At 68.2% G+C, this 49,464-nt stretch carries 46 protein-coding genes; 26 read left to right on the forward strand and 20 right to left on the reverse strand.

Annotated elements, in window-relative coordinates; translation table 11 throughout:
• The coding region (locus tag ACEU5R_RS18770; RefSeq protein WP_392411212.1) for a hypothetical protein at nt 1–366 on the forward strand (366 nt) is incomplete at its 5' end.
• A gap of 231 nt (nt 367–597) precedes the next feature.
• On the opposite strand, the gene ACEU5R_RS18775 is transcribed toward ACEU5R_RS18770, so the two are convergent.
• Both ACEU5R_RS18775 and ACEU5R_RS18780 read right to left on the reverse strand, forming a co-directional pair.
• Nucleotides 598–1,617: an amino acid ABC transporter substrate-binding protein gene (locus tag ACEU5R_RS18775; protein ID WP_103271465.1), complete on the reverse strand. Its 1,020-nt coding sequence runs from the start codon at nt 1,615–1,617 to the stop codon at nt 598–600.
• 188 nt (nt 1,618–1,805) lie between these two features.
• Nucleotides 1,806–3,047: a PLP-dependent aminotransferase family protein gene (locus ACEU5R_RS18780; RefSeq protein ID WP_103271466.1), complete on the reverse strand. Its 1,242-nt coding sequence runs from the start codon at nt 3,045–3,047 to the stop codon at nt 1,806–1,808.
• A 197-nt stretch (nt 3,048–3,244) separates the two neighbouring features.
• Here ACEU5R_RS18780 and ACEU5R_RS18785 point away from each other — a divergent pair, with 197 nt between their 5' ends.
• The 3 genes from ACEU5R_RS18785 (at nt 3,245) to sodC (ending at nt 5,779) form a co-directional block, all read left to right on the forward strand.
• Nucleotides 3,245–3,964: a YggS family pyridoxal phosphate-dependent enzyme gene (locus ACEU5R_RS18785; protein WP_392411213.1), complete on the forward strand. Its 720-nt coding sequence runs from the start codon at nt 3,245–3,247 to the stop codon at nt 3,962–3,964.
• 168 nt (nt 3,965–4,132) lie between these two features.
• Nucleotides 4,133–5,101, forward strand: coding sequence for a Bug family tripartite tricarboxylate transporter substrate binding protein (locus tag ACEU5R_RS18790; protein ID WP_392411214.1), 969 nt, complete (start codon nt 4,133–4,135; stop codon nt 5,099–5,101).
• A gap of 150 nt (nt 5,102–5,251) precedes the next feature.
• Nucleotides 5,252–5,779 (forward strand): superoxide dismutase family protein, encoded by a 528-nt coding sequence (gene sodC, locus ACEU5R_RS18795; protein WP_103271469.1) that lies wholly within the window; start codon nt 5,252–5,254, stop codon nt 5,777–5,779.
• A 49-nt stretch (nt 5,780–5,828) separates the two neighbouring features.
• Here sodC and ACEU5R_RS18800 read toward each other — a convergent pair whose 3' ends face one another.
• The 3 genes from ACEU5R_RS18800 to ACEU5R_RS18810 form a co-directional block, all read right to left on the reverse strand.
• Nucleotides 5,829–7,700 (reverse strand): DUF3857 domain-containing transglutaminase family protein, encoded by a 1,872-nt coding sequence (locus tag ACEU5R_RS18800; protein ID WP_103271470.1) that lies wholly within the window; start codon nt 7,698–7,700, stop codon nt 5,829–5,831.
• A gap of 165 nt (nt 7,701–7,865) precedes the next feature.
• Complete coding sequence (locus ACEU5R_RS18805) at nt 7,866–11,828, reverse strand: FAD/FMN-binding oxidoreductase (RefSeq protein ID WP_103271471.1); 3,963 nt, start codon at nt 11,826–11,828, stop codon at nt 7,866–7,868.
• 136 nt (nt 11,829–11,964) lie between these two features.
• Nucleotides 11,965–12,510, reverse strand: a complete 546-nt coding sequence (locus ACEU5R_RS18810; protein WP_392411215.1) for a YqaA family protein — start codon at nt 12,508–12,510, stop codon at nt 11,965–11,967.
• Nucleotides 12,511–12,671: 161 nt separating this feature from the next.
• On the opposite strand from ACEU5R_RS18810, the gene ilvA reads away from it, so the two are divergent.
• Nucleotides 12,672–14,180, forward strand: a complete 1,509-nt coding sequence (ilvA, locus tag ACEU5R_RS18815; RefSeq protein ID WP_103271473.1) for a threonine ammonia-lyase, biosynthetic — start codon at nt 12,672–12,674, stop codon at nt 14,178–14,180.
• A gap of 203 nt (nt 14,181–14,383) precedes the next feature.
• Here ilvA and ACEU5R_RS18820 read toward each other — a convergent pair whose 3' ends face one another.
• Together ACEU5R_RS18820 and ACEU5R_RS18825 are read right to left on the reverse strand one after the other, a co-directional pair.
• Nucleotides 14,384–15,499 carry a porin gene (locus tag ACEU5R_RS18820; protein ID WP_103271474.1) on the reverse strand — a complete coding sequence of 372 codons (1,116 nt, stop codon included), beginning with the start codon at nt 15,497–15,499 and terminating at the stop codon, nt 14,384–14,386.
• 379 nt (nt 15,500–15,878) lie between these two features.
• Nucleotides 15,879–16,262 (reverse strand): DUF4148 domain-containing protein, encoded by a 384-nt coding sequence (locus ACEU5R_RS18825; protein WP_199770939.1) that lies wholly within the window; start codon nt 16,260–16,262, stop codon nt 15,879–15,881.
• A gap of 394 nt (nt 16,263–16,656) precedes the next feature.
• Here ACEU5R_RS18825 and ACEU5R_RS18830 point away from each other — a divergent pair, with 394 nt between their 5' ends.
• Complete coding sequence (locus ACEU5R_RS18830) at nt 16,657–17,547, forward strand: LysR family transcriptional regulator (RefSeq protein ID WP_103271476.1); 891 nt, start codon at nt 16,657–16,659, stop codon at nt 17,545–17,547.
• Between the two features lie 20 nt (nt 17,548–17,567).
• On the opposite strand, the gene ACEU5R_RS18835 is transcribed toward ACEU5R_RS18830, so the two are convergent.
• From ACEU5R_RS18835 to purT, 8 genes are all read right to left on the reverse strand, one after another.
• Nucleotides 17,568–18,122, reverse strand: a complete 555-nt coding sequence (locus tag ACEU5R_RS18835; RefSeq protein ID WP_103271477.1) for an adenine phosphoribosyltransferase — start codon at nt 18,120–18,122, stop codon at nt 17,568–17,570.
• A 54-nt stretch (nt 18,123–18,176) separates the two neighbouring features.
• Complete coding sequence (cydC, locus tag ACEU5R_RS18840) at nt 18,177–19,859, reverse strand: thiol reductant ABC exporter subunit CydC (RefSeq protein WP_392411216.1); 1,683 nt, start codon at nt 19,857–19,859, stop codon at nt 18,177–18,179.
• Between the two features lie 61 nt (nt 19,860–19,920).
• Nucleotides 19,921–21,687 (reverse strand): thiol reductant ABC exporter subunit CydD, encoded by a 1,767-nt coding sequence (cydD, locus tag ACEU5R_RS18845; protein WP_392411217.1) that lies wholly within the window; start codon nt 21,685–21,687, stop codon nt 19,921–19,923.
• Nucleotides 21,688–21,689: 2 nt separating this feature from the next.
• Nucleotides 21,690–21,815, reverse strand: a complete 126-nt coding sequence (gene cydX / locus ACEU5R_RS18850; RefSeq protein ID WP_103271480.1) for a cytochrome bd-I oxidase subunit CydX — start codon at nt 21,813–21,815, stop codon at nt 21,690–21,692.
• Between the two features lie 16 nt (nt 21,816–21,831).
• Nucleotides 21,832–22,986, reverse strand: a complete 1,155-nt coding sequence (cydB, locus tag ACEU5R_RS18855) for a cytochrome d ubiquinol oxidase subunit II (protein ID WP_103271481.1) — start codon at nt 22,984–22,986, stop codon at nt 21,832–21,834.
• A gap of 15 nt (nt 22,987–23,001) precedes the next feature.
• Nucleotides 23,002–24,576 carry a cytochrome ubiquinol oxidase subunit I gene (locus ACEU5R_RS18860; RefSeq protein WP_212317784.1) on the reverse strand — a complete coding sequence of 525 codons (1,575 nt, stop codon included), beginning with the start codon at nt 24,574–24,576 and terminating at the stop codon, nt 23,002–23,004.
• A 128-nt stretch (nt 24,577–24,704) separates the two neighbouring features.
• The gene (locus tag ACEU5R_RS18865; RefSeq protein WP_103276236.1) at nt 24,705–25,250 is read right to left on the reverse strand and encodes a GbsR/MarR family transcriptional regulator; all 546 of its coding nucleotides are present in this window, start codon (nt 25,248–25,250) and stop codon (nt 24,705–24,707) included.
• A 353-nt stretch (nt 25,251–25,603) separates the two neighbouring features.
• The gene (purT, locus tag ACEU5R_RS18870; RefSeq protein ID WP_103271483.1) at nt 25,604–26,821 is read right to left on the reverse strand and encodes a formate-dependent phosphoribosylglycinamide formyltransferase; all 1,218 of its coding nucleotides are present in this window, start codon (nt 26,819–26,821) and stop codon (nt 25,604–25,606) included.
• Nucleotides 26,822–27,102: 281 nt separating this feature from the next.
• On the opposite strand from purT, the gene ACEU5R_RS18875 reads away from it, so the two are divergent.
• The 9 genes from ACEU5R_RS18875 (at nt 27,103) to ACEU5R_RS18915 (ending at nt 34,908) form a co-directional block, all read left to right on the forward strand.
• The gene (locus ACEU5R_RS18875) at nt 27,103–28,092 is read left to right on the forward strand and encodes an SIS domain-containing protein (protein WP_392411218.1); all 990 of its coding nucleotides are present in this window, start codon (nt 27,103–27,105) and stop codon (nt 28,090–28,092) included.
• Entirely contained in the window at nt 28,089–28,697 is a 609-nt protein-coding gene (locus tag ACEU5R_RS18880) for a KdsC family phosphatase (RefSeq protein WP_392411219.1), read from the forward strand. Before ACEU5R_RS18875 ends, ACEU5R_RS18880 begins: the two co-directional genes overlap by 4 nt.
• Before the next feature lie 44 nt (nt 28,698–28,741).
• Nucleotides 28,742–29,377: an LPS export ABC transporter periplasmic protein LptC gene (lptC, locus tag ACEU5R_RS18885; protein WP_103271486.1), complete on the forward strand. Its 636-nt coding sequence runs from the start codon at nt 28,742–28,744 to the stop codon at nt 29,375–29,377.
• A complete protein-coding gene (gene lptA / locus ACEU5R_RS18890) occupies nt 29,374–30,018 on the forward strand; it encodes a lipopolysaccharide transport periplasmic protein LptA (protein ID WP_103271487.1) in 645 nt (214 codons plus the stop codon). Before lptC ends, lptA begins: the two co-directional genes overlap by 4 nt.
• Nucleotides 30,019–30,051: 33 nt before the next feature.
• A complete protein-coding gene (lptB, locus tag ACEU5R_RS18895; protein ID WP_103271488.1) occupies nt 30,052–30,846 on the forward strand; it encodes an LPS export ABC transporter ATP-binding protein in 795 nt (264 codons plus the stop codon).
• A gap of 334 nt (nt 30,847–31,180) precedes the next feature.
• A complete protein-coding gene (gene hpf, locus ACEU5R_RS18900) occupies nt 31,181–31,516 on the forward strand; it encodes a ribosome hibernation-promoting factor, HPF/YfiA family (protein ID WP_103271489.1) in 336 nt (111 codons plus the stop codon).
• Between the two features lie 503 nt (nt 31,517–32,019).
• Nucleotides 32,020–32,475, forward strand: a complete 456-nt coding sequence (locus ACEU5R_RS18905; RefSeq protein WP_199770941.1) for a PTS sugar transporter subunit IIA — start codon at nt 32,020–32,022, stop codon at nt 32,473–32,475.
• A gap of 22 nt (nt 32,476–32,497) precedes the next feature.
• Nucleotides 32,498–33,424 carry an HPr(Ser) kinase/phosphatase gene (gene hprK / locus ACEU5R_RS18910; RefSeq protein ID WP_053245696.1) on the forward strand — a complete coding sequence of 309 codons (927 nt, stop codon included), beginning with the start codon at nt 32,498–32,500 and terminating at the stop codon, nt 33,422–33,424.
• 29 nt (nt 33,425–33,453) lie between these two features.
• Nucleotides 33,454–34,908 carry a PLP-dependent aminotransferase family protein gene (locus ACEU5R_RS18915; RefSeq protein WP_392411221.1) on the forward strand — a complete coding sequence of 485 codons (1,455 nt, stop codon included), beginning with the start codon at nt 33,454–33,456 and terminating at the stop codon, nt 34,906–34,908.
• A 43-nt stretch (nt 34,909–34,951) separates the two neighbouring features.
• On the opposite strand, the gene ACEU5R_RS18920 is transcribed toward ACEU5R_RS18915, so the two are convergent.
• A complete protein-coding gene (locus ACEU5R_RS18920) occupies nt 34,952–36,232 on the reverse strand; it encodes a cytochrome c (protein ID WP_103271492.1) in 1,281 nt (426 codons plus the stop codon).
• A 10-nt stretch (nt 36,233–36,242) separates the two neighbouring features.
• Nucleotides 36,243–37,004 carry a c-type cytochrome gene (locus ACEU5R_RS18925; RefSeq protein ID WP_392411222.1) on the reverse strand — a complete coding sequence of 254 codons (762 nt, stop codon included), beginning with the start codon at nt 37,002–37,004 and terminating at the stop codon, nt 36,243–36,245.
• 184 nt (nt 37,005–37,188) lie between these two features.
• Between ACEU5R_RS18925 and rapZ the strand changes: the two genes are divergently transcribed.
• Together rapZ and ACEU5R_RS18935 are read left to right on the forward strand one after the other, a co-directional pair.
• Nucleotides 37,189–38,061, forward strand: a complete 873-nt coding sequence (gene rapZ / locus ACEU5R_RS18930) for an RNase adapter RapZ (protein ID WP_392411231.1) — start codon at nt 37,189–37,191, stop codon at nt 38,059–38,061.
• Nucleotides 38,058–39,008, forward strand: a complete 951-nt coding sequence (locus ACEU5R_RS18935) for a septal ring lytic transglycosylase RlpA family protein (protein ID WP_392411223.1) — start codon at nt 38,058–38,060, stop codon at nt 39,006–39,008. Before rapZ ends, ACEU5R_RS18935 begins: the two co-directional genes overlap by 4 nt.
• A gap of 81 nt (nt 39,009–39,089) precedes the next feature.
• Here ACEU5R_RS18935 and ACEU5R_RS18940 read toward each other — a convergent pair whose 3' ends face one another.
• Together ACEU5R_RS18940 and rsmI are read right to left on the reverse strand one after the other, a co-directional pair.
• Entirely contained in the window at nt 39,090–39,674 is a 585-nt protein-coding gene (locus tag ACEU5R_RS18940; protein WP_392411224.1) for a methylated-DNA--[protein]-cysteine S-methyltransferase, read from the reverse strand.
• Nucleotides 39,675–39,697: 23 nt separating this feature from the next.
• Complete coding sequence (gene rsmI, locus ACEU5R_RS18945; RefSeq protein WP_103271496.1) at nt 39,698–40,636, reverse strand: 16S rRNA (cytidine(1402)-2'-O)-methyltransferase; 939 nt, start codon at nt 40,634–40,636, stop codon at nt 39,698–39,700.
• Between the two features lie 70 nt (nt 40,637–40,706).
• Here rsmI and ACEU5R_RS18950 point away from each other — a divergent pair, with 70 nt between their 5' ends.
• The 4 genes from ACEU5R_RS18950 (at nt 40,707) to ACEU5R_RS18965 (ending at nt 43,146) form a co-directional block, all read left to right on the forward strand.
• The gene (locus ACEU5R_RS18950) at nt 40,707–41,183 is read left to right on the forward strand and encodes a YraN family protein (protein ID WP_392411225.1); all 477 of its coding nucleotides are present in this window, start codon (nt 40,707–40,709) and stop codon (nt 41,181–41,183) included.
• Between the two features lie 98 nt (nt 41,184–41,281).
• Nucleotides 41,282–41,875 carry a phosphoheptose isomerase gene (locus ACEU5R_RS18955; RefSeq protein WP_199770942.1) on the forward strand — a complete coding sequence of 198 codons (594 nt, stop codon included), beginning with the start codon at nt 41,282–41,284 and terminating at the stop codon, nt 41,873–41,875.
• Nucleotides 41,872–42,627 (forward strand): BON domain-containing protein, encoded by a 756-nt coding sequence (locus ACEU5R_RS18960; protein WP_392411226.1) that lies wholly within the window; start codon nt 41,872–41,874, stop codon nt 42,625–42,627. The genes ACEU5R_RS18955 and ACEU5R_RS18960 overlap by 4 nt, the downstream gene beginning before the upstream one ends.
• 24 nt (nt 42,628–42,651) lie before the next feature.
• Nucleotides 42,652–43,146, forward strand: a complete 495-nt coding sequence (locus ACEU5R_RS18965) for a peroxiredoxin (protein WP_103271499.1) — start codon at nt 42,652–42,654, stop codon at nt 43,144–43,146.
• Nucleotides 43,147–43,230: 84 nt separating this feature from the next.
• On the opposite strand, the gene ACEU5R_RS18970 is transcribed toward ACEU5R_RS18965, so the two are convergent.
• Complete coding sequence (locus tag ACEU5R_RS18970; protein WP_103271500.1) at nt 43,231–44,022, reverse strand: MetQ/NlpA family ABC transporter substrate-binding protein; 792 nt, start codon at nt 44,020–44,022, stop codon at nt 43,231–43,233.
• Between the two features lie 312 nt (nt 44,023–44,334).
• Between ACEU5R_RS18970 and argB the strand changes: the two genes are divergently transcribed.
• The 5 genes from argB (at nt 44,335) to ACEU5R_RS18995 (ending at nt 49,431) form a co-directional block, all read left to right on the forward strand.
• Nucleotides 44,335–45,237, forward strand: coding sequence for an acetylglutamate kinase (gene argB / locus ACEU5R_RS18975; RefSeq protein ID WP_006216311.1), 903 nt, complete (start codon nt 44,335–44,337; stop codon nt 45,235–45,237).
• On the forward strand, nt 45,237–45,983 hold the full coding sequence (locus ACEU5R_RS18980) for a pyrimidine 5'-nucleotidase (RefSeq protein ID WP_392411228.1): 747 nt from the start codon (nt 45,237–45,239) through the stop codon (nt 45,981–45,983). The genes argB and ACEU5R_RS18980 overlap by 1 nt, the downstream gene beginning before the upstream one ends.
• A 53-nt stretch (nt 45,984–46,036) precedes the next feature.
• Nucleotides 46,037–46,612 carry a nucleoid occlusion factor SlmA gene (slmA, locus tag ACEU5R_RS18985; protein ID WP_103271502.1) on the forward strand — a complete coding sequence of 192 codons (576 nt, stop codon included), beginning with the start codon at nt 46,037–46,039 and terminating at the stop codon, nt 46,610–46,612.
• 266 nt (nt 46,613–46,878) lie between these two features.
• On the forward strand, nt 46,879–48,366 hold the full coding sequence (locus ACEU5R_RS18990) for a DASS family sodium-coupled anion symporter (RefSeq protein ID WP_103271503.1): 1,488 nt from the start codon (nt 46,879–46,881) through the stop codon (nt 48,364–48,366).
• A 12-nt stretch (nt 48,367–48,378) separates the two neighbouring features.
• Nucleotides 48,379–49,431: an Ldh family oxidoreductase gene (locus ACEU5R_RS18995; RefSeq protein WP_392411229.1), complete on the forward strand. Its 1,053-nt coding sequence runs from the start codon at nt 48,379–48,381 to the stop codon at nt 49,429–49,431.
• The last annotated feature ends 33 nt before the right edge of the window (nt 49,432–49,464 follow it).

A 49,464-nucleotide genomic window follows, 5' to 3' on the forward strand; every position in this document is an offset into this window, starting at 1 on the left:
TGGGTCCGCATCCTGTCCTGGGTGATCCTGGCGGTGCTGGGCGTGCAGGCGGTCACCTCCGCCATCGGCGCGCCGGACGCGCTCGAGGCGCTGCCCGCCGTGCTGGCCGGCCTGTGCTTCGCCGCGCTGCTGTTCGTGGCCTGGCACATGCAGACCTCGATCACCACCATCGACGAGCGCGGCCTGCGCCAGAGCTGGTACCGACGCCGCGAAGTGGCCTGGGAAGACGTGCGCCAGGCGCGCTTCGTGCCCATGCTGTTTTCCAAGCGGCTGGTGATCTTCACGCACAGCGGCCGGCCGGTGATCTTCCAGGGCGGCACGCGCGAGCTGCGCGCGGCGTTCGTCAAGATTGCTAGAGTGTATTGATCCTCCCCCCCCCGAAGCGCTGCGCGCTTCCCCCCCAGGGGGGCGCAGCTACGGACCGGCGGAGCCGGATCCGTGCTGCCCCGATGGTGGGGCGCTGGTGGCTTGCGTAGGGGATAGCTCGACTGTGGCTGCGGTGGCTTCGTTGTAGCGAAGTCGAATCAGCGGTCAACAAAACCGGCCTCATGTTTTGCATGAGGCCGGTTTTTTGTCTTGCGGATTTGCCGTGGCGGGCTAGCGGATCGGCAGTGCGTACATGAGGCCGCCTTGCGTCCATTGCGCGTTCAGGCCGCGCTGGATTTTCAGCGGGCTGCCCTGGCCGACGTGGCGTTCGAAGCTCTCGCCGTAGTTGCCCACCTGCTTGACGATCTGGTAGGCCCATTTTTCGTCCAGCCCCAGGTTGGCGCCGCTGCCGGCGGTGACGCCGAGGATGCGCTTGATGTTGGGGTTGGCGCTGTTCTTGGCCAGGTCGTCCACGTTCTTGGAGGTGATGCCGTATTCCTCGGCCTCGATCATGGCGGACAGCGACCAGCGCACGATGTTGAGCCAGGCGTCGTCGCCCTGGCGCACGAAGGGGCCCAGCGGTTCCTTGGAGATGATCTCGGGCAGCACCACGTAATCGTCCGGATTCTGCAGCTTGGAGATGCGGATCGAAGCCAGGCCCGAGGCGTCGGTGGAGAACACGTCGCAACGGCCGGCCGCGAAAGCGTTGACCACTTCGTTGAAGGTCTCGATGACGACCGGCTTGTAGGTGACGTGATTGGCGCGCGCCCAGTCGGCCAGCGTGTTCTCGTTGGACGTGCCGGTCTGCAGGCAGATAGTGGCGCCGTTGATGTCCTTGGCGCTCTTGACGCCCAGCGACTTGGGCACCAGGAAGCCCTGGCCGTCATAGAAGTTGATGCCGGCGTGGATGATGCCCAACGCGGTGTCGCGCTGCTGCGTGACCGTGGTGTTGCGCGTCAGCACGTCCACCTCGCCCGATTGCAGGGCCGTGAAGCGCTGCTGCGAATTGAGCGGCACCACCTTGATCTTGTCGGCGTCGCCGAACACCGCGGCGGCCACGGCGCGGCACAGGTCCACGTCCAGCCCTTGCCACTTGCCTTGCGCGTCGGGCGCGGAAAAGCCCGCGAAGCCCGTGGTCGTGCCGCAAGTCACGGCGCCGCGCTGGCGCACCACGTCCAGCGTGGCCGCTTGCGCGCCCTGTGCCGCGGCCGCCAAGAGCGCCGCGCCGATCAAGCCTTTTGCAATGTTCATGACCTGGATTCCTGTCCTGTTGATGCGAGGCGCGGAAACGCGCCAAGCCGCGAAGCTTATCGACATAAGGCGCCCGCAACAAATAACGGCCGCTTATTTAGGTATGCCTGCCACGCAGGAAGCGTGACAGGCGGGAACAAGAGTAAACCGTGGCGACGATCCGCCGCGCCGCGCGCGTTTGCGAAGGATCAGGCCGCCAGCGAAATCGACACCGGCGCGTTGGCCTCGCAGGCATCCAGCGCGCGGCCCAGCCGCACCATGCCCTCGGCGATCTGAGCCTCGTTCATGGTGGCGAAGGACATGCGCATGGCGTGCAGGTCGGCCCGCGCCGCGTCGGCGTAGAAGGCCTTGCCCGGCACGTACACGACTTCATGCTCGATGGCGTAGGGCAACAGCCGCGTGGCGTCGATCTCGCCGGTCAGGCGGGCCCAGAAGAACATGCCGCCCTCGGGCTTGCTGAAGCGCACGCGCCCGTCCAGCTCGCGCGACAGCGCCTCGGCCATCGCATCACAGCGCAGGCCGTAGGCGGCGCGGATGCGCGGCACATGCTCTTCGTAGCGACCGTTGGCCAGGTATTGCGCCACCACTTCCTGAATCCAGGCCGAGCAGGCCATGTCGTCGGCCGCCTTGGCGCTGACGCAGCGACCGCGGATCGCGGGCGGGGCCACCAGCCAGCCGATGCGCAGCCCCGGCGCCATGGTCTTGGACATGCTGGCCAGGTAGACGGCCCAGTGGCGGGCCTCGCCCTCGGCCAGCGCGGCGATGGGCGGCACGGCCTCGCCGGCGAAGCGCAGCTCGCTGTAGGGATCGTCCTCGACGATCAGGAAGCGGTGCTTGACCGCCAACTCCAGCAGTCGCAGACGGCGCGCGCGCGTCAGCGTCGCGCCACAGGGGTTCGAGAACGAGGCCACCACGCACACGATCTTGGGCTTGACGCGCGCGGCCAGCTCATCGAGCGCGTCCACGTCGATGCCTTCCGGGCCGGACGGCACGGTGTGCACGGTGGCGCCGGTATAGCGCAGCGCCTGCACCGAATTCGGGAAAGCCGGCGTCTCGATGATGGCGTGGTCGCCCGGCTGCAGCATGACGCGCGTCAGCAGCGCCAGCGCCTGTTGCGAGCCGCCGGTGACGGCCAGCTCGGTGTCCGCGTCGCAGCGCAGGCCGCGCGCGGCCGACAGGCGCGCCAGCTCATGGCGCAGGCTGGCCTGGCCGTCGATGTTCGAATACTGCAGGCATGCGCCCAGGCGCGCCATGACCTGGGACGAGGCCAGCGACAGGCCGTCCACGTCGAACAGCTCGGGCGCCGGATAGCCGCCGGCCAGCGAGATCGTGCCCGGACGCATGGCGTAGGGCATGAGCGAGCGGATCGGCGAGGCGGGAGGATTCAGGAAGGGCGTGGCAAAGGCGTATTCGGGCGCTGCGCTGGACATGGCGGGACGATGGGCAGGAGGAAGGACCGTGTCGCCCGCGGGGCGGCGCCGGATGGCTTGAAACCTTGAGACATAAAGAAATGCCGATAAATTCTAAGCCTGCGAATTGCACAGGGTCAACGTCATGCCGCCCCTGTGTAGCGGAACCCGCCGCCACAGTCCTAAACTATGGGACATCGCATATTCCAGAGACCTGCATGACCGCCGCCGACACCATGGCCGGGCGCCTCGCCCAGATCCGACTACGCATCGCCCAGGCCTGCCAGCGCGCCGGCCGCGACCCCGGGGAAGTGACGCTGCTGCCCGTCAGCAAGACCTTCGGCGTCGACGCCATCCGCGCAGCCATGGCGCTGGGCCTGAACCGGTTCGGCGAGAACAAGACGCAGGAAATCCGCCAGAAGGCGGCCGCCCTGTCGGGGGAGGGGCTGCAATGGGTGCTGATCGGCCATCTGCAGACCAACAAGGCCAAGGACGCCGCGCGCGACGCCGCCGAGGTGCAATCGCTGGACCGCCTGGACCTGGCCGAGGCCCTGCACCGCCGGCTGGCGCAAGAAGGCCGCACGCTGGACGCGCTGGTGCAGGTCAAGACCTCCAGCGAGCCCAGCAAGTACGGCATGGCGCCGGAAGACGTGCCGGCCTTCCTGCGCCGCATCGCGTCCGACTTCCCCACGCTGCGCGTGCGCGGCCTGATGACGCTGGCCGTGAACTCGCCCGATCCCGCCGAGGTGCGCGCGTGCTTTCGCGCATTGCGCGAACTGCGCGACCGGCTGCGGCTGGACCTGCCCGCCGGCGTGTCGCTGGACCGGCTGTCGATGGGCATGAGCGGCGATTTCGAGCTGGCCATCGAGGAAGGCTCGACCGAGGTGCGCATCGGCACGGCCGTCTTCGGCGCCCGCAGCTATCCCGAGCCGCAATAGCCGGACCTCCTCGCGCGCGCCCGGGCGGCCGGATGCCGCGCCGCAGCGCCTGAAAAACCGCAACCACGCGCCGAAACGCGCAGGCATAATAGCGGCGCAAAACAGCGCGGCCGCGCCAAGCGGCGCCCGCCCGCGCATCCATATCGATCCCGCACGAGGAGACACCCCATGCACAAGCACGCGAAGCGCCTGTTGGCGCTGGCCGCCCTGTCCCTGGCCGCCACTGCTGCCAGCGCCCAATCCTGGCCCACCCAGCCGATCCGCTGGATCGTGCCCTACCCGGCCGGCGGCGGCGCCGACGTGGTCGCGCGCACGGTCGCCGGCGGCATGGAAAAACCGCTGGGCCAGACCATCGTGGTCGAGAACCGCCCCGGCGCGGCCACCATCATCGGCGCGACCGCCGTGTCCCAGGCCGAGCCGTCCGGCTACATGATCGGCACCGCCGATTCGGGCACGCTGGCCTTCAACCCCTCGCTGTACGCCAAGCTGTCCTACGACCCGTCCAAGTTCACCTACATCGGCGGCATCGCCAAGTTCCCGCTGCTGCTGGCGGTGAATGTGAACTCGCCGTACAAGTCGGTGGCCGACGTGATCGCGGCCGCCAAGAAAGAGCCCGGCAAGCTGACCGCCGCCTCGGCCGGCGCCGGCTCGCCCCACCATCTGGCGCTGGAGCTGTTCAAGCAGCGCACCGGCGCCGAGCTGCTGCACGTGCCCTACAAGGGCGCCGCGCCTGCCATCCAGGACCTGCTGGGCGGACAGGTGGACGTGATGTTCATCGATCTGGCCGCCGGCCTGCCCAACGTGAAGGCGGGCAAGCTGCGCGTGCTGGCCGCGGCCACGCCCGAGCGCGTCGCCGTGCTGCCCGACGCACCGACCATGGCCGAGCAGGGCGTGGCCAACTTCACCGCCTACGCCTGGCAGGGTCTGGTCGCGCCGGCCGGCGTGCCGGAGAACGTGGTCAAGAAGCTGTCGGCCGACCTGGACGCCACGCTCAAGACCCCGGCCGTGTCGCAGAAGATGATGGACATGGGCGTGATCCCCATGCCGCTGTCGGCGCAGGAATTCAAGGCCTATGCCGACCAGGAGCGCGCCGCCTGGGCGGACGTGATCAAGAAGGCCGGCATCAAGCTCGAATGAGCGCGCCGGCATGACACGGGACGCGGCCTTCGGGCCGCGTTTTTTTTCGTCCCGACGTTTTGATGAACTCTTGAGCTTGCTTCCGCCGCTTTCATGCGCTGGCTCTAATCGCCGCAACCATCGCACGATGCGCATCAATCAGGAGTCTTCATGAAAGCCCGCGTTTTCCTTTCCCTGGCCCTGGCCCTGCCGGCCGCGGCCCACAGTTTCACCGTGCAGATGATGCACGTCACGCCGGAAGGCATCGGCCAGCTTGCCGGCACCGTGGTGATCGAGGACAGCGCCGCCGGCGCGCGCCTGACGCCGGACCTGCGCGGCCTGCCGCCGGGTCCGCACGGCTTTCATCTGCACCAGAACGGCGACTGCGGCCCGACCGTGGTTGACGGCAAGGCTACGCCCGCCGGCGCGGCGGGCGGGCACTGGGATCCGGCCGGCCACGGACATCACCTGGGGCCTCAGCTGGGCCACGCCGTCGGCAAGGGCCACCAGGGCGACCTGCCCCGCCTGGAAGTTTCCGCCGATGGCAGCGTCCACGGCGCCGTGGTTGCGCCACGCCTGAAGGCCAGCGACTTCAAGGGCCGCAGCCTCATGATCCATGCCGGCGGCGACAACTACAGCGACACGCCCGCGCCGCTGGGCGGCGGCGGAGCGCGCATCGTCTGCGGCGTCGTGCACTGAACCTCCGCGCCTGCCCGGCGCGCCGGGCAGGAAGCCGCGCCGGCGCGCGTCAGGCCGGCGGCAGTTTCACGGCCATGCGCAGCTGCTCCGCGCAGGCGCGGCCCTGCTCGACCGCCTTGCCGAATGCGTCCGACATGATTTCGGCGTGGCTGAACCAGGCGGCTTTCCTCACCGACTTGTAGCGATAGCGGTAGCCGGCGTCCGTGGGTTCTCCGTCCAGGTCCAGGTCGAACCAGGACGAGCGCAGCGTGCAATGCAACGCAGGCGACTCGACGGTCGCGCCCGTGAGCGTCACGTCATACGAGGCCGTCTCCGGCGATCCCAGGTAGAGATCGCTCAGCTGGCCGGAGCGGCGATAGCGCGCGAACGCTTCCCACTCGTCGGTCATGTGATGCACCTGCGCACGGACATAGTGGTCGCCCACGCGGTCCAGCGCCTTCAGGTCGACCAGCTCGGCGTCGATGCGGTACGCGGAAGCCATGACGAAATCACTGGACTCGCGCCGCAAGGCGCAGTCGCGGTTCTCCGACGCGAAATGGCGGCACAGGAGCTGATCCATGCCCACCCTGCCGTGCTGGCGATCGCCCACGCTCAACTCCGCCGCCGACATGCCCGACAGCACGACGGAAGAACGGACCTCGGCCTGCCCGTCACGCAGGAAACGCTCGTGGCGGACGACGGCCGCTCCACCCTTCGGACTCGCCAGAGCAATATCCTCGCGGTGCACGGCGCCCGCGCCATCGATCACCAGCGCCCAGCGCTGCTGGATATCCGGCATGGTGAAGCCCGGCACGAACACGGGATTGGTGGGATCGAGCCACCAGGTCTCGCCGTCGACCTCGGCGCGCACGATGGCGTGATTGGGCGCGGACAGGCCGGGCAACAACAGCTCCGGCGCGACAGTGCCGCGCGCCACCAGCGCCGGCTCGGCCTTGATGCCCGCGCCGCGCAGCATGGCCGTCAGCAGGATGGCCAGATCCTTGCAGTCGCCGTAGCCGTGGCTTTCGATTTCCTGCAGGGAAAAGGGAATCTGGCCGCGCTCGGTGCCGCGCCAGTCGCCCAGATAGCGATAGCGATCATTGATGTGCCGCATGAGGCCGGCGACGGCCTGCCGGGGCGCCTGGTCGCGCGCGGCTTGCGCCGCCGCCGCGGCGGCCTTGGGCAGCGCGGCGGCCAGGATCTCGTTGTAGCGCGCGGCGAAGGTGCCGAAGTAGTCCTGCGCCGCCGTGGCGCTGCCGACCTCCAGGCGCGGCGAGCGCCGCAGATAGCCACTGTCCGGCTCGTCGACGTAGGCGAGATAGCGCGGCGCGCTCTTCAGGTCGACGACGATATGCTTGCCGTCAGGGGAAGCCTGGACCTGGAAATCCTCCATGGCCTGCGCGCGCCAGGTCATCGGCCGATCGGCGCGGAATTCGGCATGGAAGCGGTCCTGCCGCACCGGGCGCGGCGCCTGCTCCATCACGTAGTGGAACTGCGTGGCGTGCGGCACGGCGGCAAAGCGCTCGCGCAGCGTATAGACGATGGTGCTGCCGACCCGCAGATTGGGAAAGGCCAGCGAGGTCTGCTTTTGCCGCAGAAAGCCCTGTTCCGGATTGGGCGCCATCCGCGTGTCGATCTGCGCCGCGTCCAGCGCAACCGGCTTTTCACCGGGCTGGATCACCTCGGCGCGCACCACCTCGAGACTGTCATTTTCCGCGTAGCTGCGATCCACGCGAGAAATCAGGTCGCGCCCGGACAGCGTCAGGATGGTGTAGCGGTAGGTGCTCAGGCATTCGGTGCTGTTGTCTTGTCCGAAGCGGCACTGGAATTCAACATCTCCGGCCAGGGGCGCTTCGGATACGGGCTGCAGCGCGGCGGCGGCGGGCAGGCTGGTCGCCGCCAGGAAGGCGGCCAGGATCGGGGTGCGGGGGAAACGGGGCATCAAACGGCGAGCCATCAAAAAGTAAATTGAGACTCAATGTTATTTGATACATAGTAACCATACAAGCCATGGGCCGCCGCTGGCGTCGCGCAAAGCAAAACGCCCGGCGGAACCGCCGGGCGTTTGCAAGACAGCGATACCCGCCGGCAGGCGGGCGCGTGACGGCTACACCAGCACGCGCTCGATGCCGCCCGCGTTGGCGCGGCGCACATAGTCTTCCATCCAGCCTTCGCCCAGGATGTGGCGCGCCATCTCGACCACGATGTAGTCGGCGTCCATGCCGGTGTCGCCCTCGTAGCGCGACAGGCCCTGCAGGCAGGACGGACAGGACGTCAACACCTTCACGTCGCCGTTGTAGCCGTCGCCGCGCAGCGTCTCGGCGCCCTTGAGCAGCTCTTCCTGCTTGCGGAAGCGCACCTGCGTGGACACGTCGGGCCGCGAGACGGCCAGCGTGCCGGACTCGCCGCAGCAACGGTCGCTCTTGATGGCGCCGTCGCCCACCAGCGAACGCACGGTCTTCATCGGATCCTGCAGCTTCATGGGCGTGTGGCAGGGGTCGTGGTACATGTAGCGCACGCCCTTGGCGCCGTCGAGCTTGATGCCCTTTTCCAGCAGGTATTCGTGGATGTCGATCAGGCGGCAGCCCGGGAAGATCTTGTCGAACTCATAGCCCGACAGCTGGTCGTAGCAGGTGCCGCAGCTGACCACCACGGTCTTGATGTCCAGGTAGTTCAGCGTGTTGGCCACGCGGTGGAACAGCACCCGGTTGTCGGTGATGATCTGCTCGGCCTTGTCGGTCATGCCGTTGCCGCGCTGGGGATAGCCGCAGCACAGGTAGCCCGGCGGCAGCACGGTCTGCACGCCGGCGTGCCACAGCATCGCCTGGGTCGCCAGGCCCACCTGCGAGAACAGGCGCTCGGAACCGCAGCCGGGGAAGTAGAACACCGCCTCGGTGTCGGCCGAGGTCGTCTTCGGATCGCGGATGATCGGAACGTAGTTGGCGTCCTCGATGTCCAGCAGCTTGCGCGCGGCCTGCTTGGGCAGGCCCCCCGGCATCTTCTTGTTGACGAAGTGGATCACCTGCTCGCGCAGCGCCGGCTTGCCCACCGTGGCCGGCGGCTGCGCGGTCTGCTTGCGCGCCAGGCCCGACAGCAGGTCATGCGCGGCGCGCTGGATCTTGTAGCCCACGCCCACCATGGCCTTGCGGGTGGCGTTGATGGTGGCCGGATCCTTCGCGTTGAGGAAGAACATGGCGCTGGCCGTGCCGGGGTTGAACGACTTGCGGCCCATGCGGCGCAGCAGCGCGCGCATGTTCATGGACACGTCGCCGAAGTCGATGTCCACCGGACAGGGCGTGTAGCACTTGTGGCAGACCGTGCAGTGGTCGGCCACGTCCTCGAACTCTTCCCAGTGCTTCAGGCTGACGCCGCGACGGGTCTGCTCTTCGTACAGGAAGGCCTCGACCAGCAGCGAAGTCGCCAGGATCTTGTTGCGCGGCGAGTACAGCAGGTTCGCGCGCGGCACGTGGGTCGAACAGACCGGCTTGCACTTGCCGCAGCGCAGGCAGTCCTTGATGGATTCGGAGATGGCGCCGATATCGCTCTGCTGCATGATGAGCGATTCGTGTCCCATCAGGCTGAAGCTGGGCGTCCAGGCGTGGCGCAGGTCCGCGCCGGGCATCAGCTTGCCGGCGTTGAAGTGGCCGTTGGGGTCGACGCGGCGCTTGTATTCCTGGAACGGGGCCAGCTCGGCCTCGGTCAGGAATTCGTACTTGGTCAGGCCGATGCCGTGCTCGCCCGAGATCACGCCGTCCAGGTCGCGCGCGATCTGCATGATGCGCTCGACGGCCGCGTGGGCCTCGCGCAGCATGCCGTAGTCATCGGAGTTGACCGGGATGTTGGTGTGCACGTTGCCGTCGCCGGCGTGCATGTGCAGGGCCACGAACACGCGGCTCTTGAGCACGCGGCCATGGATGGCGACGAGTTCGTCCAGGATGCGCTTGCCGGCCGCGCCGGAAAACAGGCGCTGCAGGCCCGCCAGCACTTCCACCTTCCAGGACACGCGGATGGTCCGGTCCTGCACCACGTCGAAGACGCGGGCGGCGGGCTGCGCGGCCAGACGGTCCGACAGCGCGCCTTGCAGCGCGCCCAGGCCCAGCCCGCCCAGTTCGGGCAGCGCCTGGATCAGCGGCAGGTCCAGGTTGTCCAGCAGCCACTGCCAGCGCTGGCGCGCGCCGGCCAGCAGTTCCTGCGCCTGGCGCGTGCGCTCGGCCAGCACCTCGGCGCGGGTGATCTCGGCGTCGGCCGCGTCCTCGGCCTTGCCCACCGGCAGCGGGCTCGCCAGGTAGGCGTCCAGCTCGGTCAGCAGCCGCAGCTTGTTGCTGGTGGACAGCTCGATATTGATGCGCTCGATGTGATCCGTGTACTCGCCCATGCGCGGCAGCGGGATCACCACGTCTTCGTTGATCTTGAAGGCGTTGGTGTGGCGCGCGATGGCGGCGGTGCGCGAACGGTCGAGCCAGAATTTCTTGCGCGCCTCGGCGCTGACGGCCACGAAGCCTTCGCCGTGGCGCGTATTGGCCAGGCGCACCACTTCGCTGGCGGCTGCGGCCACCGCGTCCTCGTCGTCGCCGACGATGTCGCCGATCAGCACCATCTTGGGCAGCACGCCGCGCTTGCTCTTGGTGGCGTAGCCCACCGCGCGCAGGTAGCGCTCGTCCAGATGCTCCAGGCCGGCCAGGATGGCGCCGCGCTCGCGGCCCTCGCCGTCCAGGTAGCCCTTGACCTCGACGATCGACGGAATCGCGTCGCGCGCCTGGCCGAAGAACTCCATGCAGACCGTGCGGGTGTGCTTGGGCATGCGGTGCAGCACCCAGCGCGCCGAGGTGATCAGGCCGTCGCAGCCTTCCTTCTGCACGCCTGGCAGGCCGGCCAGGAACTTGTCGGTGACGTCCTTGCCCAGACCTTCCTTGCGGAACACGCGGCCGGCGATCTCCAGCGTCTCGGTCTTGAGCAGGCGTTCGCCGGGCTTGCCGCGTCCGTCGAACCACTTGAGTTCGAAGCGCGCCACGTCCACGTCGTGGATCTTGCCCATGTTGTGGGCCAGGCGCGTGACCTCGAGCCAGTTGCCGTCCGGATCGACCATGCGCCACCAGGCCAGATTGTCCAGCGCGGTGCCCCACAGCACGGCCTTCTTGCCGCCCGCGTTCATGGCGATGTTGCCGCCCACGCAGGACGCCTCGGCCGAAGTCGGGTCCACCGCGAACACGAAGCCGGCGGCCTCGGCGGCCTCGGACACGCGCTTGGTCACCACGCCGGCGCCGGCGTGGATCACCGCCACCGGCTCGGTCAGGCCGGGCAGGATACAGGACTCGACCTTGCCCAGCTTGTCGAATTTCTCGGTGTTGATGACGGCCGACTTCCAGGTCAGCGGAATGGCGCCGCCGGTATAGCCCGTGCCGCCGCCGCGCGGCACGATGGTCAGGCCCAGCTCGATACAGGCCGTGACCAGCGCGGCGATCTCGTCCTCGGAATCCGGCGTCAGCACCACGAACGGGTACTCGACGCGCCAGTCGGTGGCGTCGGTCACGTGCGAAACGCGCGACAGGCCATCGAACTTGATGTTGTCGCGCGCGGTGATGCGGCCCAGCGTCTTCTGCGCCTGCTTGCGCAGCATGGCGGTCTGGTCGAACTCGCCCTCGAAGGCGGCGATGGCGGAACGCGCCCGCGCCAGCAGGCTCACGACCTTCTCGTCGCGCTGCGGATCATGGCCGGCCTCGGCCGGCGTGCCCGGCTCGCGGCGGCGGTCGATCTCGCCCACGCGGTGGTTGAGCGCGTCGATCAGCTGCTTGCGGCGCTTGGGATTGTCCAGCAGGTCGTCCTGCAGGTAGGGATTGCGGCGCACCACCCAGATGTCGCCCAGCACCTCGTACAGCATGCGGGCGGAACGGCCGGTGCGGCGCTCGCCTCGCAGGTCGCTGAGCAGGCTCCAGGCGTCTTCGCCCAAAAGCCGGCCCACGATTTCCCGGTCGGAAAACGAGGTGTAGTTGTAAGGAATCTCGCGCAAGCGCGCGGGTGCGGCGGGCGGCAACGCCCCGGTCAGGATGTGGCTAGCGAGTGGGGCGTTCATGGAAGCGCAAGAGTGGGCCCTTAAAAAATCATTTTATGCCATCGCGCGGCCCGGCCCCGAATATCCCCGCCGGCGCGCCCGGCAATACGCGTGCGACTATCGATACGTCCCTTTATTTTCGGACAAATCCGAAGCGTCAGAGCTGGCCCGGGAAGAACCACAACAGGCCGGCCGTCATCGCCACGTAGCGCAGGAACTTGCCGATGGCCATGTAGGCCACGCAGGGCCAGAATGACAGCCGCAGCCACCCGGCCACGGCGCACAGCGGATCGCCCACGACCGGCAGCCAGGACAGCAGCAGCGCCGGCGGACCCATGCGGTGCAGCCAGGCGTGCGCGCGCTGGTTCCAGCGGCCGCGCATGCGGCCGTCCGGCCCGGCATCGGGATGGGACTCGTGGGGATGGGGGTGTTTTTCCTTCCAGCGCTGCACCGCGCGTTCGGCGGCCAGCCCCATGGCATAGGTGATCGCGCCGCCGATGGTATTGCCCAGCGTCGCCACCAGCACGGCCGGCCAGAACATGTCCGGCGCCAGCTTGATGTAGCCGAACACCGCCGGCTCGGAACCGAGCGGCAACAGGGTCGCGGACACCAGCGAGACCGTGAAAATGGCTGACAGCCCGACGGACGGCAAGGCCAGCACCGCGAGCAGCCAGTGGATGGCGGACAGCAGACTTTCTTCCATGATGCGCGAGTGTAGCCGCGACCGGCCCGGCGCGCCGTCCACGCCGCCGGCCACCCCGCGCCACGGCCCCGCAAGCCGCACCGGGCCTGGCTGCGAGCCGGTTTCCCTATGGTAATCTGCCCCACCCCCTCCCCCCTTTTCCGCCCCGCACGCGCGCCCTCATGTCCACCGATTACCTGAAACGCATCCTGACTTCCAAGGTCTACGACGTCGCCGTCGAATCGCCGCTGGAGCCGGCCCCGCTGCTGTCGCAGCGGCTGTCCAACACGGTGCTGCTCAAGCGCGAGGACACCCAGGCCGTGTTCAGCTTCAAGCTGCGCGGGGCCTACAACAAGATGGCCAACCTGCCGCCCGCCGCGCGCAACCGCGGCGTGATCGCGGCCTCGGCCGGCAACCATGCGCAAGGCGTGGCGCTGGCGGCCACGCGGCTGGGTTGCCGCGCGGTCATCGTCATGCCCACCACCAGCCCGCAGGTGAAGGTGGACGCGGTGCGCCGACTGGGCGGCGAGGTGGTGCTGGCTGGCGAGAGTTTCTCCGACGCCTACGCCCACGCGCAGGTGCTGGAAAAGAAGGAAAAGCTGACCTTCGTGCATCCGTTCGACGATCCCGACGTGATCGCCGGCCAGGGTACGGTGGGAATGGAGATCCTGCGCCAGCATCCGGGTCCGATCGACGCCATCTTCGTGGCCATCGGCGGCGGCGGGCTGATCTCGGGCGTGGCCGCCTACATCAAGCAGCTGCGCCCCGAGATCAAGATCATCGGCGTGCAGACCGAGGACTCCGACGCCATGCTGCGCAGCGTGCGCGCGGGCCGGCGCGTGCAGCTGAACGACGTGGGCCTGTTCTCGGACGGCACCGCGGTGAAGATGGTGGGCGCCGAGACCTTCAAGCTCACGCGCCAGTATGTCGATGACTTCGTGGTGGTGAACACCGACGCGATCTGCGCGGCCATCAAGGATGTGTTCCAGGACACGCGCAGCGTGCTGGAGCCGGCCGGCGCCATGGCCGTCGCCGCCGCCAAGCAATACGCGGCCGAGCACCACCTGAAGGGCAAGACGCTGGTGGCCATCGCCTGCGGCGCCAACATGAATTTCGACCGGCTGCGCTTCGTCTCCGAGCGCGCCGAGGTCGGCGAGATGCGCGAAGCCATCTTCGCCGTCACCATGCCCGAACAGCGCGGCAGCTTCCGCCGCTTCTGCGAGCTGGTCGGCGAGCGCAGCGTCACCGAGTTCAACTACCGCATCTCGGATTCCGACCGCGCCCATGTGTTCGTCGGCATCCAGGTGTCCTCGCCGGCCGAGCCCGACAAGATCGCCGCCAACTTCCGCCGCCACGGTTTCGACACGCTCGACCTGACCCACGACGAAATGGCCAAGACCCACTTGCGCCACATGGTCGGCGGGCGTTCCGCGCAGGCGCGCGACGAGCTGCTGTACCGCTTCGAGTTCCCGGAGCGTCCGGGCGCGCTGATGCGTTTCCTGAATGCGATGAATCCGGACTGGAACATCAGCCTGTTCCATTACCGCAACCAGGGCGCCGACTACGGCCGCATCCTGATCGGCATCCAGGTGCCGGCGGCCGACAAGAAGCAGTTCCGCGCCTTCGTGGCCGAACTGGGCTATCCGCACTGGAACGAGACCGACAACCCGGCCTACAAGCTGTTCCTGTAGCCGCGCGCGCCGCCGCAAGCCGGGCCGCCATGCCGGCGCGCGGACAACGGCAAGCCCAAAAGCGAGAGGGCCTCCAGATGGAGGCCCTTCCCTTCTCAGCTCAAGTCGCGCCCGGCCTCAACCGGAGGGGGGGTTCGCTGTCACTCGGCGGCTCACGGAGATGGGCCGCGCATTCAGCAAGGTCTGGCCGGGCGCGCCGTCGCTTAGAACCGGTGACGCAGGCCCACGGCGAACGCGGTGTCCGTCGCATCGCGCTGGAACGCGTAGTTGTCGCCGTAGGAGGCGTACGCGTACAGGTTGGTGCGCTTGCTCAGGTCGTAGGTGTAGCCCAGGCTGTAGACGTTGAACTTGGCATCGTCCTTGGTCAGCTTGTCGTTCTTCGGATCGGCGCGCTGCCAGGAACCGAAGATCGAGCTGCTGCCCAGCGGCACGGTGAAGCCCACCATGTACGAATTGGCGCGGAAGCCGTCGGCCAGCTTGAACGTGCCCAGCTTCTGCATGCCGTCGGGCGTGGTGCCCATGTTCTGGCCGACGAACCAGCCATTGCGGGTCTGGCCGAAGGCGGCGGCGATCTTCACCACTTCGAAGTCATAGGTGCCGCCCAGGATGTACGACTGGATCGTCGTGTCTTCCTGGCTGCCGCCCTTGACGTCCTTGGACGGATTGAAGCGGTCGTAGGCCGCGGCCAGGTTCAGCGGGCCGTTGACGTACTGCACGCCGGCGGTCAGGACGCGGTTGTTGTTGTTGGTCTCGAAGCCGCGCTGCTTCTCGTCCGAAACCGTGTCGTCAGCGCTGAACGAGTAACCCAGGCCGGCCTTGAAGCCGCCGAAGCTGGGCGTCTGGTACAGCACCATGTTGTCCAGGCGCATCGTATTGGCGCTGCTGAACACGGTACCCATGTTGGCGGTGTTGTAGCTGATCGAGAACGGGTCGATGGAACCGAAGTACTTCGAGGCCAGGTTGGTCTGGCGGCCGAATTCCAGGCGGCCCCACGAGTCGCTGTCCAGGCCCACGGTGGCCTGGCGGCCCCAGAGGCGGCCGCTTTGCAGCGAGTTGCCGTTCAGGGGACCGAAGCCGGCTTCCAGGTTGAACACGGCGCGCAGGCCGTCGCCCAGGTCTTCCGAGCCACGCAGGCCGAAACGCGAGCCGCTGCTCACGCCTTGCACGGCGCCGACACGGCTTTGCGAGTTGCCGTTGAACTTCACCTTTTCGTAGCCGATGCCGGCGTCGATCAAACCGTACAACGTCACCGAATCGGCAGCTTGCGCCGCGCTCGCAAAGCCCGCGAGCAACGCGACGGCCAATAGCGTCTTCTTCATAACAGTCCTCTAAATGGCAAGATGGATGGCAATGCGCGGGCATGCCGCCGCGTGGCGGATGCCCGCAAGCCGCGGCCTGTAAGACCGCGATGCATGCACTGAAACTAGTGTCTCGCCTGGGACCGCCGGGAGTAAGCGGGATTTCGAAGAACTACTTTCCATGGCTGGGATAATCGCGTTCGACGCGCATTCCTCCATGCTTGGAATCAGGGCTTAACGCCTTGAAATGAAATGCGAATCCTTGCTCGCAATTGCATTTCCCGCGCTCATTCCCGATCACTTCCCGGTTTGAGGATCGTCAAATCCTGTCGCGCTGCGCGGACAATGCCGAGGCAAAAAAGCCACAGCGCGCCAGCGCCATCGGCCGGCCGCGAAATGCTCAGCGGCCCTTGGGCGGGTAGTCGAGTTCGCCGAAGGTGTATTCGCCGCGCGCCTTGGCCTGGGCCAGCTCGGCGCGGACCTGCTCGCGCGTCTTGCCGGCGGTTTCCGGCGCGGCGCTCCGGGGCGGATAGTCCAGTTCGGCGCTGGTAACCTGCCCGGCGATCTTGGCGCTTTGCAATTCGGCGCCAACCTGCTCGCGCGACATGCCGGTGCTGGCGGTGGCGGCGGGCGGATAGTCCAGTTCGCCGAAGGTGACCTGGCCGGCGGCCTTGGCGGCCTGCAGTTCCTGCTGAACCTGTTCGCGGGTCTTGCCATCGGCGTGGGCGGCGGACATGCCCGCCAGGGTTGCGGTAACCATGAGTGCGGTCGCTAGGGCTTTCATTGTGATGACTCCATCCTATACCTGGCACGACAGCGCCCGCCAGGACGGCGGGCGCAATGTGACGGCGTGTTGACGGAACGAAGTATCTGGCCTTATCGACCTAGTAAAAACCCTTAATTTGGGGAACATATTTGCAGGAGTGGAAAGATCCCCGCATATCGCGGCGCGACTATTGCTCACTCCCTGCTCACTTCCTGCGCACTTCCGCCCTGGCCCCAATGAGCGCAAGCCTCGCGGGCATTCAGCCAAACGCCAGCTGCGGCGCGCCGGGCCGTGACGCCAGGGTTGGCGCGGCTTGTTCGGGATGGAGGAATAGACATTTCCACTGACGCAAAAATAATTCCATTTATGATTGGAATCTGCCAGACATGGAATTTTGAGTACCGAGGCCCTTATGGACATACAGCTTAACGACATCGCCCTGTTCGTCGAAGTCGCCAAGCGCAAGAATTTCAGTCATGCGGCCGAAGCCCTGAACATCCCCACGTCCACGCTGTCGCGCCGCGTCAGCGAACTGGAGCGCAGCGTCGGCATGCGGCTGCTCAACCGCAGCACGCGCAAGATCGACCTGACCGAGGCCGGCGCCATCTATTTCGAGCGCTGCCGCCATATCGTCGAGGAAGCCCGCGTCGCCCACGACCAGTTGCTGGACATGGCGGTGCAACCCAAGGGCCGGCTGCGCATCTCGCTGCCGACCAGCCTGGCGCAACTGTTCCTGCCTTCGGTGATCCGGGAATTCCGCGAACAGCATCCCGATATCGAATGCGATTTCGACCTGGGCATGCGCTCGGTCGATCCGATCAGCAACCCGTTCGACCTGATCCTGCGCTTCGGGCAGCAGCCCGATTCCAGCCTGATCTCGCGCAAGATCGTGCTCATGGCGCACCAGCTGTACGCCTCGCCCGAATACCTGGCGCGCCACGGCGAGCCGCGCGTGCCCGGGGATCTCAGCCATCACGAGTGCCTGCGGCCCACCATGCGCGACGAGTCATCCTTCTGGATGCTCCATTCGGGCGACAAGGTGGAACGGGTGCAGGTATCGGGCCGGCTAGCCGCGAACAACGTGGGCATGCTGGGCCGGCTGGCCAGCCAGGGACTGGGCATCACGCCGCTGCTGGTGTTCGACGCGATGGAGCGCGCCATCAAGCAGTCCGGGCTGGTGCGCGTGCTGCCGGAATGGAGCCTGACGCCGCTGCCGCTGTTCGCGCTGCTGCCCTCGCGGATGCTGCCGGCCAAGACCAAGGCGTTCCTGGATTTCATCCAGCCGCGTCTGAACGAGGGCTAAGCCCCCCGAAGCGCCGCGCGTCAGGCGGTGGTGTCGTTCTGGTACTGACAGACCGTGTACAGCGGGGTGCCGGTGGCGGCGATCTTGGCGGAGCCGCCCAGGTCGGGCAGGTCGATGATGGCGGCGGCTTCGACCACGTTGGCGCCCAGGCGCTGCAGCAGCTTGATGGCCGCCAGCATGGTGCCGCCCGTGGCGATCAGATCGTCCACCAGCAGCACGCGCTGGCCGGTGCGCACCGCGTCGGTGTGCATCTCGACGGCGGCGTTGCCGTATTCCAGCGAATATTCCTCGGCCACCGTGCGATACGGCAGCTTGCCCTTCTTGCGCACGGGCACGAAGCCCAGGTTCAGCTCATAGGCCAGCACGCTGCCGACAATGAAGCCGCGCGCATCCACGCCCGCGACCAGATCCAGGCGCTGACGCATGTAACGGTAGACGAACAGGTCGATCAGGACGCGGAACGCCCGCGGGTCCTGCAGCACCGGCGTGATGTCACGGAACGTGACACCGGGCTGGGGCCAGTCTGGAACGCTGCGGATGGTGCGCCGGATGAACTCGGCGTATTCGTTCTGCATGAAAGACGGCCCTGAAGAATTGAAGCAAGGCGCACTATAACCCCGCTGCCGCGCTTAAGCCAGGACAGGCTCGGGCGATGACACGTCATGCAACTGTCCCCCGCGCAGCACGCAGCGCCGGTCCACCGCGCCCGCCGGCAGGCGCGCATGCGTGGCCAGCACCACGGCGCGCCCCTGCGCCGCCCGCCCCAGATCCCGCAGGAAATCGGCCTCGGCCGCCGCGTCCAGGCCGGCGGTGGGCTCGTCCAGCACCAGCACCCTGGCCGGCGACAGCAGGGCCCGCGCCAGACACAGCCGCCGCGCCTGCCCGGCCGACAGCAGCGAACCGGTCTCGCCCGCCCACGCATCCAGCCCGTCGGGCAGACCGCGCACGAAATCGCCCAGGCGCGCGGCGTCCAGCGCGCGCCACAGCGCGGCTTCGTCCGCCGAAGGGTCGCCGATCAGCAGATTGGTGCGCAGCGTGCCCAGGAACACCGGCGCGTCCTGCGACAGCAGCGCGATGCGCCGGTGCCAGTCGGCCTGCGCGCAATCGCGCGCGTCGCGTCCGCCATAGCGCACCTGGCCAGCCTGCGGATCTTCCAGCCGCAGGATCAGATGCAGCAGCGTGGACTTGCCCGCGCCGCTCTCGCCCTGGATCGCCACGCGCTCGCCCGGCGCGACGCGCAGGCTGACGCCGTCCAGCACCAGGGCGCCATCGGGATAGGCGAAGCGCAAGCCGTCCAGTTCCAGCGCGCCATCCGCCGGCAGCGCGGCCGGCGCGTCGGGATCGCGCATGTCCGGCTCGCATTGCGCCACCTCGCGGATGCGCTGCGCCGCGGACACCGCCGAGCCCAGCCGCGATGCGCCGCGCATGATGGGCGCGGCCACTTCGAATATGCCCATGACCGCCAGCAGCAGACCCGCCAGCAAAGGCCCGGACAGGCCGCCGCCCTCGTGTTCGCCCAGCCCGAACCACAACACACCCAGCACGGCCGCGCCGGCAGCGGCCTGCAGGAACCAGAGCCCGCGCGCCGCGACGCAGGCCTGGGCCTGGCGCGCCTGCGCGTTCTGCCCGCACAGGCGCTCGAAATGCGCGCGGGTCTGCGCCTGCGCATGCAGCGCCACCATGTCGGCGTGGCCGTCCACCGCGTCCAGCACAGCGGCGCGCAGGCCGGCCGCGCTTTCCTGCGCGGCGGCGCCGGGTCCGCGCGCGGCGCGCTGCAGGCCCCAGGGCGCAAGCACGCAGGCCACCAGCAGCGCCAGCGCGAACACCAGCGCGGCGGCCGGTATCCAGTAGCCCAGCACCGCCGTCATGATGGCGCCGGCCAGCAGCGCCGTGGCCAGCGGCGCCAGCACGAACAGGAACACAGTATCCAGCGCGTCCACGTCGCCGGTCATGCGCGCCACCAGATCGCCGCCGCGATAGCGCGCCAGCTGGCGCGGCGTCAGGCGAATCAGCGCGCGGAACACCAGCGTGCGCAGATCGGCCAGCAGGCGCAGCGTGGCCGAGTGCCCCGCCAGGCGGTCGGCATAGCGCGACACGATGCGCAGGAACGACAGGCCGCGCACCAGCGCCGACGGCGCGAACAGGTTGAACGCGGCGCCCGCGCCGGCCAGCGCGGCGCCGGTCAGGAACCAGCCCGACACGCCCAGCAGCCCCACGCCCGCGGCCACGGTGGCCAGCGCGCAGAACAGCGCGAGCAGCAGTCCGCCCTTGCGGCGCGCGTACAGCGGCAGCAGCAACAGCAGGTGTTTCATGGATGGGCCGCTCCGGATCCGGCGGATCCGCCAGACGCGGCGATGGCGATGGCGATGCGCTTCATGCTTGTTCCAGTTTGCCGTCCGCCAGCCGCAGCGTGCGCCCGAAACGGGCGGCCACCTGCGGCGAGTGCGTGGCGATGAGCAGCGTCCGCCCCGCCGCGAATGTGAGGATTTCGTCCAGCACGCGGGCCTGCGTGTCCTCATCCAGGTGCGCCGTGGGCTCGTCCAGCAGGATCAGTCCGGGATCGCGCAGGAACAGCCGCGCCAGCGCCACGCGCTGCGCCTGCCCGCCGGACAGGCCCTGCCCGCGTCCGCCCAGCACGGTATCCAGGCCCAGCGGCTGACGCTCGGTGAATTCCAGGACTCGCGCGCGCCTTGCGGCCTCGCGCAGCGCCTCGTCCGAGGCCTGCGGACAACCGAGGCGGATGTTCTGGGCGATGGTGCCGGCCATCAACTGCGGCTTCTGGCCGATCAGCGCGATCCGGCCGCGCAGCGCGGCCTCGTCCCAATCCGCCAGCGGCCGGCCGTCGATCAATATCTCGCCCTCGCAGGGCCGCAGGCGCGCGATCGCCTCGATCAGCGAGGACTTGCCGATGCCGCTCGGCCCCATCAGCGCGACGTGTTCGCCGGGCGCCAGCGCAAGCGCCGCGCCGTCGAGCACCGGCGCGGGACGGCCGGGCGCCATCAAGCGCAGGCCGCGCGCGCTCATTGAGACCGGGCCGCGCGCGGCGGGCACGGCGGCCGGCGCAACCGGCGCGGCCCCGGCCGGCGCCACATCCGGCAAGCCGTCGAACACCGCGTCGATCTGCGTCACCGCCGCCAGCGCGGCCGCGCGGTCATGGTAGTGCGCGGCGAACTGACGCAGCGGCGCATAGACCTCGGGCGCCATCAACAGGCAGAACATGCCGGCCTGCAAGGTCAGCACCGACCAGCGCAGGTCCAGGAAACCCAGATAGGTCAGCCCGATGTACACGGCCACCCCGGCGACGCCCAGGGCGGCGAAGAACTCCAGCACCGCCGAGGACAGGAAGGCGATGCGCAGCACGGACAGGGTGCGCTGACGCAATGCGTCGCTGGCGGCCGCCACCGATTCGGCCTCGGCCTCGGCGCGTCCGTACAGCTTGAGCGTGGACAGCCCGCGCAGACGGTCGGCGAAGAATCCGGACAGCCGCGCGAAGGCGCGCAGATGCCGCCGGCTCGCGCCCTGCGCGCCCCAGCCGACCAGGGCCATGAACAAGGGAATCAGCGGCGCGGTGATCAGCAGCACCAGGCCCGCGATCACATCCACCGGAAACAGCAGCACGGAAAATGCCACCGGCAGCATGGCGGCGGCGGCCATGGCCGGCAGGTATTTGGCGAAGAAGCCATCCAGCGCCTCGACCTGGTCCACCACGGCGCTGGCCAGCACGCCCGAGGCCTGGCCCCGACTCCAGTGCGGCCCCTTGTCCACCAGGCGCTCGAACAGGGCCTGGCGCACCTGGCGCTTGATCCGCTCGGCGGCGATGGCGCCGGCGCGTTCGCCGGCCCAGGCGATACAGGCGCGGACCAGCATCAGCGCGGCGATGCCGAGGATGCCGCCCAGCAGGTCCGAGCGCGGCGCCTGCCGCGCGATGGCGGCGTCCAGCACGCTGGCCAGCAGCCAGGCCTGGATCACCAGCAGCACGCCGCCCGCGAGCGGCGCGGCGCCGGCCAGCAGCAGGGGCGGCCGCGCCGATCCCGCCAGACGCTTCAACCATTGCGACTGCCCGCGCGAGGGCTTGCGCAGCGCGTCGGCGGGATCATGCTCCAGGCTGCTGGCGCGACCCGCCGCCGACGTGTCCCGCATGCTCACGCTTCGTCGCGCTTGGCGCGCGGGTCATGCGAATGGCCCTCGCGCAGTTCGAACCACATGGCGTTGAGAATGGCGAAGGCGCAGGCCAGCCCCAGCCCGAGTACCCACGAGAAATACCACATAGCGCTAGCTCCTGATTCAGTATGAGTTGGGGGTGCCGCCGACCGACTCAGGCGTGACCTTGCCGCGCATCACGCGGTACACCCAGGCGGTGTAGAGGGTCACGATGGGCAGGAAGATCGCGACCGCGATCACCATGATCCACAGCGTCATGTGGCTGGACGAGGCATCCCAGACCGTCAGCCCGGCGCGCGGGTTCGACGACGAGGGCATCAGGAACGGGAATAGCGAGAAGCCCGCCGTCAGGATGATCCCGGCGATGGACAGCGCCGACGCCAGGAACGCCAGCATGTGCGCGCGCGCCGTCAGGAGCAGCAGCGCCAGCAGCGCGCCGGCCACGCCCAGCGCGGGCGCGATCCACATCAGCGGCCACTTGGCGTAGTTGGCCATCCAGGCGCCGGCCTGCACGCTGACGGTCTTGAGCATGGGATCGGATGGGCCCTGCATGTCGACCGCGCTGGTGATGACGTGGCCGTTCAGCCCGCCCGCGACCCAGAAACCGCCGGCCACGAACAGCGCCGCGGTCAGCAGCGCGCACAGCCGGCCCCAATTGCGGGCGCGGCTGGCCACCACGCCCTCGGTGCGCCAGGCCAGCAGCACCGCGCCGTGCATGGCCAGCATGGCCACGCTGAGCACGCCGGCCAGCAACGCGAAAGGCGTGAACAACTGGTAGAAATGGCCCTGGTAGACCATGCGCAGCGCGGCTTCGTCGAACGTGAAGGGCACGCCCAGAATGATGTTGCCCACCGCCACGCCGAACACCAGCGAGGCCACCACGCCCGAGAAACAGAGCACGCCGTCCCAGGTGTTGCGCCAGCGCGTGCCTTCCATCTTGCTGCGGTACTTGAAGCCCACCGGACGCAGGATCAGCGCGATCAGCGCCAGCATCATGGCCAGGTAGAAGCCCGAGAACGAAGCGGCATACAGCAACGGCCACGCGGCGAAGATGGCGCCGCCGGCGGTGATGAGCCAGACCTGGTTGCCCTCCCAGACCGGGCCGACCACGTTGATCACCACGCGGCGCTCGACGTCGGTCTTGGCCACCAGCGGCAACAGCGCCGCCACGCCCAGGTCGAAGCCGTCCATGACGGCGAAGCCGATGAGCAGCGCGCCCAGCAGCACCCACCAGACCACCCGCAGGGTGGCGTAGTCGAAAGGAATCAATGCATCCATTCCTGTTTCTCCCGGTCAGGCGCGCACGGCGGCGCGGACAGGATCGGCGGCCGCGTCGGCGGGCGCCGGTCCGTCGGATTTCGGACCTGCCTTGATGGCGTGCAGCATCACCTTGACGCCGATGATGAGCAGGACCGTGTACAGCACCAGGAAAATCCCCAGGCTGATGGCCAGGTCCGTGATGGTCAGGCCGGAGGCCGCGTAGTAGGTCGGCAGCACGCCTTCGATCACCCAGGGCTGGCGGCCGTACTCGGCCACGAACCAGCCGCTCTCGATCGCCACCCACGGCAGCGGCAGGCTCCACAGCGCCACCTTGAGCAGGCCGCGCCGGCTGTCCAGTCGGCCGCGCGAGGCCAGCCAGAACGCCACGCCGAAGAACAGGATCAGGTACATGCCGACCGCCACCATGACGCGGAACGCCCAGAACAGCGGCGCCACATTCGGCACGGTGTCGATGGCCGCCTTCTTGATGTCTTCCTCGGTGACCTTGCTCATGTCGGACTGGTAGCGCTTGACCAGCAGCGCGTAGCCCAGGTCTGGCCAGGTCTTGTCGAACACCATGCGCGCGTCGGTGTTCTTGGGATTGGCGCGGATCTTCTGCAGCGCGTCGTAGGCCACCATGCCGTCGCGGATGCGGTTCTCGGCGCGCAGGATCAGGTCGTCGATGCCCAGCAGCGGCGTGGTGAGCGAGCGCGTGCCGATGATGCCCATGACGTAGGGGATCTCGATGGCGAAATCGTTCTTGCGCTCGGCCTGGTTGGGGATGGCGATCAGGTTGAACGCGGCGGGCGCCGGCTCGGTGTGCCACATGGACTCCATGGCGGCGATCTTCATCTTCTGGTGTTCAGTGGTCAGGTAGCCGCTTTCATCGCCCAGCACCACCACCGACAGGGCCGAGGCCAGGCCGAAGCTGGCGGCCACGGCCATCGAGCGCTTGGCCAGATCCGTATGGCGACCGCGCAGCAGGTACCAGGCGCTGATCGACATCACGAACATGGCGCCGGCCACGTAGCCCGCGCTGACCGTGTGCACGAACTTGGCCTGCGCCACCGGGTTGAAGATCACGGCGGCGAAGTCCGTCATCTCCATGCGCATGGTGTCGGGATTGAAGACGGCGCCGACCGGGTTCTGCATCCAGCCGTTGGCGATCAGGATCCACAGGGCCGAGAAGTTGGTGCCGAAGGCCACCAGCCAGGTCACCACCAGGTGGCTGACCTTGGACATGCGATTCCAGCCGAAGAAGAACAGGCCGACGAAGGTGGCTTCCAGGAAGAAGGCCATCAGCCCTTCGAGCGCCAGCGGCGCGCCGAAGATGTCGCCGACGTAGTGGCTGTAGTACGACCAGTTCATGCCGAACTGGAATTCCATGACCACGCCCGTGGCCACGCCCAGCGCGAAGTTGATGCCGAACAGCGTGCCCCAGAACATCGTCATCTTTTTCCAGATGGCGCGTCCGGTCATGACGTACACGCTCTCCATGATGGCGAGAATGAACGACAGGCCGAGCGTGAGGGGCACGAACAGGAAGTGGTAAAGCGCGGTCGCGGCAAACTGGAATCGCGACAGGTTGACGACGTCGAGATCAATCATTGGGGCGCTCCCATGCGGGCGAGAGGCCACAGCAACCGGCATGGTTCCCAGGCCGTCTCTGGCGCCATGATACGGGCGGTATATGCAACTTCATAGGATTTTTCCTAAAAATCAAGGCTCAGCGGCATTCAGCCCTTGCCTCGCAATTTGCCGGCGAAGCCCAGCACCTTCTGGACCTTGGAGCCCAGTTTCATCAGGTTCTGCAGGGTTTCGGGCGGCAGGCGCTGAACCTCATCGAACCATCCCGTGGACAGTTCGATCAGCTCCAGCATTTCGGTCATGCGCTGCTGCGCGTAGACATCGGCAGGCTTGGAGGCCGGCTCCAGCAGCGTGTCGCGCAACAACGTGAGCGTGGGGTCGATTTCGCGCTTGCGCTTTTCTTCCATCAGGATGCGGAAGATCTCCCACACATCCTTGGGCGTCTCGAAGTAGTCGCGGCGGTCGCCCACCTGGTGCATCAGCTTGACCAGGCGCCAGGACTGCAATTCCTTGAGACCCATGCTGACATTCGAGCGCGAGAAGCCCAGCGTCTCGGCGATGTCGTCGGCGTTCATCGGCTCGGGCGCCAGGAACAACAGCGCATAGATCTGGCCGACGGTGCGGTTCACCCCCCAGCGGCTGCCCATTTCGCCAAAGTGCAGGACGAAACGTTCGTTTTGAGGGCTGAGGACCATGATCATTCTCGCGCCAGCCGATTCCACCAACCCGCCCCCCTTTATATGCGGAGCAGATCGACTTGAACTCGACAACAGCAGTTACACCGATTTCAGAAATTCCTGAAATTATCGAACAAACCCTGAGAAAGCGCAAACCCCAGGATTCGTGGGGGCATGGCCGCAAACTTCCGGCGGATTGACCCGTGGACCACGTATCAATGGGCAAAAAACAACAATGCCACCAGCCTCGCGGCGGGTGGCATTGAAAACGGGGACTGATTAAAACCAGGGAACAGCGATCACGAGTTGGCTGGATCAGCCTGGATCCGCCGTGACGGATCCTCGGCCAGCCGGCGGCGCGCGCCCGGTGCTCAGCCGGCCTTGACCGTCACGGCGGAAGACACCCGCTTGGCCTTGGCGCGCGCGGCCGCCACGTCGTCGGCGACGGCCAGGCCCACGCCCATGCGGCGCTTGACGAAGGATTCGGGCTTGCCGAACAGGCGCACGTCGGTGCCCGGCTCGGCCAGCGCCTCGGCCACGTTGTGGAACGACACCGCGCCCGCGTCCACGCCGCCATAGATCACGCTGCTGGCGCCGGGCTGGCGCAGGCTGGTGTCCACCGGCAGGCCCAGCAGCGCGCGGGCGTGCAATTCGAATTCGTTCTGCGCCTGCGTGATCATGGTGACCATGCCGGTATCGTGCGGACGCGGGCTGACCTCCGAGAACCAGACCTGGTCGCCGGCCACGAACAGCTCGACGCCGAAGATGCCCAGGCCGCCCAGGTTGGACGTGACCGCCAGGGCGATCTCGCGCGCGCGCTCCAGCGCCGCCGGCGACATGGGATGCGGCTGCCAGCTTTCCACGTAGTCGCCATCCACCTGCTTATGGCCGATGGGCTCGCAGTAACGGGTCTCGACCTGGCCGTCGGCGCCACGCGCGCGGACGGTCAGCAGCGTGATTTCGTAGTCGAAGCGGATGAAGCCCTCGACGATGGCGCGGCCGCCGCCGACGCGGCCGCCTTCCTGGGCGTAGCGCCAGCTCTCGGCCACGTCCTCGGCGGACTTGATCACGGACTGTCCCTTGCCCGAGGACGACATGACGGGCTTGATCACGCAGGGATAGCCGATGCCGCCGTCGATGGCCTCGCGCAGTTCCTGTTCGGTGTCGACGAACCGGTACGGCGAGGTCGGCAGGCCAAGGGTCTCGGCCGCCAGGCGGCGGATGCCCTCGCGGTTCATGGTCAGCTGGGCGGCGCGCGCCGTGGGCGTGACGCGCACGGCGCCGGCGGCCTCCAGCTCGACCAGCAGGCTGGTGGCGATGGCCTCGATTTCAGGGACAATGACGTGCGGCCGTTCCTGGTCGATGATCTTGCGCAAGGCATCCGCGTCCGTCATGGGCACCACGTGGGCGCGGTGCGCCACCTGCTGCCCCGGCGCGTCCGCGTACCGGTCCACGGCGATGACCTCCACGCCCAGGCGCTGCAGGGCGATGACGACCTCCTTGCCCAGCTCTCCGGAGCCGAGCAGCATCACTCGGGTGGCGAGGGGCGACAGGGGCGTGCCAAGGACGGGACTGGAAATGCGGGACATGAGGCGGTCCTGGGTAAAAGAGTGAAAGCCGGAAAAACAGGAGCCGCCAGGATGCCATACCCCCTTCTCGCGGGCAAACACGGTCCCCCCCCGAAGCGCTGCGCGCTTCCCCCCCAGGGGGGCGCAGCTGCGGACCGGCGGAGCCGGATCCGCGCTGCCCCGATCGGGGAGGGCGCCGTCGCCGGGGGGGATAGCTGTTTCTCATGTCGGCCTGCGGCACCTGTTTCATGCGTCCGGAGTGGCGCGGTGGCGCCCCCGGCAACTGATATTAAAATCCCGCCATGACTGAGCATCCCTCCCTATCGTCCGACACCGCGCTGTCATCTGCCCGCAGGACGCTGCAAATCGAAAGCCAGGCCCTGCAGGATCTGTCGGCCCGGCTGGACGACAGCTTCGCGCAGGTCGTGGCCCTGCTGCTCGCCTGCCGCGGGCGCGTGGTCGTCAGCGGCATCGGCAAGACCGGCCACGTCGCGCGCAAGATCGCGGCCACGCTGGCCTCCACCGGCACGCCCGCCTTCTTCGTGCATGCCGCCGAGGCGGTCCATGGCGACCTGGGGATGATCACCCGCGACGACGTGCTGATCGCGATTTCCTATTCCGGATCGGGCCAGGAACTGCTGACCATCCTGCCGGTGGCGCGCCGCATGGGCGCCAAGCTGGTGGCGATCACCGGCAATCCGCAGTCCGAGCTGGCCTTGCTGGCCGACGTGCACCTGGACGCCAGCGTCGCGCAGGAAGCCTGCCCGCTGAACCTGGCGCCCACGGCCAGCACCACCGCCGCGCTGGCCCTGGGCGATGCGCTGGCCGTCGCCTGCCTGGAGGCGCGCGGCTTCGGCCCGCAGGACTTCGCCCGCTCGCATCCCGGCGGCGCGCTGGGTCGCCGCCTGCTGACGCATGTGCGCGATGTGATGCGCCAGGGCGACGCCCTGCCCATCGTGGCCACTGGCACGCCGGTCCCGCAGGCGCTCAAGACCATGTCGGCCAAGGGCATGGGCATGACCGTGGTGGCCGACGCCGCCGGCCGGCCGCAAGGCATCTTCACCGACGGCGACCTGCGCCGCCTGATCGCCAGCCAGGGCGATATCCGCGGCCTGGCCGTGGACGACGGCATGACGCGCTCGCCGCGCAGCATCGGACCCGACGCGCTGGCCGTGGAAGCGGCGCAGCAGATGGACGAACTTCGACTCAATCACATGCTGGTGCTCGACAGCGATGGCGCCTTGCTCGGCGCGCTGCACATGCATGACCTGATGGCCGCCAAAGTGGTATGACTATGACCCTTCCCACCCCTGTCACGCATCCGGCCGAAGCGCTGGTCCTCGCCCGCATTCCCGCCACCGTGCGCGAACGCGCCGCCGCCGTCCGCCTCATGGTGTTCGACGTGGACGGCGTGCTGACCGACGGCGGCCTCTACTATGGCGAGAACGGCGAACAGCTCAAGCGCTTCAACGCGCTGGACGGCCACGGCCTGCGCCTGCTGCTGGAAGGCGGCCTGAAGGTCGCCCTGATGACCGGCCGGTCCGGCCCCATCGTGGCGCGCCGCGCCGCCGAGCTGGGCATCGCCGAGGTCATGCAGGGCGTGCGCGACAAGGGCGCGGCCCTGGCCGAACTCGCGCAACGCGCCGGTGTCCAACTGAACCAGGCGGGCTACATGGGCGACGACATCATCGACCTGCCCGCCATGCAGCGCGCCGGTTTCGCCGCCACCGTGCCCAACGCGCCGGGCTACGTCAGCCAGGCCGCGCACTGGGTCGCCTCGGTTCCCGGCGGCTCTGGCGCGGTGCGCGAATGCTGCGACCTGCTGCTGGCCGCCCAGGGCCGCCTGGGCGGTTTCCTGGCCGCGCCGGGCCTGCTGGGCCCGGGCGCCATCCAGTAACGACCCGCGCGCCCCATGACACATACGCCTTTTTGGCACACTAGATGAAAGAACGTTTTCCTTCCCTGATCGCGCTGTTCCTGCTCGTCGTGCTGGTGCTCAGCAGCTGGTGGGCGGCCGATTACGCGCAGCGGGCCGTGCAGGTCGACCCCCCGCGCCGCATCACCCATGAAATGGATGCCTGGTCGCGCAACTTCGTCATGCTGCGCACCGACATGACGGGCCGCCCGATCAACCGGCTCGAGGGCGAATACGCCGAGCACTTCCCCGACGACGATTCGTATCACATCACCGCCCCCCGGGCCGTCGGCCAGCGCGAATCCAGCCCGATCACCGTGGGCATCTCCAAGACCGCCATCATGGAACAGGGCGGCAAGCGCATCGTCATGAACGGCGACGCCTACGTGCATCGCCAGCCCGACGCCAACAATGACCTGCTGGACGTGCGCAGCCAGCAGCTGATCATCCTGCCGGACGAGGACGTGGTCTATACCGACCTGCCGGCCGAAGTGCTGAAAGGCCGTTCGCGCATGAACGGCACCGGCATGCACTACAACAACAGGACCCGCCAGTTGCAGGTCTCAGCATCGACCGACGTGGAAATCGCCGGCGGCGAAGGCAAGCAGCAGCGCCGCACCGAGATTCCAGCCCCCAACAATACCGACCAGAAGAAGCCATGACCGACCTCCGGATTCGCCTTGCCCCGACGACGCGCCTGATCGGCGCCGCCCTGCTGGCCGCGGCGGCGCTCGCGCCCTCGGCCCACGCGGCGGACCCCGCGCCCCAGCCGGCGGCCGGCAAGGCCGCGCCCGCCGAAGAACCCAGCACGCTGATCCTGTCAGACACGCTGCACTACGACGACGTGAAGAAGCAGAGCGTGTTCACCGGCAACGTCAACATGACGCGCGGGTTGATGACGCTGACCTCCGACACGCTGGAAATGCACGAGGACGCCAAGGGCAACCAGTACGGCACGGCCACCGCGAACAAGGGCAAGGTCGTCACCATCCGCCAGGAACGCCCCGAGAACTTCGAACTCATCGAAGGCAAGGGCCTGCGCGCCGAATACGACGGCACCAACAGCACCTTCGACCTCATCGGCCAGGCCGTGGTGGTGCGCTACGTCTGTGGCAAACCGTTCGACACCATCCGTGGCGAACGGGTACGCTACAACGAAAAGAGCGGCACCTACGAAGCCCATGGCGGCCCCAACTCGGCCGCGGCCGGCGGCCGGGTGCGCTCGGTGGCCGAGCCCCGCGCCAAGGCGGACGCCGCCATCGCCGAATGCCGCAAGCAGCAGGCCTCGAAGAAGGGGCGCTAAGCGCCTCCCCCCGCAACACATCCGCCGCCACGCATGAATCCACCCTCTGTGCAGACCCCTGTGACCTCCGCCCCTTCGGGCGTCAAGCAGGGCAGCCTGCGCGCAACCGGCTTGCGCAAGACCTATAACGGCCGCACCGTGGTGCAGGACGTCTCCCTGTCCGTCTCCAGCGGCGAAGTCGTGGGCCTGCTTGGCCCGAACGGCGCCGGCAAGACCACCAGCTTCTACATGATCGTGGGCCTGGTGCCGGCCGACGCCGGCCGCATCGAGATCGACGGCGACGCCATCACCGCCATGCCGATCCACAAGCGCGCGCGCATGGGCCTGTCCTATCTGCCCCAGGATGCATCCGTGTTCCGCCGGCTGACGGTAGAGCAGAACATCCGCGCCGTGCTGGAGCTGCAACTGGGGCCGGATGGCAAGCCCCTGCCCACGGCCAAGATCAACCAGCAGATGGAATCGCTGCTGGAGGAACTGCAGATCGGCCACATCCGCAGCAACGCGGCCATCTCGCTGTCGGGCGGCGAACGCCGCCGCGTGGAAATCGCGCGCGCGCTGGCCACCAGCCCGCGCTTCATCCTGCTGGACGAACCCTTCGCCGGCGTGGACCCCATCGCGGTGATCGAGATCCAGCGCATCGTGCGCTTCCTGAAGGGCCGCGGCATCGGCGTGCTCATTACCGACCACAACGTGCGCGAAACGCTGGGCATCTGCGACCGCGCCTACATCATCAGCGAAGGCAAGGTGCTGACCGACGGCCATCCCGACGAGATCGTCGGCGATCCGGCCGTGCGCCGCGTCTACCTGGGCGAGCACTTCCGCATGTAACAGCGGCGGCCCTGGGGAAGACCCTTAGGGCCGCTCCGCTTTCTCCAGGCGGCCCGGCCCGCCAAGGCGCTTGCGCGCTTTTCCCGATTTTTCCCCGCGATTCCCGACTTTTCCCGGCGCAGTTTCCGCGCGCTTCGGCGCGTTTCGCCCCTCCGCCGGACTCAGCCATAAAAATGCCACGAACTTGCGCTAGGTCAGCTTGTTTTATCGGCGCGAGTCTATACACTAATACCAACGACCCACACAAAACCTCTCTACCAAGGAGATCGCCTAACGACCCCACCGCGCCACCGGGCGCACCTCTTATATCCTCTTTACAGAAGGAGAGCACACTATGAACCTGAGCATCTGCGGTCGTCACCTCGACGTCACCCCGGCCATCCGGGAATATGTCATGAACAAACTGGCGCGAGTGCTGCGGCATTTCGATCACGTCATCGATACCCAGGTCATGCTCTCAGTTGAGCCCCTGCGGCACAAAGCCGAAATCACCATGCGTCTGAGCGGCAAGGACATTCATTGTGAAGCAACCGATGAAAACCTCTACGCTGCGATAGACCTCCTCGCCGACAAAGTCGACCGTCAGGTCATCAAGCACAAGGACAAGGTGCGAAGCCACACAGCAGAGTCCGTGAAGCGGCAAGCGGCGAATCTCTCGCCTCCCCAGTAGTACCGCGCCTCACGATCGCTCCCCTGCGAGCGCTTGGCAATACAGCGATTAACCATCCTGCCTGAGTCCCGGTGTCCCGCTAGACCTTGCGTCCAGTCGGGGCATCGGCAAATGCCTCCCCCACGCAGTACCCGCGCAACCGCGTCCGCGCCCGGCCTGTCCGTCGCCCCGGATCCGCTCCCTGTTTTCCCGAATCGACTGACCGTACCGGCCTGGCACATGCCCGCACCGCCGCGTACCTGGCGCGATCCGTTCGGAAATATGCGCCCCCGGCCCCAGGAATACCCACAACCTCGCGCGATCGGTCTATGCTGTCGCTCTTGCGCCTGACGGACGGCACGCCGCCCGGGGCGCGGCGTGCCATGGCCAGCCTCGCGGACAACCCGTCGCGGCCAGCCGGAAGCACGGGGGGATACGCCTGGAACCAGCAGCGGAAAGTCTGCGGGACAACCCCTGGTCCGGGCGTTTTTTGCAGTGCGTCATATAACCATATAATGCTCCGCATGAATCATCTGTCGCGCATTCTTCCCGCCGGCAACGTCGTGCTAGACATGCTCGCCACGAGCAAGAAACGCGCGTTCGAGCAAGCCGGCCTGCTCTTCGAAAACAATCACGGCCTGGCGCGTTCGCTGGTGTTCGACAGCCTGTTCGCGCGCGAGCGCCTCGGGTCGACGGCGCTGGGCCAGGGCGTTGCCGTGCCGCACGGCCGCGTCAAGGGCCTGGAGCAGGCGCTGGCGGCGTTCATCCGCCTGGCGCAGCCCATCGCCTTCGACGCCCCCGACGGCCAGCCCGTCTCCATGCTGCTCTGCCTGCTGGTGCCCGAAACCGCGACACAGCAACACCTGGACATCCTGGCCGAACTGGCGCAGCTGATGTCGAACAAGGCGCTGCGCGAAGCGCTGGGCACCGAGACCGATCCGGCCGTGGTCCACAAGATGCTGACCACCGGCCAACTCTGATTCTCCACGCGGACACGCAGCCATGCTCACGGTGCAGGAACTGGTCGACGACAACGCCGACAAAATCCCCTTCAACTGGATCGCGGGCCAGGGCGCCGCGGACCGCGCGATTCCCGATGACGGCATGGCGGCCGCCGACCTCGTTGGCCACCTGAACCTGATCCACCCCTCGCGCATCCAGGTGTTCGGCCAGGAAGAGCTGGCGTACTACACCCGCTTCGACCTGCGCCGCCGCATGCACCACATGGACGAGCTGCTGATCGGCGGCGTGCCCGCCATCCTGCTGGCCGACGGCCTGACGCCGCCGCAGGACCTGGTGGACCAGTGCGACCAGCACCAGGTGCCGCTGCTGTCCACGCCGGTCGCCGCCGCGCAGCTGATCGACCTGCTGCGCATCTACCTGGGCAAGAAGCTCGCACCCACCACCACCGTGCACGGCGTGTTCCTGGACGTGCTGGGCCTGGGCGTGCTGATCACCGGCGAGTCCGGCCTGGGCAAGAGCGAACTCGCGCTGGAACTGATCTCGCGCGGCCACGGCCTGGTGGCCGACGACGCGGTGGAGTTCTCGCGCACCGCGCCCAACATGATCGAGGGCCACTGCCCGCAACTGCTGCAGAACCTGCTGGAAGTGCGCGGCCTGGGCCTGCTCGACATCCGCACCATCTTCGGCGAGACCTCGGTGCGCCGAAAGATGCGCCTGAAGCTCATCGTGCATCTGGTGCGCGCCACCGCGCAGGACAAGTTCGAACGCCTGCCGCTGCAGGACATCACGCAGGACATGCTGGGCCTGCCGGTGCGCAAGGTCATGCTGCAGGTGGCCGCCGGCCGCAACCTCGCCGTGCTGGTCGAGGCCGCCGTGCGCAATACCATCCTGAAGCTGCGCGGCATCGATACGCTGGGCGAATTCATGGAACGCCAGGCCATGGCGATCCTGCAGAGCAGCAAGTAACGCCATCCGCGACAGGCAGGCCCGCGCCCTTGGCCCTGTACGAGACCCTTGCGGCCGAGATCGAGAAATCGATCCGCGACGGCGTGCTGCGCACCGGCGACAAGCTGCCCTCCGTGCGTGACGCCTGTTCCAGCCGCGGCGTCAGTCCCTCCACCGTCTTCCAGGCCTATTACCTGTTGGAAGCGCGCGGCCTGATCCGCGCGCGCCCGCGCTCGGGCTATTACGTGAGCGCGCGCGCCGAGCCGCTGCCGCCCGAGCCCGGCGCCTCCTGCCCGGATGGCGAGTCCACCGAGCTGGCGATCAGCGAACGCATCTTCGACATCCTGGGTTCAGTGCGCAACCGCGACGTGGCGCCGCTGGGATCCGCCTTTCCCTCGCCGCTGCTGTTTCCGCTGCCACGGCTGGCGCAGGCCATGGCGGCGCATCTCAAACGCCAGGACCCGCTGGACACGGTCGAAGACCTGTCGCCCGGCAATCCCGCGCTGCGCCGCCAGATCGCGCTGCGCTACCTGATCGCCGGCATCAACATCCCCGCCAGCGACATCGTCGTCACCAACGGCGCGCTGGAAGCGCTGAACCTGTGCCTGCAGGCGGTCACCCGCCCCGGCGACACGGTGATCGTCGAAGCGCCCACGTTCTATGGCGCGCTGCAGGCGCTGGAACGGCAGGGACTGAAGGCATTGGAAGTGCCGACGCACCCGCGCACCGGCATGGACCTGGACGCGCTGGAAAGCGCCATCGCGCGGCACCGGCCCGCCGCCTGCTGGCTGATGACGCAATTCCAGAATCCGCTGGGCAGCCTCATGCCCGATGAGCGCAAGCGGCAATTGGTCGAGCTGCTCACGCGCCACGACATTCCGCTGATCGAGGACGACGTCTACGGCGAGCTGTATTTCGGCGCGACGCGCCCGGTGCCGGCCAAGGCCTACGACACGCAGGGCCTGGTGCTGCACTGTTCCTCATTCTCCAAATGCCTGGCGCCGGGCTACCGAATCGGCTGGGCCTCGGCGGGCCGATACACGCAGCGCGTGCAGCGGCTCAAGCTGTCGTCCACGCTGTCGGCGTCCGGCCCGGCGCAGGGCGCCATCGCGGAATTCCTGGAACAGGGCGGCTACGACCGTCACCTGCGCCGGCTGCGCGACACGTTGCAGACCCTGCAGGCCCGGATGGCGACGGCGGTGGCCCATGCGTTTCCCGCCGGCACGCGCATGACACGCCCGCAAGGCGGCTTCTTCCTGTGGCTGGAGCTGCCCCAGGGCATCGACGCGCTGGCGCTGCATCGCCAGGCGCTGGCGCGCGGCATCAGCGTCGCGCCCGGCCCGATTTTCTCGGCCAGCGGTCAGTTCGCCAGCGCGCTGCGCCTGAACTGCGGCCACCCCTGGAACGAAGCCCAGGCCGAGGCCGTGCGCACGCTGGGCGAACTGGCCCTCGCGGCGCTGGCCCGGCCCAGGCCAGGAGCCCGCGACCTGACGCTCGGCCCTTGAGCCTCGGAACCGGCCGACGGCCCCCGGACTCCAGGCGCCGACTTCAATTGCGCGTGGACGCGTCGCGCGCGCGCTTGACCTCCAGCGGCGTGACGCCGCCCGCCTCGTTGCCCCAGCTGTTGCGGATATAAGTCACCAGCGCGGCGATGTCGTTGTCGTTCAGCAGTTGCCCGAATGGCGGCATGCCGTGAGGCCGGGGATTGGCCGCCGTGGCCGGCGCGTAACCGCCGTCGAGCACCATACGGATGGCATTGACGGGCGACGGCGCGGTCACGCCGGGATTGCCGGCCAGCGCGGGCCAGGCCGAACCCGCGCCCTCGCCCGCCGCCTGATGGCATTGCACGCACTGCTGGCGGTAGATCTTGCCGCCGATATCCATCAAGGCGGGCGAGGCCGACGCGGCCTGGCGCTGCGTGGCCGCCGGCGTGGCGGGCAAGGTCTTCAGGTAGACGCCGATCGCCAGCGCATCGTCATCGCTCAGGTACTGCGTGCTGCCCCTCACCACCTCGGCCATCGGCCCCGTGGCGGTGGAATGCGCGGCGATGCCGGTCTTGAGCAGCGCCGCGATGTCCGTGGCCTGCCAGCGGCCCATGCCGACGCTCAGGTCGTTGGTCAACGGCGGCGCGTACCAATCCAGCACCGGAATCACGCCGCCGGCCAGCGGCTCGGCCGCGCGCGTGGCGCCCAGGCTGTTGCGCGGCGTATGGCAGGCCGCGCAATGGCCCGGCCCCTCGACCAGATAGCGGCCTCGGTTCCAGGGCGCCGACTGACCGGCGTCGGATTGCAGCGTGCCCGGCTTGAAGTACAGCGCCCGCCAGAACGCCAGCAACGCGCGCTGGTTGTAGGGGAACTCCATTTCAGCGGGGCGATTGGGCTGGTTGACCGGTTCCACCGTGCGCAGGAAGGCATACAGCGCGTCGGCGTCGGCGCGCGTCATGCGTGTGTACTCGGTGTAGGGAAAGGCCGGATACAGCAGCGTGCCGTCGCGCGACTTGCCGTTGTGCAGCGCGCGCCAGAAGTCATCCGCGCTCCAGGCGCCGATGCCGGTCTGCGGATCCGGCGTGAGGTTGGGACCGTAGACCACGCCGAACGGCGTGGGCACCGGCGTGCCGCCGGCATAGGGCTTGCCGCCCCGGCTGGTGTGGCAGGCCATGCAGTTGCCCGCCAGCGCCAGGTAGCGGCCGCGCTCGGCCAGGCTGGCCGCGTCGCCGCTGGCGGGCGGACCGCCGCCGGCGTCCTCGCGCGTGCCCATCCAGTACAGCGTGCCCGCCGCCGCCACGATCAGCAGGACCAGGACCGCAAGGGCGCGTTTGATGTGCTTCATGGCCGCCCCCTCAACGCCGCGCCTGGCTGCCGCACTCGGCGGGCAGCTTGAGCGAATCCGCCGGTTCGGCGGCGTAGGACGCGGGCACCGGCCGCGACGACAGCCAGGCCGCCAGCGCGCTGATGTCCGCCGGCGTCAACTTGGCGGCCACGTCCGCCATGCAGTCGGGCTCGGCCGCGCGCCGCAGCCCGTTCTTCCAGCTGCCGATCTGGGCGCCGATGTAGTCGCGCGGCAGGCCCAGCAGGCCGGGCACGCCCGGCAATAGCCCGCCCAGCGAGGCGCCGTGGCAGGCGGCGCATGCCGGCAGGCCGCGAGCGGCGTCGCCGTCCTGGGCAAGCTTGCGGCCTGCCTCCAGGATCGCGGTGGAAACCTCGGGGCGCACCGCCGCCGGATACGGCACGTGCTGGTCGGCGAAATAGGCCGCGATCTCGCGCAGGTAGTCGTCGGGCAGGCCGGCCAGCAGATGCGACATGGGCCGGTACTGCCGCCGGTCGTCGCGGAAATTCAGCAACTGGTGGTAGAGGTATTCCTGGGGCTTGCCGGCCAGGCGCGGGTAGTAACCGTCGGACCCGGCGCGGCCCTGCTCGCCGTGGCAGGCGGTACAGGCGGCGACGCGCGCGGCCATGGTGTCCGGCTTCAGGACCGGCCCCTGCGCCGCCGCTGGCGCGGTGCCCAACGCTGTGGCCAAACCAACAGCGGCGGCCGCCGACAGGCATGTTTTTACCCAGAACCGCGGTGATGCCACACTACAGGAAGAAATGAAGGCTAACATCTAGGTCGAGTTCCAACCCCGGGGACGCCTGCCGGCGGGGCACGTGAATGAATCGATCGGGTATCCTGCCCCGGAGCTTACGCCACGGGATCTGTCGGGGTACAGGCGCAGATTCCGAGTTTACGGCCATAGCAGATGCCATTGCGCCGGCATCGCCCTCGAAAAGCATGCCAAAATCATGTCCATGTTGAAAGTCGTCCTCGTCACCGGCATTTCCGGCTCCGGCAAGTCCGTGGCCCTGCGGATGCTCGAAGACGCCAGCTATACCTGCGTCGACAACCTGCCGGTGCGGTTCCTGGCCGAGTTCATCGCCAACGCCCGCGACAGCGGCCTGGAGCGCGTGGCGGTCGCCATCGACGTGCGCTCGCCCGGCGAACTGGCCGAACTGCCCGACGTGGTCACCGCGCTGCGCGCCATGGGCACCAGCCTGCGCGTGATCTTCCTGGATGCCAGCACCATCACGCTGGTGCAGCGCTACTCCGAGTCGCGCCGCCGCCACCCTCTTACCGACCGCCTCAAGCGCGGCGGCACCGCGCCGTCGCTGGCCGAGTGCATCGCCGAGGAACGCGAGCTGCTGGCGCCGCTGCGTGAGCAGGAACACGTGATCGACACCTCGGACCTGACGCCCGGCCAGCTGCGCGCCTGGATCCGCGACCTGATCCAGGCCGACGTGGCGCCGCTGGTGCTGACGTTCGAGTCCTTCGCCTACAAGCGCGGCGTGCCAAGGGACGCCGACCTGGTGTTCGACGTGCGCTGCCTGCCCAACCCCTATTACGACCGCGACCTGCGCCCGCTGACGGGCCGCGACGAGCCCGTGGCCCAATGGCTGGCCGGCTTCGACCAGGTCGGCCAGATGGTCGATGACATCGCCGGCTTCATCCAGCGCTGGCTGCCGCAATACACGCAGGACACGCGCAACTACCTGACCGTGGCCATCGGCTGTACCGGCGGCCAGCACCGCTCGGTCTACGTGGTCGAACAGCTGGCCAAGCGCTTCGCCGACCACGGCCCGCTGCTCGTGCGCCACCGCAACCAGCTTCCGGACGAGTCCGCATGACCCTGAACCGCCCGCTCCACCTGATCATGATGTTGCTGCTGGCCATCGCCGTGGCCGGCTGCTCTTCCACCGGGGGACGAAAAAAGGGCGGTGGCTATTACAAGGACGACGGTCCCGACGCGAATCCGCCGTCCAACCTGGACCAGGTGCCCGACGCGGTGCCGCGCATCGAGCCCTACGCCAGCGGCGCGAACCGGCCCTACGTGGTGTTCGGCCAGCGCTACGTGCCCGACACCACCGGCCAGCCCTATCGCAAGCAGGGCATCGCGTCCTGGTACGGCAAGAAATTCCACGGCAACTCCACCTCGATCGGCGAGCCCTACGACATGTACGCCATGACGGCGGCCCACACCACGCTGCCGGTGCCCAGCTACGCCCGGGTGACCAGCCTGGTCAACGGCCGCACCGTGATCGTGCGCGTCAACGATCGCGGCCCCTTCCACAGCGACCGCCTCATGGACCTGTCCTACGTGGCGGCCTACAAGCTGGGCATCATCGGCCCGGGCAGCGGCCAGGTGGTGGTGGAAAGCATCGGCGCGGAGGAAATCCGGCGTCTGGCCTCGCAAGGCCCCGCCGCCCCGCCGCCGCAACCGTCGTCCGCCACGGGCTCGCAGCCGGTGGCCGAGCCGGTCGCCGCCGCCCCGGTCGCGCTGACGCCGGTGGCGCTGCCGGCCACGCCGCAGCCGGCACGCCCGGCGCCCGCCGGCGGCATCGGCAACGTCTATCTGCAGGTGGGCGCGTTCAGCCAGCCGGCCAATGCGCAGACGCTGGTCAGCCGCATCAATGCGCAGCTGGGCGCGGAAGGCGCGCCGCCCGCCATGATGGAGCAGGCCAACAACCTGTACCGCGTCAAGATCGGCCCCTACCCCGACCGCCAGAGCGCGCTGAACGCCGTGCAGCAGGTGTCGGATCGCATCGGCATCCTGCCCAGCATCGCCGCCCAGTAGGCGCGGCGGTCCGGCGGGCGCGCGTCGCGCCCGTCATCCTCGACGATCCCAAAAAGCCGTCAGGCCACGCGACGCCCGGCGCTACCAGGGCAGTTCGGCCTGCCCGTCGCAGACGCGGCGCGCCCTGGGGCTGCGGCTCACGTACAGATTGCCCTCGTGCGCCAACAGCGCCTGCTTGCGCGGCAGCCCGCCGCCAAAACCGGTCAGCGAGGTGTCGCTGCCGATCACGCGGTGACAGGGAATGATGATGATCAGCGGATTTCGGCCCACCGCGCCGCCGATGGCCTGCGCGCCCTTGGGCCGGCCCACGGTCCGCGCCAGTTCGCCGTAGCTCGTCAGCACGCCGAAATCCAGCGCGCACAGCGCGCGCCAGACTTCATGCTGGAACGGCGTGCCGACCGGATCCAGCGCCACCTCGAAGGCGCGCCGGTCCTTGGCGAACCACTCCTCCAGCTCGCGCCGTCCCTGTTCCAGGATCGGATTCGATTCGTCGCGCAGCCAGCCTTCGGACGAAGGCAGCAGCGCCTGGTCGGTGAACCATGCCCCGCGCAGGCCCTTGGCGCTGGCGACCAGGCGCATCTCGCCCAGCGGCGTGGGCATGTCCCGGTAGACCAGCTGTTCGTCGGGGTCGGCGTGCTTGCCGGACGCGACCGTTGCATAGACCATGCCAATGACTCCCTCTATCCCGCCTACTGCCCGTCGCCGGCGGCCGTCTTGCGCAGCGCCCGGCTGTACAGCGCGTCCTTGGGCAGGCCCGTGACCTTGGCCGCCACCTTGGCCGCGTCGCGCACGGACAGGGTTTCCAGCAAGGCGTCGAGCAACGCGTCGGCGCGCGCGTCGACCTCGCCCTCGTCTTCTGCGGCCTCGTCGGCGTGCACGATCAGCACGAACTCGCCCTGCTCGCGGTGCGGGTCGGCGGCCAGCCAGGCCGCGCCCTCGCCCAGCGCGAAGGTGGCGATTTCCTCGAAGCGCTTGGTCAGCTCGCGCGCCACGGTCAGCTTGCGCGCCGGGCCGCAGACCTCCAGCAGGTCCGCCAGCGTGGCGGCCAGCCGGTGCGGCGACTCGAACATCACCACCGGCGCCGGCAGCGCGCACCAGGTGCGCAGCCAGCGCTGGCGCGCGGCCGCCTTGGGCGGCGCGAAACCGGCGAAGGCGAAGGCGGGATTCTCGTCGGATGTGACGCCGCTGCCCATCAGGGCCGCGATGACCGCGCTGGGGCCAGGCACCGGCACCACCGCGTAGCCGGCCTCGCGCACGGCGCGGACCACGCGCGCGCCCGGATCGCTGACGGCCGGCGCGCCGGCGTCGGACACCAGCGCCACGCGCTGGCCCTGGGCCAGGCGCTCGCAGATCGCCTGCGCGGCCGAGGCTTCGTTGTGCCGATGGGCGGCCATGAGCGGCGTGCCCACGCCCCAGGCGTCCAGCAGCTTGCGGCTGGCCCGGGTGTCCTCGGCGGCGATCACGTCCGCGCGCTGCAGGGCATGCCAGGCCCGCAGGCCCAGGTCGCCCAGGTTGCCGATGGGCGTGGCCACCACATACAGCGTCGCGGCGGGCCAATGCTGGCCGGCGACGCTCTCGGCGACCCGGCTCCAGGCATCGCCGGCGGCGGGTGAGACATTTTGATTCATTGCGGGCAGCTCAGGCGGAAAACCATGCCAGTGTAGCCGCCTGGCGCATCCCTTCCGCCCTGGAGCCCGCATGAACGACGAGATCCTGCCCCTGGCCCTGGTGCTCGCGCAGGCCGCGCGGCGCCGCGCCCGGCGCAAACGGAGCGCGACGGCGCGCAAGCCCGCCCCCGCGCCGCGCCGCTCGCCCACCCAGCGCGTCGGCGACGCCCACGAGGACGCCGCGCTGCGCCTGCTGCAGGCGCGCGGCCTGGTCCTGCTGGCGCGCAACCTGGCCTGCCGCCACGGCGAGATCGACCTGGCCATGCGCGACGGCGCGGTGCTGGTCTTCGTCGAGGTCCGCGCCCGCCGCGACGCGCGCTTCGGCGGCGCGGCGGCCAGCATCGGCGCGGCCAAGCAGCGGCGGCTGGCCCAGGCGGCCGCGTACTGGCTGCCGCGCCTGGCCGCCCGCCACTGGCGCGGCGTCCCGCCGGCCGCGCGCTTCGACGTGGTCGCCTTCGAATCCGGCGTTGCCCGTTGGCTGCGCGATGCCTTCCTGGTCGCGGGCTGAACAGTCCGGCGCGCCCGGCGACAGGCCGGTTACGACAAGGCGAAAAGCCGTTACGCCTGGTCAGGCCGGCGTCACGGCCCCATGAGATAATCGCGCCCATGGATATGACCTCTCGTATGACGTCGCACTTTCGCGATGCCGCGGCCACGCTCGAGCAAAGCATGAACGAGCTGGCCGAACCGCTGGCGGTGGCGGTGGACGTGCTGTTTGGCGCCCTGGCGAACAATGGCAGGATTCTGGCTTGCGGCAATGGCGGCTCGGCCGCCGACGCGCAACATTTCGTCGCCGAACTGGTGGGCCGCTTCGAGCGCGAACGCCTGCCCCTGGCCGGCATCGCGCTGAATACCGACACCTCGATCATGACGGCGGTCGGCAACGACTACGGCTTCGACGAGATCTACGAGCGCCAGGTCAACGCGCTGGGCCAGCCCGGCGACGTGCTGGTGGCCATTTCCACCAGCGGCAACTCGCCCAACGTGGTGCGCGCCATGGAAGCGGCCAGCGCCCGGGAAATGCATGTGCTGGCCCTGACCGGCAAGGGCGGCGGCGTCATGGGGGAACTCATTACGCCCATGGACGTCCATCTATGCGTGCCCAGTGATCGCACGATGCGCATCCAGGAAGTCCACATCTTGCTGCTGCACGCCCTTTGTGACGGCATTGACGCTCTTCTGCTAGGAGACACCGAATGATTTCTGACGCCAGGACCGCGGCCCGCCCGCTGCTGCTCGCCGCCTTGCTCTCGACCGCCGCCCTGTCGCTGTCGGCCTGCGCGCCCCTGATCGTCGGCGGCGCCGCCGCCACCACGGCGGTGGTCGCGACCGACCGCCGCACGTCGGGCACCCAGCTCGAAGACCAGAACATGGCCTTCAAGGCGCAGCACCAGATTTCCCAGAAGCTGGGCGAGACCGCGCGGGTCAACGCCATGGCCTATGGCGGCATCCTGCTGCTGACCGGAGACGTGCCCACCGACGAGGCCAAGAACCAGGCCACCGCCATGGCCCGCGGCGTCGAGAACGTCAAGCAGGTGGTGAACCAGCTGACCGTGGGCCCGATCGCCTCGCTGGGCGTGCGCTCGAACGACACCTGGCTGACCTCCAAGGTCAAGACGGCCCTGATCAACACCAAGTACGTGCCGTCGGGCACCATCGCCGTCACCACCGACCACAGCGTGGTGTACCTGATGGGCAAGCTGACCCAGGCCGAGGGCGACTACGCCGCCAACGCGGCGGCCGACGTGGGCGGCGTGGCCAAGGTTGTTAAACTGTTCGAGACCATCAGCCGCGAGGAAGCCGTGCGGCTGTCCGGCAGCGGCTCCAAGTCCTCGCAGTCCGGCTCCTCCGCCGACGCCAAGGCGCCGATCGAAAGCAGCGCCGGCGCCCAGGGCGACGGCAACGCCTCCGGCGGCGGCAGCAGCGGCGTGCAGGCCATACCGATCAAGTAACGCTCTACTCCACGCGGCCCAGCGATGAAAAAAGCCCTTCTAGCCCTGACCCTCCTGGTGGCCGCCGGCATCGGCGGCTGGTTCCTGCTGCGCCCGGCGCAGACCGCGCCGGACGTGCGATTCACCACGCTGGAGGGCAAGTCCTTCTCCATGCAGGACCTGCGCGGCAAGGTCGTGCTGGTGAAGTTCTGGGCGACCAGCTGCGTCACCTGCGTCAAGCAGATGCCGGAAACCATCTCGGCCTACAACGAGTACGCGGCCAAGGGCTACGAAGCCATCGCGGTCGCGATGAACTACGATCCGCCCAACTTCGTGCTGAACTTCGCCGAGACCCGCAAGCTGCCCTTCCCGGTGGCGCTGGACACCAAGGGCGACATCGCCCGCGCCTTCGGCGACATCCGCCTGACGCCCACGGCCTTCCTGATCGACAAGCAGGGCCGCATCATCAAGCGCTACCTGGGCGAATACGACGTGGCCGAATTCCACGCCACCGTGGAAAAGGCGCTGGCCGCGGGTTGAACCGCGTTCGATCCTGATCCCGCCCAAAGAAAAACCGCTCAGAAGAGCGGTTTTCTTTTGTCTGGCTGGAAAAGCTCGCCCGGCTTAGAACGCCGGCACCACGGCGCCCTTGTACTTTTCCTGGATGAACTTCTTCACCTCGGGCGTGTGCAGGGCGTTGACCAGCTTCTTGATGGCCGGCGCGTCCTTGTTGTCGGCGCGGGTCACCAGCACGTTGGCGTAGGGCGAGTCGGAGCCTTCGATGAACAGCGCATCCTTGGTCGGGACCAGGCCGGCTTCCAGCGCGTAGTTGGTGTTGATCAGCGCCAGGTCCACGTCGTCCAGCGAACGCGGCAGCATCGCGGCTTCCAGCTCGCGGAACTTCAGCTTCTTGGGGTTCTCGATCACGTCGGCGGCGGTCGCCAGGATGTTGGACGGATCCTTCAGCTTGACCAGGCCCTGCTTCTGCAGCAGCACCAGGGCGCGGCCGCCGTTGGACGGATCGTTCGGGATGGCGATCGTGGCGCCGTCCTTGAGTTCGGAGACGTTCTTGATCTTCTTGGAGTAACCGCCGAAGGGCTCGACGTGCACCAGGGCCACCGGCACCAGCGTGGCCTTGCGGTCCTTGTTGAACGACTCCAGGTAAGGCTTGTGCTGGAAGAAGTTGGCGTCGAGCTGCTTGTCGTTCAGTTGCAGGTTGGGCTGCACGTAGTCGCTGAACACCTTGATGTCCAGTTCCACGCCTTCCTTGGCCAGCTGCGGCTTCACCACCTCCAGGATTTCGGCATGCGGCACCTGGGTCGCGCCCACCACGATTTTTTCAGCATGGGCGGCGCCTGCGGCCGCCAGGAAGAAAGCCGAGGCCGCCAGGGCCGACCGGACGAAGTTCAAACGCATGTATTGCCTCTTTTATAGGTAGGAAATCGGGGGCTGATGCCCGGCCGGTTGGAGGTCCGCCCTCTCGTGGAGGACAGCGCCGTTGTGAAAACGCCCCCAATTTACCTGAATGCCGGTTATTTGTCGGGCATATGAACATGGGTTTTGGATATAAGCCGGCAGCGGGTACTACAATCCGTCGTATGCTTGCGCTGGCGCGGTTCCCGTGCCTTATCGCGCAGGCATTTTCATGCCGCCGCCTCCCCGGAAGCGGAGGCTTTCCCCTCTCATGACCCACGCTTTTTCAATCATCTATTTACCGACTTAGCTGCCATGACCGACACCCCCGACCCTGCTGCCGTCTCGTCTCCCGCCGTCAAAGCCGCCGTGCTGTCCGAGGCCTTGCCGTACATCCGACGATTTCACGGCAAGACCATCGTGGTGAAGTACGGCGGCAACGCCATGACGGAAGAGCGGTTGCAGCGCAGCTTCGCGCACGACGTGGTGCTGCTCAAGCTGGTCGGCCTGAACCCCGTGGTGGTCCACGGCGGCGGTCCGCAGATCGATGACGCGCTGCGCCGCATCGGCAAGCAGGGCACCTTCATCCAGGGCATGCGCGTCACCGACGCCGAGACCATGGAAGTCGTCGAATGGGTGCTGGGCGGCCAGGTCCAGCAGGACATCGTCATGATGATCAACGAAGTCGGCGGCAAGGCCGTGGGCCTGACCGGCAAGGACGGCGGACTGATCCAGGCCCAGAAGAAGCTGATGGCCAACAAGGACAACCCCGCCGAGCCCATCGACATCGGCTTCGTCGGCGACATCACGCTGGTCGAGCCGGCCGTGGTCAAGGCGCTGCAGGACGACCAGTTCATCCCGGTTATCTCGCCCATCGGCTATGGCGAGGACGGCACCGCCTATAACATCAACGCCGACGTGGTCGCCGGCAAGATGGCCGAAGTGCTGGGCGCCGAGAAGCTGCTGATGCTGACCAACACCCCGGGCGTGCTGGACAAGGCGGGCAAGCTGCTACGCAGCCTGTCGGCCCAGACCATCGACGAGCTGTTCGCCGACGGCACCATCTCGGGCGGCATGCTGCCCAAGATCTCGTCGGCGCTGGACGCCGCCAAGAACGGCGTGAACTCGGTCCACATCGTCGACGGCCGCGTGCCGCACTGCCTGCTGCTGGAAATCCTCACGGACCAAGGCGTCGGCACGATGATCAGCTCGCATTGATGCAGGCTCGCCGCCAATTGCAGCGGCCCGCGGTGCGCGTGCGGCGGTCCCGCAGGACCGCCGCGCACGACGACGGGCTGTTGTGGCTGTTCGACCTGGACAACACGCTGCACGACACGTCGCACGCGATCTTCCCGCGCATCGACCACGGCATGACCATGGCCGTGGCCGAGACGCTGGGCGTGGACATCGACACGGCCAACCACCTGCGCCGCAAGTACTGGAAGCGCTACGGCGCCACCATGATCGGCCTGGTGCGCCATCATGGCGTGGACCCGCACGAGTTCCTGCACCGCAGCCATGACTTCGACGTGAACCCGCTGGTGCGCGCCGAGAAGGCGCTGGCCTACAAGCTGCGCCAGCTGCCCGGACGCAAGGTGCTGCTGACCAACGCGCCGCTCGAGTACGCGCGCGCGGTGCTGCGCCGACTAGGCATCCTGCGCCAGTTCGACAGCCTCTGGGCCATCGAGCACATGCGCCTGCACGGCGAGTTCCGCCCCAAGCCGTCGCCGGCCCTGCTGCGCTACGTGCTGGCGCGCGAGGGCGCGTCGCCCCGCCGCACCGTGCTGGTCGAGGACACGCTGGCCAATCTGCGCGGCGCGCGCCGCGCCGGCCTGCGCACGGTTCACGTCTATCATCCCGGCACGCCGTTCGGACGCGGCCGCTCGCAACGGCCGTCGTACGTCGACTTGCGGGTAAACTCGGTCAGTGATTTGCTGTTGCGCCGACGTCCCCTGCGTGGATAGCGGCGGGTCTTACCCCCCACCCTTCCGTCAGCCTGCGTGGACCAGACACTTTCATGGCGAGCAAACCCGGCGAACGCAAGACCCAGATACTGCAGACCCTGGCCGAAATGCTGGAGCAGCCACACGCCTCCCGCATCACCACGGCCGCGCTGGCCGCGCGCCTGTCGGTATCCGAGGCCGCGCTGTACCGCCACTTCGCCAGCAAGGCGCAGATGTTCGAGGGGCTGATCGAATTCATCGAGACCAGCATCTTCACGCTGGTCAACCAGATCGCCGCCGCCGAGCCGCTGGGCGTGACCCAGGCGCGCCAGACCGTGGCCATGCTGCTCACCTTCTCCGAACGCAACAAGGGCATGACCCGGGTGCTGACCGGCGACGCGCTGGTCACCGAGGACAACCGGCTGCAGGAACGCATCAACCACATCAACGACCGCATCGAGGCCTCGCTGCGACAGTCGCTGCGCACCGCCGTGACCGACGGCGGCCTGCCGCCCGAGGCCAACATCAGCGCCCATGCCAGCCTGCTGACGCACCTGGTGCTGGGTCGCTGGCTGCGCTATGCGCAAAGCGGCTGGCGCGTCGCGCCCACGCTGCACCTGGACGAACAGCTGCGCCTGGCGCTGGGCTGAGCGTCCGCGAAACACCCTGCCGATTGACGCTCGCGGCTTGCCGCGCATGCGCGCAGCCCCTTGCCGGGCTTGCGATTTTTCAGGGCCGACGAGCATAATGCCGCGGGTGGGTTCCCACAAGCGCGATTTCCAGGTGGCTTGACCCATATCAATACGGGTTTTCCTGAATGCCGTCACGATCATACTGTAGCGTCGACATGCCGAATTGATTCATCCCGTGCTCGCGGGGCGGCGTGTCGTCAGTTTGACCTCAACCGGAGATGGATATGACCGCGCCAGCCGCCGTCCCTGCCCCACAAAACAAAACCAAGATCCCCATCGGACTCATCGCCGGCTTTGTCGCGCTGATCGCAGTGCTGCTGATGCCCCTGCCGGCAGACCTGCCGGTCGCCGGTCATCGCATGCTGGCCATCCTGGCCTTCGCCGTGGTCGTGTGGATCACCGAAGCCGTGTCGTACGAAGCCAGCGCCATCATGATCACGACGCTGATGGCCTTCCTGCTCGGCACCGCGCCGACCATCAAGGATCCGCAGACGCTGTACGGCACCTCCGCCGCCATCAGCATGGCGCTGACAGGCTTCGCCAATTCGGCGCTGGCGCTGGTGACCGGCGCGCTGTTCATCGCCGCCGCCATGACCTTCACCGGACTGGACCGGCGCATCGCGCTGGTCACGCTGTCCAAGGTCGGCACCAGCACGCGCCGCATCCTGATCGGCGCGATCGCCGTGACCATCGTGCTGAGCCTGGTCGTGCCCAGCGCCACGGCGCGCAGCGCCGCGGTGGTGCCCATCATGATGGGCGTGATCGCGGCCTTCGGCGTGGACAAGCGCTCGAACATCGCCGCCGGCATCATGATCATCGTGGCGCAGGCCACCAGCATCTGGAACGTCGGCATCCAGACCGCCGCCGCGCAGAACCTGCTGACGGTCGGCTTCATGGAAAAGATGCTGGGCCAGCGCGTGGCCTGGTCCGACTGGCTGATCGCCGGCGCCCCGTGGTCGCTGATCATGTCGGCCGTGCTGGTCGTCGTGGTGCTCAAGATGCTGCCGCCGGAAAGCAACAGCATCGCCGGCGGCAAGGAAGCCGTCGAGAAGTCGCTGCGTGAACTCGGCCCCATGACCGGCGCGCAGAAGCGCCTGATGGCCGTGTCCGTGCTGCTGCTGTTGTTCTGGGCCACCGAAGGCAAGCTGCACAAGTTCGACACCACCTCCACCACCTACTTCGGCCTGGTGCTGCTGATGCTGCCGCGCTTCGGCGTGATGACCTGGAAAGACGTGCAGTCGCGCATACCGTGGGGCACCGTGATCGTGTTCGGCGTCGGCATCAGCCTGGGCACCGCGCTGCTCACCACGCAGGCCGGCCAATGGCTGGGCAATCAGGTGGTCGCGCACACCGGCCTGGACCACCTCGGACCGCTGGCGATCTTCGCCATCCTGTCGGCCTTCCTGATCGTCATCCACCTGGGTTTCGCCAGCGCCACCGCGCTGACCTCGGCCATGCTGCCCATCCTGATCTCGGTCCTGGCCACGCTGCCGGGCGAATTCAGCCGCCTGGGCATGACCATGCTGCTGGGCTTCGTGGTCAGCTATGGCTTCATCCTGCCCATCAACGCGCCGCAGAACATGGTGTGCCTGGGCACGGAAACGTTCAACGCCCGCCAGTTCGCCAAGGTCGGCATCGTCATCACCATCGTCGGCTACCTGCTGATGCTGCTGTTCGGCATGACCTACTGGCGCTGGCTGGGCTGGCTGTAAGGAGAAGCGCGCATGAAAATCTCGCTTGAACAGGCACGGGAATACGGGCGGCGCGTGCTGGCCGCCCAGGGCGTGCCGGAAGACATCGCGCGCGACGTGGCCGATCACCTGGTGGAATCCGACCGCGTCGGCTACACCAGCCACGGCCTGTCCATTCTCACCAACTACCGCCGCGTGCTGGCCGACGGGCTGGCGCAAGCCGACGGCCGGCCCGAGCTGGTCAACGACCGTGGCGCCATGCTGGCCTATGACGGCCACAACGGCCTGGGCCAGCACGTGGGCAAGGTGGTCATCGAAAAAGCCATCGAGCGCACGCAGCAGCATGGCCAGTGCATCCTGACGCTGCGCCGCAGCCATCACCTGGGCCGCATGGGCCACTACGGGGAAATGGTGGCGGCGCAGGGGCTGATCCTGCTGGCCTTCACCAACGTGATCAACCGCGCGCCCACCGTGGCGCCGTTCGGCGGCGCCCAGGCCTGCATGACCACCAATCCGCTGTGCTTCGCCGGGCCGCTGCCCGGCGGGCGGCCGCCCTTCATCGTGGACATGGCCACCAGCTCCATCGCCGTCAACAAGGCGCGCGTGCTGGCGGCCAAGGGCGAACAGGCGCCGCCGGGATCGCTGATCGACGCCCAAGGCAACCCCACCACCGATCCGAACGCGCTATTCGCCGATCCGCCGGGCGCGCTGCTGCCCTTCGGCGGCCACAAGGGCTACGCCATGGGCCTGGTGGCCGAGCTGCTGGCCGGCGTGCTGTCGGGCGGCGGCACCATCCAGCCCGAACACCCGCGCAATGGCGTGGCCACCAACAACATGTTCGCCATCCTGCTGAACCCGCAGGTCGACTTCAACACCGACTGGCGCTCGCTCGAAGTCGGCGCCTTCATCGATTACCTGCATGCCTGCCCGCCGCAACCCGGCGTGGACCGGGTGCAGTATCCCGGCGAGTACGAAGCCGCCAACCGCGCGCTGAACGCGGATTCGCTGACCTTCGATGCGCGTATCTGGGACGGCATGAAGCAGCTGGCGATGGATCTGGGCGTGGCGGACGCGTTGCCTCGATAGCGCATTCGTTCCCGTCCTGGCGGGTTTTACAGG

The organism is Achromobacter sp. 413638 (genome assembly GCF_043119405.1).
Lineage (GTDB): Bacteria > Pseudomonadota > Gammaproteobacteria > Burkholderiales > Burkholderiaceae_B > Achromobacter.

What these genes read in the sequence shown, in the direction of transcription:
- ACEU5R_RS18880 (WP_392411219.1), top strand. Translation starts at nt 28,089, where the DNA reads ATGACTATGACCCTTCCCACCCCTGTCACGCATCCGGCCGAAGCGCTG.
- ACEU5R_RS18925 (WP_392411222.1), bottom strand. Translation starts at nt 37,004, where the DNA reads ATGTTAGCCTTCATTTCTTCCTGTAGTGTGGCATCACCGCGGTTCTGG.
- slmA (WP_103271502.1), top strand. Translation starts at nt 46,037, where the DNA reads ATGGCGAGCAAACCCGGCGAACGCAAGACCCAGATACTGCAGACCCTG.
- ilvA (WP_103271473.1), top strand. Translation starts at nt 12,672, where the DNA reads ATGTCCACCGATTACCTGAAACGCATCCTGACTTCCAAGGTCTACGAC.
- ACEU5R_RS18970 (WP_103271500.1), bottom strand. Translation starts at nt 44,022, where the DNA reads ATGCGTTTGAACTTCGTCCGGTCGGCCCTGGCGGCCTCGGCTTTCTTC.
- ACEU5R_RS18830 (WP_103271476.1), top strand. Translation starts at nt 16,657, where the DNA reads ATGGACATACAGCTTAACGACATCGCCCTGTTCGTCGAAGTCGCCAAG.
- purT (WP_103271483.1), bottom strand. Translation starts at nt 26,821, where the DNA reads ATGTCCCGCATTTCCAGTCCCGTCCTTGGCACGCCCCTGTCGCCCCTC.
- ACEU5R_RS18780 (WP_103271466.1), bottom strand. Translation starts at nt 3,047, where the DNA reads ATGTCCAGCGCAGCGCCCGAATACGCCTTTGCCACGCCCTTCCTGAAT.
- sodC (WP_103271469.1), top strand. Translation starts at nt 5,252, where the DNA reads ATGAAAGCCCGCGTTTTCCTTTCCCTGGCCCTGGCCCTGCCGGCCGCG.
- lptB (WP_103271488.1), top strand. Translation starts at nt 30,052, where the DNA reads ATGAATCCACCCTCTGTGCAGACCCCTGTGACCTCCGCCCCTTCGGGC.
- cydC (WP_392411216.1), bottom strand. Translation starts at nt 19,859, where the DNA reads ATGAAACACCTGCTGTTGCTGCTGCCGCTGTACGCGCGCCGCAAGGGC.
- ACEU5R_RS18995 (WP_392411229.1), top strand. Translation starts at nt 48,379, where the DNA reads ATGAAAATCTCGCTTGAACAGGCACGGGAATACGGGCGGCGCGTGCTG.
- hpf (WP_103271489.1), top strand. Translation starts at nt 31,181, where the DNA reads ATGAACCTGAGCATCTGCGGTCGTCACCTCGACGTCACCCCGGCCATC.
- ACEU5R_RS18980 (WP_392411228.1), top strand. Translation starts at nt 45,237, where the DNA reads ATGCAGGCTCGCCGCCAATTGCAGCGGCCCGCGGTGCGCGTGCGGCGG.
- ACEU5R_RS18920 (WP_103271492.1), bottom strand. Translation starts at nt 36,232, where the DNA reads ATGAAGCACATCAAACGCGCCCTTGCGGTCCTGGTCCTGCTGATCGTG.
- ACEU5R_RS18935 (WP_392411223.1), top strand. Translation starts at nt 38,058, where the DNA reads ATGACCCTGAACCGCCCGCTCCACCTGATCATGATGTTGCTGCTGGCC.
- ACEU5R_RS18965 (WP_103271499.1), top strand. Translation starts at nt 42,652, where the DNA reads ATGAAAAAAGCCCTTCTAGCCCTGACCCTCCTGGTGGCCGCCGGCATC.
- lptA (WP_103271487.1), top strand. Translation starts at nt 29,374, where the DNA reads ATGACCGACCTCCGGATTCGCCTTGCCCCGACGACGCGCCTGATCGGC.
- ACEU5R_RS18865 (WP_103276236.1), bottom strand. Translation starts at nt 25,250, where the DNA reads ATGGTCCTCAGCCCTCAAAACGAACGTTTCGTCCTGCACTTTGGCGAA.
- ACEU5R_RS18800 (WP_103271470.1), bottom strand. Translation starts at nt 7,700, where the DNA reads ATGCCCCGTTTCCCCCGCACCCCGATCCTGGCCGCCTTCCTGGCGGCG.
- ACEU5R_RS18990 (WP_103271503.1), top strand. Translation starts at nt 46,879, where the DNA reads ATGACCGCGCCAGCCGCCGTCCCTGCCCCACAAAACAAAACCAAGATC.
- rapZ (WP_392411231.1), top strand. Translation starts at nt 37,189, where the DNA reads ATGTTGAAAGTCGTCCTCGTCACCGGCATTTCCGGCTCCGGCAAGTCC.
- hprK (WP_053245696.1), top strand. Translation starts at nt 32,498, where the DNA reads ATGCTCACGGTGCAGGAACTGGTCGACGACAACGCCGACAAAATCCCC.
- ACEU5R_RS18875 (WP_392411218.1), top strand. Translation starts at nt 27,103, where the DNA reads ATGACTGAGCATCCCTCCCTATCGTCCGACACCGCGCTGTCATCTGCC.
- ACEU5R_RS18860 (WP_212317784.1), bottom strand. Translation starts at nt 24,576, where the DNA reads ATGATTGATCTCGACGTCGTCAACCTGTCGCGATTCCAGTTTGCCGCG.
- ACEU5R_RS18940 (WP_392411224.1), bottom strand. Translation starts at nt 39,674, where the DNA reads ATGGTCTATGCAACGGTCGCGTCCGGCAAGCACGCCGACCCCGACGAA.
- ACEU5R_RS18820 (WP_103271474.1), bottom strand. Translation starts at nt 15,499, where the DNA reads ATGAAGAAGACGCTATTGGCCGTCGCGTTGCTCGCGGGCTTTGCGAGC.
- ACEU5R_RS18950 (WP_392411225.1), top strand. Translation starts at nt 40,707, where the DNA reads ATGAACGACGAGATCCTGCCCCTGGCCCTGGTGCTCGCGCAGGCCGCG.
- ACEU5R_RS18835 (WP_103271477.1), bottom strand. Translation starts at nt 18,122, where the DNA reads ATGCAGAACGAATACGCCGAGTTCATCCGGCGCACCATCCGCAGCGTT.
- lptC (WP_103271486.1), top strand. Translation starts at nt 28,742, where the DNA reads ATGAAAGAACGTTTTCCTTCCCTGATCGCGCTGTTCCTGCTCGTCGTG.
- rsmI (WP_103271496.1), bottom strand. Translation starts at nt 40,636, where the DNA reads ATGAATCAAAATGTCTCACCCGCCGCCGGCGATGCCTGGAGCCGGGTC.
- cydD (WP_392411217.1), bottom strand. Translation starts at nt 21,687, where the DNA reads ATGCGGGACACGTCGGCGGCGGGTCGCGCCAGCAGCCTGGAGCATGAT.
- ACEU5R_RS18960 (WP_392411226.1), top strand. Translation starts at nt 41,872, where the DNA reads ATGATTTCTGACGCCAGGACCGCGGCCCGCCCGCTGCTGCTCGCCGCC.
- cydB (WP_103271481.1), bottom strand. Translation starts at nt 22,986, where the DNA reads ATGGATGCATTGATTCCTTTCGACTACGCCACCCTGCGGGTGGTCTGG.
- ACEU5R_RS18775 (WP_103271465.1), bottom strand. Translation starts at nt 1,617, where the DNA reads ATGAACATTGCAAAAGGCTTGATCGGCGCGGCGCTCTTGGCGGCCGCG.
- cydX (WP_103271480.1), bottom strand. Translation starts at nt 21,815, where the DNA reads ATGTGGTATTTCTCGTGGGTACTCGGGCTGGGGCTGGCCTGCGCCTTC.
- ACEU5R_RS18955 (WP_199770942.1), top strand. Translation starts at nt 41,282, where the DNA reads ATGGATATGACCTCTCGTATGACGTCGCACTTTCGCGATGCCGCGGCC.
- ACEU5R_RS18905 (WP_199770941.1), top strand. Translation starts at nt 32,020, where the DNA reads ATGAATCATCTGTCGCGCATTCTTCCCGCCGGCAACGTCGTGCTAGAC.
- ACEU5R_RS18785 (WP_392411213.1), top strand. Translation starts at nt 3,245, where the DNA reads ATGACCGCCGCCGACACCATGGCCGGGCGCCTCGCCCAGATCCGACTA.
- ACEU5R_RS18790 (WP_392411214.1), top strand. Translation starts at nt 4,133, where the DNA reads ATGCACAAGCACGCGAAGCGCCTGTTGGCGCTGGCCGCCCTGTCCCTG.
- ACEU5R_RS18825 (WP_199770939.1), bottom strand. Translation starts at nt 16,262, where the DNA reads ATGAAAGCCCTAGCGACCGCACTCATGGTTACCGCAACCCTGGCGGGC.
- ACEU5R_RS18810 (WP_392411215.1), bottom strand. Translation starts at nt 12,510, where the DNA reads ATGGAAGAAAGTCTGCTGTCCGCCATCCACTGGCTGCTCGCGGTGCTG.
- argB (WP_006216311.1), top strand. Translation starts at nt 44,335, where the DNA reads ATGACCGACACCCCCGACCCTGCTGCCGTCTCGTCTCCCGCCGTCAAA.
- ACEU5R_RS18805 (WP_103271471.1), bottom strand. Translation starts at nt 11,828, where the DNA reads ATGAACGCCCCACTCGCTAGCCACATCCTGACCGGGGCGTTGCCGCCC.